This is a genomic window from Dokdonia sp. (assembly GCF_039945015.1).
Lineage (GTDB): Bacteria > Bacteroidota > Bacteroidia > Flavobacteriales > Flavobacteriaceae > Dokdonia.
This window is the reverse complement of sequence record NZ_JBDUXP010000015.1, coordinates 57,672-115,207: the sequence shown is the minus strand read 5'-3', so window position 1 is coordinate 115,207 and position 57,536 is coordinate 57,672. Positions and strand designations below refer to the sequence as shown.

Sequence of the window (57,536 nt, the reverse complement as noted above, 5' to 3'; positions counted from 1 at the left end):
AACATTCCGTTCAATATATCTTTCATCCTACATATACTTGGCGTTTTTTGAGAACCAATAACGAGGGGCAATACGAAGCTGAATATCCGCGACAGCCATCACCAGAAGATTGGTTTGGAGTACAAATAAAAATTGATGATCGAAAGGTGTATGTTTATGATAAAGAAACAAATACGGAATTACTATCAATAAAGCGATTGTCTCCACAAGTATCTGATAGGATTGGATTGTGGACAGGATTTAACTCGAAAGGTGAGTTTAGGAATCTGAAAATAATGAAATAGAAACGAATTGCCTACATCACATATACTTCATTATTTAAACATCACGACTAATCTTATACAAACACATTGATAACCATTAAAGAAACAGATTGATAAAGAACGAATACATAGAGTTTGAAATTAATAATGTAGCTAAATTTCATGATTTGGCTAAACTACTTGATCTGATTTCTGAGTCAAAAAAAAGTGGTGATTATAAAACCGACAATTATTGGTTGGACAAATTCCCTGATTACACACTTGAACATTACTATTTTTCAGAATCTGATTTAAAACCAGAGTTTCAAACGAGTACATCGGATGGTGGAACTTGGCATTTTTATTCGATGACGCAACATCTGGTTAAAAATATAGAGATCGATTTTTTAAAATGCAAAAATATTGGAGATGGAAAAGGACGACTTGAATTCTACGCTTATGCATATCCTTACGGCGGAATTACAGGTTTGACTATGCTTCTTAATTCATTTGGCTTTAAAGTGACTGAAATAGATGATGGTGGTGGAATATATATAGTGGAATGGAGAAACGAAACGGAATTTGAATTAAAAGAGATAAAAACTAATGCAAGTAACATATAAAAACAATTAGTTGCTTAACCTAATAGTAAAACACATTTACCAAGTCGTCAAATTTTTAAACTTGGCTTGTGTTTAATCCGAAAAGTAATAGCTTATTTTCAATACTATTTTTCATATACGAGACCTTATACTAAATTAATTTTTGTCACTCAATCCAAAATGAATTATAATAAACTTCAAAAGTTATTTATCAATAAAATTAAAAATGATGAATCTATTATTCTTGATCCATTCGATGTGAAATTCGTAGTTGAACCAAATTACAATCAACCTAAAGAATATGTAACAATAAGAATTTTAGTTTTTAATCAAGTATTTGGACATGGTTATATTGATCAAAAATCTTCAGAATCAGATTACATCAAAGACTGTTTTTCCAGATTACATGATTATAATACAGATTCTCCAAAATGGCATATTTGGGGTTTAAAAGTTTTGCATTTAGAAGAATCTTATGCTTTTCAATTGAAAGAAATAAATGATTACATAGCTTCATCTAGATTCCCATTAGTCAGTCAAGATATAATTGTTGACATAAGTGATGTGCCATCAGAACCTGACTCAAATGGGTTAAGAAAATATGCTCTTTACATAGTTCATAATTATAAAAATATTTTGGTAAAAGAAATTAATATTTACAACTTCAATTCTGATTTGGCTCATGATGTAATTGCAGAGCTAAAAAAGAAAATTAACTAAGCACTACACCGTATCTAATTTATTTCTAACTCAAGCCACTTCCGCTAACGCTCGTTTGTAATGCGTGCTTTCTAACTCTATATATTCTTAAATCTACAAGTACAGCTATTGTAATCGCAACTCATTCTTAGTACGCTTTCGCGAACCTGCCTACCGGTAGGCAGGAGCAGAAAAATGAAAGCAATTTTATGTCACTTTTAAAAATAGGGTGTAACATTTTTTGAATTCCTCATCTAAAGAGAAATCAAAACTTAGAAACAATGAAAAATGTTATTTTATTAGTAGTCTCACTGGTATTTTCTTTGTCAATTTATGCAACGAATGAAAGTCAACCTATCCACGTAGAAGTTACAGGAAAAGGGAATCCTATAGTATTAATTCCTGGCTTTACAGTACCCGGAGACATTTGGGACCCCCTAGTAAAAGAGCTAGAAAAGAAGTACGAATGCCACGTAGTTACTTTAGCAGGTTTCGGAGGAAATGAACCTATTGATTTTCCTTGGCTACCAAAAGTTAACGGGTCAATTAAAAACTATATCGTAAAAAATAATTTACAAAATGCTACTATAATTGGTCACAGTTTAGGTGGGACAATTGCTACTTGGCTTGCTAGTTGTGAAGATTTGGAGCTTTCAAAAATCGTATTAATTGATGCGCTTCCAGCTGCTGGAGCATTAATGATTCCTGATTATAACCCTGAAAACTTGGTATATGAAAGTCCATATAATAACCAACAATTAGCCATGAGTGATGCAGTATTTGAACAAATTGCGATAAATATGTCAAAAGGAATGAGCACCAAAGAATCAGCACAAGAAAAAATTAAAAATTGGATACTTGAAGCTGATCGAAAAACATATGTTTATGGATACACTGATTATCTTAAATTAGACCTTAGAGAAGATTTAAAAAAGATATCGATTCCTGTTACAATACTTGCAGCATCAAAACCATATGGAAAAGAAATGGCGACACAAACCTATAAAAGTCAATACGAAAATTTAAAAAACTATGATTTTATTGTAGCGGAAGACAGTGCCCATTTTATTATGTTAGATAGACCTACATGGTTTTTAAAACAAATACACATGATTTTATCATCAAAAAATGAATAGAGAACAGGACTTTACCAATATGTATAATTCATATGCTCCTAAAGTCCATAGGTTGTGTCTAGGATATGCATCTGGTGATAATGAACTTGCAAAAGAATGGCTACAGGAAACGTTTATAAAGGTTTGGAAGCATCGAAATTCATTTAAAGGGAAATCTGCTATTGATACTTGGATTTATAGAATTGCAGTAAATGTATGTTTAGGAGATTTACGTAAATCCAAAAAAAACTTCCCTATAAATGAAGACTTATTGTCAAATAGTAGCACTGAAGACAACAATGATAATGATGAAAAAAATATTAAAAAAATGTATCACTGTATTGACCAACTAAATGAGCAAAATAGAGCATTGATATTATTAGAACTAGAAAACATACCACAAGCTACTATTGCAGATACCGTTGGGTTAGCACATGGAACATTACGAACACGCTTGAGTCGTATTCGAAAGTCACTTTTAAAATGTATTAAAAATGGAAAATGATCATTTAAATAAATTATGGGAAATCCAAGATAATGATATCTCAAACTATACTTCTAAAGACATCATTACAAAAGCAAAGAAACAACGTAACGGACAATATATTAGTATCACTATTATGTCCTTAACTGTGGTGATATTAATCATCTATGCATTTTATGTCGCATTCAATGAATGGAATACCTTTAATTTAGGGCTTATCCTTATGATTTCTAGTCTTACATTACGAATTATCCTAGAGTTTTATTCGGTATATCGCAAAGAAAGCCAACTTATTTCAATGGCTCAAAAGTCTTACCACGCCTATCTGAAAAAGTATTATAAAACTCGATTAATGATAAATTATGTTATTACACCCGTTTGTATTGCCGTTTACCTATTTGGGTTTTATCTATTATTGCCCTATTTTAAGGAATACTTTTCTGAGGCATTCTATACCTATATTCTAATTTCTGGTGTTATTTCTCTTCTTGGTGTTATCGCTATTATTATTTACAGCATTATAAAAGAACAACGTTTTTTAAAACAATTGAATAAAAATTAAAAACATCAAATGAAACAAAGAAATATAGTTAATGGGTCGTTTGGATTTTGATTAAAACAAGGGGGGGGCAATAAAAAAAGATTGTACAACTCCATATCTGTGATCATCCACACTCCTACTCGTTTATAACTAGTGATCTTTTATGCAATTCATAAATTCTTACCTATACATTCTGTACTGTATTCATCCGAAAATGTAGTACCTTTTTACACACTATTTTTTATACAAACATCTTATAAATAATAAAGTGAAAACGTTGATAGAAACAGAAAGATTATTGTTAAGAAATATTACTCTAGAGGACAAAGAGGATATGCTTAGGTTGTATTCTAATCCAGATGTACAAAAGTATACGGGAGAATCTGTGGTTGGGTCTATAGAAGAGATAGAAAAGGCTATACAAATAAGAATTAACGACTACAAAAAGTATGGATATGGAAGATGGGCTACTTTTCTAAAGAATGGGATGCAATTTATAGGATGGGCTGGTTTAGCATATCTACCAGAATTTGATGAAATTGATCTTGGTTATAGATTCTTTCCAGAATTTTGGGGGTCAGGCATAGCAACGGAAGCATCACATGCCATTTTAACTTACGGATTTGATACACTCAAATTGAAAAAGATCATTGCGATTGCAATGAAAGAAAATAAAGCATCGATCAGAGTGATGGAAAAAATTGGAATGGAGTTCGACAAATTTGCTCCTTATGAACCTGGAAGTGAAGATGCCGTTTGGTATTGGTGTGACCAAAAACTTATAACAAAAAACAAATACTGAATTACTATCAAATGAGGCCAATTCAACCGATATTCTTATTTCTGTTTATCCTCTTTTTTGGATGTCAAAATTTGGCATCTGATAAAACAGAAAAAGTACTGGAAAAACCAGAAGAAGTTGTGCAATCAAAACCATCGGTAAGTTTTACATTTGACGACGGAAACACATCTAACCTAGCAGGTTTTCAATTTGAGGAATGGAATAACATGATTTTGTCGCATCTTGAAAAAGAAAACCTAAAAGCTATCTTTTTTATTACAGGAAAGAATAAATCAAACACAAAAGGCCAATTCTTGCTTAAAAGCTGGGACGACAATGGACATAAAATAGCCAATCATTCTTTTTCCCATCCAAATTTTAACTCCGAAAAAAACACTCCCCAGATTTTTGAGAACGAACTCATCAAAACGGATTTGATTATTTCGAAACTTAATAATGGTATTAAGCTTTTTCGATTTCCTTACTTAAAGGAGGGTCAGAATCAAGCAAAAGTAGATAGTATTAGAAACATTCTTAATAAACATAATTACTTGAACGGCTACGTAACAATAGATGCATCTGATTGGTACATTGACCAACGCTTAATCAAAAGAATAAAAGAAGTTGGGTCTAAAAACATAGAAACCGACAAGTTTAAAGACTTTTATGTGCAACATATCTTGGAGCGGGCTAATTATTATGAAAAGCTTTCTTACGAGATGAACGGAAGACATATTGATCACACAGTATTGCTTCATCACAATTTGACATCTGCATTATTTTTAGGCGACCTCATTACAGAATTTAAAGAGCAAGGCTGGGAGGTTATTGATGCAGATAAAGCTTTTCAAGATGAAGTTTTCAAAAGCATTCCAAAATCAAATTTTGCAGGAGAGAGTTTCATTTATTCCATGGCAAAACAATCAGGAAAATACGGTCATTTATTGAGATATCCTGCAGAGGACAGCCGATACGAGAAGGGCAAAATGGATACACTTGACCTTTAATTTGAAAAAAAACATATACCAACATTGACTATAAATACTTGCAAAATTTAGTATAACATACACAACTACTCGTAGTCTAGATCGTTGCGAATAATTTTGATTCAAATGAAAAAGTTAATTTAAATAATTCCGAACCGTTACATTTTATGTTTGATGCTGGTGCTAATATAACTGTAATTGATACTGAAGCTACGATAACTTCTACTCATTCTTAGTACGCTTTCGCGAACCTGCCTACCGGCAGGCAGGAGCGGAAAAATTAAAACGTACCTCTCAACTACACAAATTCCAAAACAAAAGGGGAAAAAGTCTACATTTGTTATTCAACACCTATACACGCTAAAATGATTGGAATTATGAGTGCGATGCGGGAAGAGATTCAAGCATTGCTTAACCATTTAGAAAATACGGAACAGGAGACAAAAGGAAAACGAGACTATTATAAAGGTACTCTTTTTGGGAAAGAAGTGGTATTGGTGTTTTCTCGTTGGGGAAAAGTAGCTTCTGCGACTACTGCAACTCAATTAATCAATGATTTTGATGTAGAGGAACTTATTTTTACTGGAGTCGCTGGAGGAATACATCCTGATCTGAATATAGGCGATATTGTTATTGGAAAGCAGCTCGTCCAACATGATATGAATGCTTCTCCATTATATGATATTTTTGAAATTCCGCTTTTACATAAAACTTTTTTTGAAACAAATCCAAATAAAAGGGAACAGCTAACGAGTTCTAGTCATTCATTTCTTAAAAATTATACGGATGTCATTTCAGAAAAGGAAGCGAGGAGTTTACACATTACAAATCCTAAAGTAGTTATAGGAGATATCGCAAGTGGTGATCAATTTATAAGTAAAGAATCGCAAATGAGTTTTATATCTACCCATTTGGAATCTGTCGTATGTGTAGAAATGGAAGGAGCTGCTGTTGCTCAAGTGTGTTATGAATATGATATTCCCTTTTCAATTATGCGTGTTATTTCTGATAAAGCCAATAGTGATGCTCACGTGGATTTTCCTCTTTTTGTAGAACAAATTGCTAGCAAATATGCATTGGGAATTTTTAAAAATTACTTCCAATAAAGATTTATTTTAATATAATGGATTGGATTTTAAAAATATGGATTTGGATAACTTTCTTAAAGAATAAGGAATCATTACCTATAGAATCAAAAATGATTAATCCCAAAATGAAATATGAAATTATGTCTGGAGCTTTTATTTGGGAAGATGAGGGATTATGGGAACATAGAAATCATCACCTAGTAGATGCATTTAAGTATGTTATTAACCATAGAATGACATTAGTCGTGGGACCAAATAATAATGATGATGTCGGAGTTATGCGTTCTAAACGTTTTGACAAAAAGATTTTTGAAATGGCAAAAAGACATTTTCCTAACTGGATTGGATTTGATATCTCTAGATGTTCTTACGATTCTGAGCTTGCAGATAGAATACTTAGAATTAAAAAAGTTGCAGCATGGAAAATTCAAAAATCATTCAACGAAGAATAATAAAATCCAAAAGGCTAAATTTTACACTAACTGTTGTATATAATCTAAACATGATGTATCCTTTTTTGTAACAACCTTGATATAAAAATAACCTAACTTAGTACATTCTTCTTCAGTATATTATTAACCTTATTTGCTACGCTATGCTTACCAATATTTTTGCTTTCTTTCTTAAAATTTCTCCACGACTGAAGCGAGCGGTTTGGAAAAAGTTATATCAATATTTAGCCAAGAAATATCCAACAGAGGAGTGGACGTATATGAACTACGGATACGAATCTAGTAACCAATCTACTAAAATTCCTTTAAAAGAGGAGGAAGAACGTGACCGGTATATGATCCAGTTATACCATCATGTGGCAACAGCTGTGAATCTTGTGGATAAAGATGTGGTAGAAGTCGGTAGTGGACGTGGAGGTGGTTCGTCGTACATCAAGCGATATCTTAAGCCAAAGACCATGATTGGAATTGATTATTCAAAAAACGCTATCAAATTCAGTACTAAACAACATTCGGTAGAAGGATTAAGCTTTATTCATGGGGATGCAGAAAACTTACCGTTAACTAATGAAAGTGTGGATGTGGTTGTGAATGTCGAGTCTTCACATTGTTACGGATCCATGAAAAAATTTGTGGAGCAAGTGTATAGAGTACTACGTCCTGATGGACATTTTTTGTTTGCTGATCTACGTTCCTCAAAAGAGATTGATGAACTTGATAAGACGTTCAGTGATGCAGGGTTTGAAGTGCTTAAAAAGGAATTGATTTCGAAGGAAGTGGTCAATGCAATGGATGCTTTTCACGAATTTAAGTTAGCATTCTTTCAAAATATGGTAAAGGGTTGGTTAAAAAAGCCGCTAAATGATTTTGCAGGAGTTAAGGGATCAAACATCCATAAGGAATTGAGTAATGGTACCATGGTATATTATCATTATGTGTTGAAAAAAAGGTAAGACTCCGCTATTTCATTTCCCGACAGGGAATACCAAAAACTGGTATGTTTTTTGTGCTTTACTTTTACTCAAGAGTTACTGTAACGCATTTAAAATCAATTACAATGAAAAACAATACACTTATTTACATCGTACTTTTTGTTTTTATTTTTTTATCCTTTAAAGGGTTTGGACAAAACCAAGAGATTATATCTGATACAGATGCATTTGATTATCTCATAGGAATAGAATATACAGAGGTTTCTGAACTTGATGGGCTTGTCTATACAACGAGAACTGGCAGGAAAAAAGGTGATCTAGAAACTAGTTCTACCAACTTCACTAAGGGAATGTATCAAATTATCACTTCAGAAAGTGTTAGGCATGATCCTACTTCACACAAAAGTGTCTATAAAATACAAGATGTCATTATCTTAAACGGTTCCTACGATTCATGCGGGGGTTGTCTAGTGTCAGATAAGAAAGATCATACAATTAAATCCATTCATCCAAGAGGAGTGAAAAAAAAGGGTTCTGTGCTACTGGCATTTGAAAAGAATATTCTAACTGGAATCTATACACAAGTGGATCCTAGTAAGTATATCTGGAATCAAAAGACCGAACGTTTAGAGCGATTTTAAATAGATTGTATTAATATCGAAAAATTGGTTCTCGTCAGTTTGTACTGGTGAACATTTTTATGAGTTTATAAACTCGTACATATAAAAATCTGGCACTATGTTTAATCGAAAGATTAGTATCTTTCTAAACGCTACAAATTCATACACAAGGCTGTTACAAAAATTCTAATTTCCCTAAATGGAAGTCACTCTTTACAATTTAAAAACATTAAATGAAAATGGTAGAATTAGCTTTTACAGGAATGTAAAAACTTTTGTAAATGATGAGGGTGAATTAATCATTTCATGTTGTGATATTAATAACACTGCAGAAGTAATGTTTGGAGATTCTGGGGTAGAATTTTATTTAACACTAGATAAAGAAAACACAAATAAAGTGATTTCAGAGTTTGGTATTATTAATAGCAAACTGGTTCGTCAAGAATTACTCCATAAACTTGAAAGTGAATTTGGAGGGAAAGATTCTTGTTTTGAAGATGTTATGGAATATTTAGATACAAAAAATATTGATTATCAATACGATAAATGGTAAAACAACATGAACACTTGTAAAACCTGCAATTCAGAGCTTATAAATAAAGAGCTTATTTTTCGTGCTAAAATGAAGAAACTAGATGGTAAACATATTCCAGATCGATTTAAATATGAAGCTTGGTGTCCAACTTGCGAAATCTATTTACTTAAAACGATTCAAGGTCAATATGAAAGTGATTGGGAAATTTCACCCATCAAAAAATCAACATTGTAACAAATCAAAATATAGCATCTTTTCACACACAATTAATCACACAAGGCTGTTGTAATTTAATAGATAAAAATGAAAAAAAATAAAATCATAGTAAGGGCTGAGTCTTACAATCTTTGGTGGGGAATTTATGGTTTTTGTGAAAAGACAGGTTGGGAAGATTTGAATCTATTCTATGAGAATGAAGAACGAATTGGAGCAGTTTGTCTCAATGGCAAAGGTTATTTACGAGCTGGACTTGATGATATAAGAAATGATTCTGAACAAGAGGATTTTGTTGAGGCAATTGAAAAATATTTAGTAGATAATACATGTCATTATTGGTATTACTATGACGATAAGAGCGATGAAGATTTTTATGAAGTACCTTTTGAGGCGCCTAAAAATAACAAAGGAGTAAAACCGAGATTTATAGAGATCTGGCATCCAGATGAAGGAATTGGGATATCAACCATTGAAAACGCAGTAAAAGCATTTGCTAAAAAACATTTAGGAATAGAAGAGTGTGATGTTGAAATCCAAGACGATGAATCTTTTGAAGAATCATTGAAATCATTTGAAGAAAATATAGATCTATTTGGTGATGGATCAAAGATTGAAATAAAATTCACAGATAAGTTAATTGAAGAGCTAAGTCAACATTGGAATAAACCAAAAGACGAAGTAATAAAGAAATTAGAAAATTCAATTAAATAAAAGCACAACACCGTATATAAAAATACTATTTACAAAACCCTCTAATCTGCTAAATTTGACTTATTCCTAAAATAAAAAATCGTCTTTGTGTCAAACTATCAAAAATCGCTTAGGTTTGCACAAATAACCGTTACCGCAATATGGAGCAAGCAGAATTCTTAGAGAAAAATATATTTACTGATTTAAAAAACTTGAATAATGGATTAGACAAAGAGAGTCTTCATTATTTTTCTGAATCGGATTTTGAAATCGTTCTTCAACGTGTTGAACATTTTGGAATTGGAGTTTATCAAATTGAGTCAAGGCTGGATAAGATCTCCAACGCGGTTGCCAAACACGAAGAATTTAAAAAGAAAGCTACTGACCCTCGATGGTACAAAAGAGCATTTCTAACTTCTAAAAAACGCCAACCTGGACTTTCTTATTCTGCGACATATAAAGTTTCGAATAAGCTTTTGGCGAGATAGATCTTGTAATGATTGGAGCAAGACAAAACAAAACCAATGCCTCTCGGTTATACTTGCTTCTCCCACTCTCGACGGTTTCTAATTCTGACATTCTTAACGAATGTATAAACTCATGTATATGAGAATTTGGCTCTATCCAAAAATGTGGTATCTTTTTACTCAATACATTTTATGTGCAAAACCATGTTGCATACTAAATCAAGGATATGTTCTGGAAAAGAAAGCCAAAAATTATTAAAACCTCTGACTCTTATATAAACAATGAAAATCCAAGAGAAGATTTTCCATATTTAGAACGTTCTTGCCAGATCTATATAAGTGAAAAATATCAAGAAATCTTATTTGTTCCATATGGAAAAATGGAATCATGGATGCTTAAAGAGTTAGACGCCGTTGTTGTAAAGAAATGGCCCATGGATTTTGGAGATTTACAAAACACTATACTTACAACATTAGATACGTACGAATACTCTTTGCCTGATCAAGAACCCAATATAAAAAATTGGCATTCTTTTAATAGTAGTAAAGCTAAAACGCAGCGTTCATTCAAGACAGATTATATTAGTATATCGTTAAGAACTGATCTCAAGACCAAATACGGGCAAAAAGAAGTAGAAAGAATAATCGTAGAAACCTCTCCTTTTGACTTAAATAAAGACAGTTATAAGTTAACAGGAACTGCTCATTTAATAGAAACTGGAATAGCGCAGATAGTTTTAGATATATTTCATGCGTGTCTAAAAATTAAAAAATAATGAAGAAATTAATACTATTAATATGTATGGGAATACTAAGTTCATGCTTTGGACAAGAAAATGAAAAACGTATCTATCTAGCTGGATGGGAAGCTGAGTTTAATGGAGATGAAGACTGTCAAAAGTTTATAGAAACTCAGGTTATTGATAAAAAAACAGCGTATACTGTTTGGTCATCTATAGAACTTGTTTTTACAGACAATAAGTTAAGTAAAGCCTATAACCATGAAGAGGGTCAGAAAACAGAACGAAAACTAAACGAAAGTGAAATTGGTCTTGAGTATACAGAGATTCAACCGCATCAAATTTTCCAACTTAATAAATCAAGAAGTTCTAAAAGTTATTTAGGAGGTGAAGCGCCTTCAGAATTTACAACACCAACATTTGAGTTTAATGCACCATTTCAATATTTAGGAAAGTTTTCTAAGTCAGATGAACCCTTTGCGTGGCTTCCTTTTGATTTACATCTAGTAGCTCCTATTTATCTGAATTTTGATAAGCTATATATTGATTATTCTGATCCTATGAATCCTAGAGTAATCGATGTAGAAACATTAAGCGAGACTGACACCTCTTATGATGATTTAAAACCAAATTCTGAAATAGTATATAAGAAAGTATACGTTACAGGGCGGAAATCAAACAATTATAGTAACGGGGTGGCACACACTGGGGTCCCAGCTTGGATACAATACCCAGATATCCCAACCTGTCCGAAATCTAAAAAAACTATGCGTTTTTTATGTCAAATAACAAGTGATGTTGTAGATACAGAGCGTACGAACGTACAACCAAAAGATGAATGGTATAAACAATATTTCAACAATATGAATTTTTGGGGAGATGGAGATTTATATATTTTCTTTGATCCTGAGAGTAAAGTTGCATGTTTTATAATTCAAAATACTTAATAAGCTATTTGATTCCTTTAATAAACCTCTTTCTAGTTAGTGTCCGTTTGTGATGCGTACTTACTATTAACATAAAAATTCAGTGCTATATTTACCTAATAATGTAGTACTTTTTCACACTACATTATTTACACAAAATCGCTAGACGCTATTAGACAAAACAATGAATAAAAAAATTAATTGGGGAATTTTAGGACTAGGCAATATCGCAAAGAAATTTGCAGAAGACTTGCAATTATCAAGTAATTCTGTGTTATATGGAGTTGCTTCCAGAGAGATAAATAAAGCTAAAGACTTTGGTCATATGTTTAACTCTATCAAACATTATGGTTCCTATGAAGCGTTAGCAAATGATCCTGAAATAGATATCATATATATTGCTACACCACATACTTTTCATTTTGAACATGCAATGATGTGTTTAAAAAACAATAAAGCCGTTCTATGTGAAAAACCTATGGGGATAAACGCCAATCAAGTAAAGATCATGATGGAGGAAGCTAGATCTCGGAATTTGTTCTTAATGGAAGGCCTTTGGACACGGTTTATACCTGCTACTGAAAAACTACTTGACATCTTACATAAGAACGTAATTGGAGATGTGCTATTTATTCGTGCTGATTTTGGATTTAAAGGAGATGCTAATCTCGAAAGTAGAGTATACAATAAAAAGTTAGGAGGAGGCTCTTTATTAGATATTGGTATTTATCCAATATATCTAAGTCTTTTACTACTGGGACTTCCCATCGATATAAAGGCAATGGCTCATATGACAGAAACCCAGGTTGATAGTTCTTGTTCTATGTTGTTTAGTTATAAAAATGGAGCCAAAGCAAACCTAGAATCAACGGTTGAAGCAGAAACACCTACAGAAGCTTATATTTATGGAAGTCATGGAATACTAAAACTTCACGGTCGATTTCATCATACAGAGAAAATCACCATTTCGAAAAATAGAGTACATGAAGTATTAGATATTCCATATAAAGGGAATGGGTACATACATGAGATTGAAGAAGTAAATACTTGTCTTTTAAATCAAGAAATTGAAAGTTCAAAACTCCCTTTTAAAACAAGCATGGATTTAATTTCATTAATAGACAAAGTTAAAGAAGAGATTGGCTTAGAGTATGAATCTTAAACAGCGACTAACAACTTGTGAAAACAAAGCTATATCCTAAGTCTTTTTGCTTTCGCGAAAGCGTAAAAAGAATTAATTACAATAGTATCATTAAGAAAACCCATCAAAATCAAGCAAATACAACTATAGATGCTTATTTTTAGGGTAATTATTAATTATTTAAAATAGTCCTATGGGGAAGACTACTTTTACACTAATTACTCTTTTATTTATTGCTACTTTTTCTGTGCATAATACATTTGCCAAAGAAGTCGCTAACGAAAACATTATCATTACTATTTTAGATCAAACAGGATTTGTATGTGACGATGGTATGGGATCCATCACAGTGGAAGCCAGTGAAGGAACTGCTCCATATACCTATAGTATTGACAGTAATACTGCACAATCTACAGGAGCATTTACAGATATTACACCTGGCCAACATACTATTACGGTTCAAGACTCAGATGCTTGCACTGTAACTTTAGATATATTTATAGAAAATGCCTGTGTAGCTCTTATCAAAACTGGTATTTTTAACGACGAGAATAATGATGGTATTGCACAACAAGGGGAAACAATCATCTATACGTTTACGGTTATTAATACAGGAAATGTAGTCTTATCAAATCTAGATGTAGTAGATCCGCTTTTTGAAGTGATAGGAGATCCCATTGATTTCGAACCAGGCGAGTCAGATAACACTACATTTACAACACCATATGTCATTACCGATACCGATATTGAAGCATGTCTAGTAATCAATCAGGCTTTTGCTGTCGCTTTAAATCCTCAAGGCGAAGAGATTATTGATATGTCTGACGATGATTCTTTTGAAGAAGATGATCCTACTATTGTTGATCTTCCTAAAACATTAAGCACTACTTCTCTAATTTTAGAAAATCAAATCAAGATATATCCTAATCCTGCTGTACATACAGTAACAATTGGTAATTCAGCATCAATACCGCTAAAGAATATTACGATTTACGATTTAAAAGGGAGCATTATTAAAACCAACCTCTCATCATCAGAACCTATAAATATTCGTTCTTTACAGAGTGGAGTGTACTTTATCGAGATAAAGAGTATAGAAGAAACTATTACAAAACGTCTTATTGTAACAAACTAATTCATTATTCAGTTCTCATACTAATTTATAGTAAACTCATTGAAATAGTCGTTTCGCTCATTTGATTGTCTTGTTGACTCATTATATCTTTATATTAGGGGTAGGTATTCCTATGTTTGAAGGAAACAAAACACATATATTATGAAAACACAATCTATTTCAATCCATCAGAACGCCTTAAAAACCATAGGACTCTTTTGTCTTGTGATGGCATTTGGACTATTTACAAATCAAATGAATGCCCAAACTCAGACCACAGAGCGTACAGTAACGGGTACAGTAACTTCTACAGACGGGGTAGTACCTTTGGCAACAGTGATCCTAAAAGGAACCAATATTGGTATTTCTTGTGACGAAAATGGGAAGTTTACATTTCCTCAAAAATTAAAAGAAAATGATGTATTAATTATAACCTCATTAGGGTATAAAGATCGAGAAATGAAGATCACAGGAAATACAACATTTATCGAGCCATTTTTAGATGATATTCCGCTTATCATTGTGGGTGCCTTACGTACAAAGCCATCAAATAACAATTAAGAGTAAACTTCTTTTAGGATGAACCGTTTTATTCTTTTAGTATGCTTCACCTTTATAGTGCCTTTGCATGCCCAGCGTAGTGATTTCAATAAAATTGACTTTACAAAAGCTGAGCATATTGCAAATCGGTATAAAGGTGAAGATCTTACTAACTTGCCATTACTTGTTCATCATCTGACTTCTCAACTAGAGACAGATGCAGAGCGTTTTAAAGCGATCTATTATTGGGTAAGCCACAACATTAGTGGTAACTACGACTTAATGCACACTAATGAACGTACACGTAAAAAATTAAAAAACGATCCTGAAGAGTTACAGCGGTGGAATCATCAATTTAAAAAAGAAGTATTTACAAAACTACTCTCTGACAAAGAGACCCTTTGTACTGGATATGCATATTTAATTAAAGTACTGTCTAACCTAGCAGGTTTGGAGTGCACAATTATTCATGGATATGATCTTAACAACAGTGCAAAATCTAATAAACAAAATGGTCCTAATCATTCTTGGAATGCAATAAAACTAAACGGAAAATGGTATTTGTGCGACGCTACTTGGTCTGCGGGATATACAGATATGTCTAACTTTTTATTTGAGTTTGAATACGATAATACCTACTTTTTAATGAAGCCATCTGAGTTTGTAAAAACCCACAAACCTCTAGATGAAAAATGGACACTACTCCCGCTGAGTACTGAAGTACATGATTCTAAAAAAAAATTATAAATAATACCTCTCGCATCATAGTCAAAAATTGAATTCACTTTCACTTAAATTCGTAATCAAAAAATAAGTACACAAATCAAACGTGATGGAAAGAGAACATTCTATCCCGAATGGATCTTAAAAGAGTATAATTTAACACTTTAGAAAAGTTAAAAGGAGTTATATTTTTCAACATCTCCACATTTAAACTTAAGTTTGCCGCTAATCTTTTTTTATGAAAAACTTTAAATACATTATCTTATTATTGGTCTTCGGATGTAGCTCTTCAGATGACAGTCCATTGCCAAATGTCGAAACAGGATCTGCTCCTGTAATTTCATCAATAATTGCTACTACAAATAATGTATTTGCTGGAGACCCTATCAATGTTTCTGCATCTGTAAGTGACCCTGACAATGACATTATCACTTATGATTGGTCTTTTTCTGAAGGAGCTCATGAAAATATCACAAATACTAATGTTATCTGGAATAGTCCAAATAGTGCAGGATCTTTTACTGTAACATTAACCGTTACCGATTCAGAAGACAATACTACAACTCGCTCTGAGTCTATTAATCTAGAACTTACTCCTCAAACTTTCGAAAAGCAGGTTAATGGAGTTTATGCAAGGTTATATACTGAAACAGAAATGCAGTTAATTAATGATCATATATATCATTATTCTTCTGAATATACAGGAAATAATACCGTTAGTAGCACCTTTACATTACGTAAATATGACCTTAATGGAAATGAGATTTGGGATAGATCATATTATACTACAAATGGTTTCCTTACAAATGTTCCTAGGATGTACAGAACAAATAGTGGCAACCTTATAATTAATATAGGAGACGGTGATGTAAGTGAAGTCAATTCTGACGGTGATATTGTTTGGAGTCTTTCTGGTGACTTTATGAGAAACTTTGTAGAATTAGATGATGGGAATTATTTCTTTACAAATTATGTCGCAAATGGCGATTATTATGGTTATAAGATTGTCTCTCCTAATGGTTCCTTATTAAATGAAGGAACTATTGATCAAACTAATAATGTAAGTGCCGTATTAGATCTTGCTAAAGGTCCAGAAAATAATACTCTAATGGCAATTACAAGAGTAACAGACCCCAACAATGAAATGGATATCGCACTAGTAAAATATACTACTTCTGGAGAAATGTTAGATTTTAATTTATTACCCTATAGATTTGCTTTTGGGCAAAGGTTTGTTAAAAATGATATTGATAATTCATACTCGCTCTTTATTAGAAAAAATAATACTCCTGCAAGCGGTAGTAAAATTGTTCATGATAAATTTTCATCTACAGGAGAATTAATTAGTCACAATGAATTTGAATTTGAAAATTACAATGATGTTTTGGATGTAATAGTTTCTAATTCTGGTGAATATCTTATTACTGGACGAATGGGATCAAATGAATCTTTTGCTAGAAGCTTAATGTTTAAATTAAGTATACAGGGTGATTTAGAATGGCAAACAGAATACGGTTCAAATTCTGATCGAATGGACATAGCATCAAGCATTGTTGAATTACAAGATGGTAAACTAGTGGTTGGTGGATCCTATTTCGAACAACCTACAACAGACCTATTCTGTTATCTTAATAAATATAATTCTGACGGTAGTCTATAAAGTAGAGCATAACTCTAAAATTCATTTAAAATCTTTAAATAAAAAACCTATTTTAGTTCATATCTTTTAAAAGTATGACACGTAATTGGTGGAAAGAAGGCATCGTCTATCAAATATACCCTAGAAGTTTTAAGGACACAACTGGGAACGGGATAGGTGATATACAAGGTATCATTGAGAAGTTAGATTACATCGCAAGTTTAGGTATTGATATTATCTGGCTCAATCCAGTGTATGATTCTCCTAATGATGACAATGGGTATGATATACGTGATTATCGTACTATTATGACCGAGTTTGGTACCATGAATGATTTTGACCAACTCCTAGCAGGTATGAAAGCTCGTGGCTTACGTCTTGTAATGGATCTGGTGGTTAATCATTGTAGTGATGAACACGAGTGGTTCAAACAATCTCGATCTTCACGAGAAAATCCATACCGTGATTACTTTCACTGGTGGCCTGCAGAAAAAGGGACTCCTCCAAAACGTTGGAGTTATTTTGATGTAGAAGAAAATGCATGGAAATATGATGCACAGACCAATGCCTATTACCTACATTACTTTGCTGTAAAACAACCCGATCTTAAATGGGAAAATCCTACCGTACGTCAGGAGATTTATGATATGATGCATTTCTGGTTTCAGAAAGGTGTCGATGGGTTTCGTATGGATGTGATTCCATTTATAAGTAAGGACACTACCTATCCAGAGATAGATGCTACAGCGCCTCATGAATTTATTTCCTATTATGCAAATGGACCCAAAGTCCATGAATATCTCAACGAACTTAACCGTGAAGTGATTTCCAAATACGATGCCTTTACTGTAGGAGAAGGTCCTGGAATTGATATCAGGCAGGCACTGGATTTTGTACACGAAGATCGCAAAGAGATGGATATGTTTTTCCATTTTGACTTGATGTCCTTAGATCGTAAACCAGGAGAGGTGTTTACTATGCGAGATGATACTTGGAAACTATCTGAATTTAAAAAGGTATTTAGTGATTGGGATTCCGCTTTCGCGAAAGCGGGATGGGGAAGCTTATTTCTAGCAAATCATGATTTTCCGAGGTCCGTGAGTCGCTGGGGAAACGACAGCCCTGAACATTGGAAAAATAGTGCTACCCTACTCCACACCTTTTTACTTACCATGCGAGGTACTCCCTATTTTTATCAAGGAGATGAAATTGGTATGACCAATGTGCGTTTTACAGATATCGAAGATTACAGAGATATTAATACCATCAATCGGTATGAACACGTAAAAAACAATGGAGGCGATCTAGAAGCTTTTATGAAAAGTGAGCAACACGCCGCACGTGAAAATGCACGAACGCCTATGCATTGGGATGCAACACCATATGCGGGTTTTACAGTTGCCACACCTTGGATACGACTAAATCCTAACTACAATAATGGCGTTTCTGTAGCACATCAGGAAAAGGAAGACTATTCTATCCTTTCTTATTTTAGAAAGATGATTGCTATTAGAAAATCAAATCTTGCCTTAGTGTATGGAGATTATGAATGTCTACATCCAGATCATGAACAGATCTATGCATATACACGTACACTAGGAACTGATCGCTTTTTAATACTCTTGAATTTTAGTGATGATACAATCACCTACACACTACCTCATCACATCACTTATAATCGGATGGTAAAAGTGATTTCCAACGCACGTATCCTAGATGATCAAACCTATAAAGAATTTATGCTAGGCGCATGGCAAGCGGTGGTGTATCGGTTGGAAGATTAGGTGTTATTTACTAAACAAATTGACAAGATAATTAGCAAAAAAGACTCATTAATTAGCTTTTAAAAGAAGAATATCTTTTTACTATTTCGTATCTTTATGTCAAATAATTCATATGAATATTCCCACTATCGATTTGCCTCGAATCGTTGTTATCGGGGCAGGGTTTGCAGGACTTCAAGTTGCAAGAAAAGTAGATACAAATCAGTATCAACTTGTCCTTCTCGACAAGAATAACTATCATACATTTCAACCTTTATTATATCAAGTTTCTTCTGCAGGATTAGAACCCGATTCTATTGCCTACCCTATCCGTAAAATATTACGCAAAAAGAAGAACACCTTTTATAGACTTGCAACGGTACAACATATTGATCCTGAAACTTCCGTATTACAAACAGATATTGGAAATTTAAAATATGACAAACTTGTCATAGCAACTGGAGCAACCAATAACTTTTTTGGGAATGATAGCATTGCGACACATTCTCTACCTATGAAGTCACTTACAGATGCGCTTAACTTGCGGTCTAAGATTCTAGGTAATTTTGAAAAAGCATTAAACACAACAGATCTTGAGTTACGGGAAGAGCTAATGAATTTTGTCATTGTAGGTGCTGGCCCTACCGGTGTCGAACTCGCAGGAGCACTTGCAGAGCTTAAAAACAAAATTCTTCCTAATGATTTTCCAGATTTAGATTTACGTGTGATGAAAATTCACTTGATAGAAGCTGCTCCTAGAGTTCTGGCTCCTATGCATGAACGATCGTCTGAAAAAGCATTTACTGCTCTTAGAAAATTAGGCGTTCACATCTGGACAGAAACCTTTGTCACCGACTATAAAGACAATGTGGTCTCTACCAATGGTCCAGAATCTTTTAGAACAGATACCCTTATTTGGGCTGCTGGTGTGAAAGGAGAATTCCCTGAAGGTATTACCTCTGCAGAAATAGGGAGAGGTCATCGTATCATAACAGATGAATTTTGCAAAATACAAGGTTCTAAGAACATCTATATCCTTGGAGATGCAGGACTCATAAAATCTGAACGTTATCCAGAAGGATTGCCTATGCTAGCGTCTGTAGCGATGCAACAAGGAGCCTATCTTGCAAAAATATTTAATCGCTTGGCGCGAAATAAAAAAGCAATCCCATTCATTTATAATGACAAAGGGTCTATGGCCACTATAGGTCGTAATAAAGCCGTTGTCGAAGTCAGTAAATTTAGATTTCAAGGATTCTTTGCATGGCTGGTCTGGATGTTCGTACATCTTATGTTACTCGTTGGTTTTAGAAACCGTGTGATCGTTTTTGTAAACTGGATGTGGAATTACTTTAGATATAATAACGGTCTTAGACTCATCGTAAGGCCTTATAAACGCCCTGTCAAGGCATAAAAAATTCTTAAAATATTTGACTCTTAGAAATAAGGATGTATAGCTACAGCAGTTATACATCCTTATTTTTTTTAGTAAGTCTATAACGCTTAGTAAACATTGTCAATTCTTCACTTAATACAAGTATAAATTCTATAAATCCTGTATACGCTTTCGCGAAAGCGTATAAAAGTAGTTCATACTCCTTACACAAAAGGGGTAAACACCCCTAAATATCTAGTTAACAATCAAATAAATTTGTTATTCAAATAAAAATCTCTTTTAAAAGAGGTTTTCATAATTCATAAATATAGATAGTTTCAATTTCAATATCAATAAATCTATTCACGTGAATATCAAATAGATAACTGATGAAACTACAGATCTAACCCCAAAAAAACAATATAATTTACTGTAATCTGATTTATCTTTAACATATGTATTATGATGAAGAAAATCAAAATAATTAATTGTCAATAATACAAATACACAGGAAATAATTTATTAACTAAAATCAAAAAAAGAATGAACAATTACAGAAGAGAAGAAGCTCGAGAAAGAAGAAGAAAGGCCGCGCAAGTTGCGTACGACCGTCCACATGTACCACACATTAGTAATGGAGACGAACAATGTTTTAGACATGACAAAGAAAATGCTGAGCGTCATGGTATTTCAAAAGGAGAACCGTCATACTTAATGACCTTTACAAAAGGGATGCCTCATAATAAGAAAACAGGATTGGTAAATACACCACTTAATGTTCAGAAATTTATCAATGCGATAGATAGTGGTGATGAAAGAGACTTTAGAGATACGCCGCTAGGTCGTGAAGAAAATGTAGGGTATGCATGTGAACTTCCTGATTGGTTATCAAAAAAAGCACAGACAGGGAACAATGGAGGACCAGTTGGTCTACGTGCTTGGGAAAGTCAAAGTGCTGGACTTGCATTTGATCTAGAAGGACCAGATGCTCAAGCAGTCACTATGCCTCCTGCACCTCGCCTAGGAAGTGAAGAACTTGAAGGAGAAATGGCGGAGGTATATACACAAGCATTATTAAGAGATGTGCCTTTTCATGCATATACTAATGGAGTTCTGGGATGTGGAGAAGGCTTAGATATCAAAAAAGATATATCACCAGATTATGTGATTGACGCACTTGACACTAAACCAGCTTATGTAAAACAAGTACAGGAGTTTACTAGCAAATTGCAAAAGCTAGATTGGTTTAATGAAAAAGTAAATTTAAAATTAAACGAACAAGAAGAAATACGTAGATGTGATCGTTTATGTCCAACGCCAGCAACTGCTTATAGAGGAATTACTCCTGGTGATGATATAGGTCCTTATTTATCTCAATTCCTCTTGGTAGGAAACACAGGTATTAACGGAAACGATGCTGAGCGTCTGTCAAAAGATGGTTTAATCTCTTATGGAGCTATCTCTGCAGATCAGCGTGTGCGTACTGCAACGCCTGGTAAAAACTATATGCAAACTTGGGAAGAGTGGTTAGATGTACAGAATGCAGCAGCGGTAGGTGCTCTTGAAACATACTTACCTGGTAATACACCTCAAGGACGCCGTTTTATTTATACACCTCGTGATCTCGCTACCTATGTACATTACGATGCTTTATATGAAGCATATTTAAATGCATGTTTAATTCTTTTAGGAAATGGAACAGCATTTGATCCAGGAATTCCTTTCCAAGGAAATGATAAAGTTGATCATCAACAAGGGTTTGCTCATTTTGGCGGGCCACATATTTTATCACTTGTTACTGAAGTTGCGACACGTGCTTTAAAAGCTGTACGTTTCCAAAAGTATAATGTACACAGACGTTTACGTCCTGAAGCATTAGCTGCAAGATTATTCAGAATTGATAATTTACAACACATGGCTCCAGACTTGAGAGAGATGTTTGATAACTTAAAAGAGTGTAAAATCTTAGATGCGGTGGCAGATGAGAATAATGAAGCAGGTAATTACTTATTACCAATGGCTTTTTGTGAAGGATCGCCTATGCATCCTGCATATGGAGCTGGTCACGCAACAGTAGCTGGTGCTTGTGTAACAATTCTTAAAGCTTTCTTTGATCATAAGAGTCTTCTAGAAGTAGTTCCTATAAATGAGTTACGTAAAGAAGATTTTAATGTACTTGAAAAAGTAAAACCAGGACTTACTGAAGATAAGGTTCATCCTTCAAATCTTGCTTATGTTTCTGTAGATGAAGGACAATCATTAAGTGTTGTGCCTGTATTAGATAGCGACAATAAAATTGCAAAACTTACTGTAGAAGGAGAGCTTAACAAACTAGCTTCTAATATTTCTATAGGACGTGATTGGGCTGGAGTACACTACTTTACAGATTACTATGAGTCATTACTTATGGGAGAGCAGATTGCTCTTGGAATCCTTGAAGAACAGAAATTAACATTTGGGGAGAATTTCTCTATGACAGTTCCATTATTTAATGGAGAATCAATAAGAATATAAGCATCACACTATTCTTAATTGATCGAGCGCTATTCATGTATTTGGGTAGCGCTTTTTCTGTAATATTTTATATCCTCCAATCATACTCCTTAAGCGTAACCGCATAGTCGTTATATTTTGGATCTTGTAAAAACAAATCTCCAAAATCCTCCTTATACCATTCAAATAAGGAGGAACAAGAGATCGTTTGATTTTCATTATTTATTATAAACTCTTGTGATATAAAAGAAGCTTTTGCGATTGCAAGTTCTTCTTCTAAGTTTTCTTCTGTATAAAAAGCTATAGCAGGACAAGATTGCGCTCCACAATTTAATGCAAAATGAATTCTATAATCTATCTTATCTACCATATACGTCAACTTAGAATTGCCTGTTTCTATATGGTTTCTAGCATTACGTCGTAAGATTCCGTGCTCTATATCATCCAGTGAAAATGATATTGTTCCTATTTTAAAAAGTGGGTGTTTAAAAAAATGAGGATCTTCCTTCATAGATTGTTTGATCTCATACTGGATAATAGCATAATTGGTCATTCCATTATACACATTGATCCAAAATGTCATCTTTTCTACGTCACTCACAAGAGTAGTAAGATCAACCTCTTTTAGTTGTGCTAGATGTTTCTTTATTAATTCTTGATGAACAACATCTCCATACTGATGCGCATAGCGAGCTATTTTTAAATCTTTAGAAAAAGATCTTGAATCAAAAGTCATTGTCTTATAATTAATAGACTATTAGTCGTAAAACATACATTCACTTACCTTCTTCTATTACGGTTTCTGCCTGATCGAGAATTTGATTTTGAACTGTCTCCTCCTTTTGTATTTCTTGAATTTCGATTTCGTCTAGATTGCTGATGTCTTGATTTATTTTCGGCAGCTCTTGCTTTTAATTCTTCTAGTGTATCTGTAGGTTCAAAACCAGGAACAATATTACTTTCTAGTCGCTCTCCTAAGAGTTTTTCTATGCCTCTTATATATTCTTTTTCATCTATTCCTACAAGTGAGATTGCTTGTCCGCTTGCTCCTGCTCTTCCTGTTCGCCCAATACGGTGTACATAGTCTTCTGGTACGTTAGGCAACTCATAATTTATAACATATGGTAATAAAGGAATATCGAGTCCTCGTGCTGCAATATCGGTAGCAACAAGTACACGTATGGTTCCTTTTTTAAAGGAACTCAATGCTTTAACTCTAGCATTTTGTGTTTTATTTCCATGAATAGCGGCAGATGTAATTCCTGCTTTGCCTAACTTTTCGTTTAATCGATTTGCACCGTGTTTTGTTCGAGTAAAAATAAGTACTTGATCCCAATTTCCTTCTTTAATAAACTTAGTTACCAGTGCCGTCTTTTTAGACTTATCTACACGGTATGTCTTTTGGTCTACTTTTGCCGCAGTTGTATTTTCTGGTGTTGCTTCTACAAGGATAGGGTTATATAACATCGAACTAGCTAATGCCTTAATCTCTTTAGAAAAAGTAGCGCTAAATAATAATGTCTGTCGTCTCTTAGGGACTAATGATAGTACTTTTTTAATATCTCGTACAAATCCCATATCGAGCATACGATCTGCTTCATCTAGTACTAAAAATTCTATTTTAGAAAGAGATAATACTCCTTGGTTTTCTAGATCTAACAAACGTCCTGGTGTTGCAATAAGAATATCTACTCCTTGACGTATCGTACGTACTTGAGGGTTCTGATTTACGCCGCCAAAAATCACGGTAGATCGTATATCTAAAAAGGTACTATATTCTTTTACATTATCATATACTTGTGCCGCTAGCTCACGTGTAGGAGTAAGTACTAATGCTCGTATAGGTCGTCTGCGTTGTGCAGGTGATTTTGCCAATAATTGTAGCATAGGCAAGGTAAACCCTGCTGTTTTCCCTGTTCCTGTTTGTGCCGAAGCAAGGACATCTCTACCATTTAATATAGGAGGTATTGCTTTTTCTTGAATAGGGGAAGGTGTTGTATATCCTTTTTTACTCACTGCTTTGAGTAGGGCATCAGATAAGCCCAATGATTGAAATGACATATGTAGGTCTTAGGAAATGACCATAAATACGTCACTTCAAATGTATGCTACAAAGGTACGCTTATTTTCCTAGGGTTTTATGAGGTATACGCTTTCGCGAAAGCGGACTTAGCTTCCTAATTATCGTTTCCAAAACTTAAGACGTTTCTTAACTCTTTTCTTTCTATGAAATCCTTTTTGAAAATCCTGAACTCCTTGCCACATTGTTTCAAACACAAGACCAGAGTCTTCTCCACTCTCTTTTGCATAGGCGTCTGCCATCACTTTTACATGAGACTCTACAGATGATAATCTTCTAAAATTTGCCATACGGGTTTTAAAATCCATTGGACCAAATTCCATACGATTTAAATCTACCAGATAAAAATCATACCCTTCGTCCTTAATAACAATGAGTGTATTTCCTGGTGAGTGATCTAAGAAGTGAATATTTTTTGCGTGTAAACTATGGGTGAATTTTGCGAAAGCAGAAAGCATAGCTACATCGCCAACATATTCAGAATTTTTGATAAGTTCTCTATAAGTGAGGTCATAAGCAAGATGCTTACTGATGTAATAACTCTTCCCAAATAATGCTCCTCTCTCTTCAAAATAACTAATAGGCTGTGGTGTAAGTACATCATTTTCTAGTAGATGACTTGCATATTCATAGGAACGTCTTGCTTTTGAAGTTCTAAAATAGCGATATGCAATCTTATTAATGACATTAGGGATCTTAAACGATTTTATATTAATCGTTTCTCCATCTAGATCAAATAATTTAAGCGAATTACGATCACGATCATCAAATGGTTTTCCTCTGGATTCAAAATGAGTAACGATATCCAGAATACGATCTGCCTTATCTTGATATGTAGATGCTATAGTATACTTCACATTGCAAAACTACAGTTTATACCAAATAAATCTCAAAATAACTCACATAATTTATTTCTAGCACACTCATATCTCATACTAAACTAAAATTATAACAAAGGCTATGATTTTAGTTTAATACTTATCTGATCACGCTATAACTTAAATTCTGAAGGTGTCATTTTAAAATTCATTAGGTATTATAACACAATGTACAATCAGGAGTTTTCATTTATCTTTGCACGCATGTCAAGAATCCCTTCTATTTTTTTAGAGAGTCATAATATTAAGAATCCGTATTCTGGATTTGGACAGTTTAATTACTGTCTTATAAAAGGGATTTATGAAGCTCAAATCTCTGACTTAGCGTGTACTATTTATGCAAAAAGAACAGCTCCTTTACAAGAAGAGTTTGGGGATTATTTTACCTATAAAAAATACTATACGTTACATAGGCGAAATCCTTTCAGAATTCGCAAGAAATATGACGTTTGGCATTGCCTTAACCAAAATATCAAAGTAGAACCTCATTACGACATCCCATATGTACTCACCGTACACGATGTAAATTTTATAGATGAAGTATCATCAGATTTACAGCATGAGAGTAATGTGCGTTTTCAAGAGAAATTAAACCGAAGTCATGCGATTACATATATATCAAAATATGCGCAGGAATCTACTCATCGATACTTTAATGTTCCTAATGTTCCAGAGCATATCATTTACAACGGAAATCCATTAGAAACAATTACGCTTCCAGAGAATCATACTCCCAAAATAGCTGTAGAAGGTTCATTTTTATATAGTATTGGAGAGTTTAGCGCTCGAAAGAATTTTCATTCTCTTGTAGACATGCTAGCATTACTCCCAGAATATAAACTAGTTCTTTCTGGTAATAATGGGACTGAGTATGCAAGGACTACATTACAGGAAACCATTGAGAAACATCATCTTCAGGATCGAGTAATTCTTACTGGGAAAGTATCTGAGTTTGATAAGCAGTATTATTTACAACAGTGTACTGCCTTTGTTTTTCCATCATTAAGGGAGGGGTTTGGAATTCCTCCTATTGAAGCGATGCGTTTTGGAAAACCAGTTTTTATATCAAATAATACATCCTTACCTGAAGTAGGAGGTACACACGCATTTTATTGGGATACATATGATCCTGAATATATGGCTACTATTGTAAAAGAAGGACTCGAGAAATATTTTAAAAATCAAGAAGTATTGTCAGAAGAGTACATTGCACATGCGCGACGTTTTAGTTGGACTACAGCTGCGCAACAATACATAGAGGTATACAGAAGCCTTACATCATAAGAAAAGAATACTATGAAAGAAGAACATGATAAAACAATCGCGACACTTAAAAGAGGTGGGCTTATTCTCTACCCTACAGATACTGTATGGGGAATAGGGTGTGATGCAACAAATTCGGAAGCTATAGAAAAAGTATACAAACTTAAAAAGCGTGTAGAAAGTAAAGCCTTGATTTGTCTTGTGAGTGATTTTAAAATGCTACAGCAATATGTAGAAGAGATTCCTGAAGTAGCATATGATATTTTAAAATATGCAGCAAAACCGACTACTATCATTTATGATGACCCTATTCGGATTTCTGAAAACTTAATTGCACCTGATAATACGTTAGGGTTTCGTGTATGTCGTAATAAGTTTTGCAATTTCTTACTTAAGAAATTTAAAAAACCTATCGTTTCTACTAGTGCAAATATAAGTGGTGCTCCAACACCTAGAAAATTCAGTGAGATAGATCCTATTATTTTGGAAGGCGTAGACTATATCGTAAATTTGGATCGAGAAAAAAAGAGTCTTTCTCCATCTGCTATTATCAAGTTAAGTACTGATGGAAAAGTCTCTATCATTAGAAAATAAATACTCATAAATACTACAGCATGCCCAAGTACCAAAACGCTATAACATTACCTATTTTTAAAACTATTTCTAAGGCCGCAGACACCTTACAAGTAGAGACGTATGTGATAGGTGGTTTTGTAAGAGATTATATTTTAAAGCGTGGTAGTGCAAAAGATATAGATGTTGTTGCTGTAGGAAGTGGTATTGAACTTGCTCAAAAAGTATCGCAACTTTTACCCAATAAACCCAAAGTACAGGTTTTTAAAACCTATGGAACGGCTATGTTACGTAGTGGTCAAACTGAAGTAGAATTTGTAGGAGCTCGCAAAGAATCTTATACGAGAGATAGTCGTAATCCTATTGTAGAAAATGGAAGTTTACAAGATGACCAAAACCGTAGAGATTTTACTATAAATGCGCTAGCCATACGCTTAAATGATACACAATTTGGAGAACTCATTGATCCTTTTGGAGGGATACAAGATCTTGAAAAAGGAATTATAAGGACTCCACTAGATCCAGATATTACGTATAGTGATGATCCATTGCGTATGATGCGTGCGATACGATTTGCTACACAACTCAATTTTACGATTGAGAAAGAATCTCTTAACTCTATTACACGTAATGCAGATCGTATTAAAATTATCACAAGAGAGCGTATCGTAGACGAACTCAATAAAATTATGGGAAGCAAAGTTCCTTCTAAAGGTTTTTTACTTTTAGAAAAAACAGGATTACTTCCATACATCCTTCCTGAACTTGTTGCTCTTAAAGGGATAGATGAAGTAGAAGGGCAAAAACATAAAGATAATTTTTACCACACTTTAGAAGTAGTTGATAATATTTCTGAAAACACAAATGATGTTTGGTTACGTTGGGCAGCATTACTTCACGATATAGGAAAAGCACCAACTAAGAAGTTTAGTAAAAAAGTGGGATGGACATTTCACGGTCATGAATTTGTAGGATCAAAGATGGTTTATAAACTTTTTAAACGTCTTAAAATGCCACTAAATGACAAAATGAAGTTTGTTCAAAAAATGGTATTAATGAGTTCGCGACCTATCGTTATCTCAGAAGATCATGTAACGGATAGTGCGGTACGTAGATTGGTTTTTGATGCTGGTGATTATATTGAAGATTTAATGACTTTATGTGAGGCAGATATCACAACAAAGAATCCTAAACGTTTTAAAAAATATCACAACAATTTTAAAGTTGTACGTCGTAAGATTAAAGAGGTCGAAGAGCGTGATCATATTCGTAATTTCCAACCTCCAGTTTCTGGGGAAGAGATTATGAAAACTTTTGGACTAGCTCCAGGTAGAGAAATTGGTATTATTAAGGAAGCAATAAAGGAAGCAATTCTAGAAGGTATTATTCCTAATGAACATGAAGCAGCTCAAGTCTTTATGATTAAAAAAGGAGAAGAAATAGGGCTTATTAGGAAATAGATATACTATTTGGCTATAACATCGTTATTAATACTAACGATATTGAGTACTATCATGTTACCTAAGTATTTTGTATACCTATTCTTTTTCTTTTGCTATAGTAGTGTACTATTTGCTCAAAACTTTGAGCAGGTAGATGAACGTGCATTATCATATACAAAACAATTCTCATCACCAGAAGAACTTGCTGGTCAGATTGCAAAAGATTTTAAAACAGATGTAGAGCGTGTAAGGGCTGCTTATACTTGGATTGCCTATTATATTACATACGATATAGAAGAAAGTAATTTCCCCTCATATTCTTATTCAACTGAGGAGGAGCGTTTATGGCGTGAGTTACAATATAGTAAGAGGTTATCCAAAAGAGTGATTTCTAGAAGAAAAGCTGTTTGTCAAGGATATTCTTATCTTTTTAGAGCCGTTTGTACCGCTCTTAATATAGAAACAACTATTGTCACTGGAGCATCAAAAACACTTACAAGAGATATTGGTAAACGATACAATTCTAATCACGCTTGGAATAGTATTATCTTGAATAATCAAAAATACCTTATTGATGTTACTTGGGCTTCGCAAAGAGATCAAAGTAATATTAAATATGTAAATGATTACTACTTTATGACTTCTCCAGAAGATTTTATTTTAAGCCATTATCCAGATAATTATAATGATGCACTATTGAATAAAGTGGTTAGTAAACAAGAATTTTTAAATGCCCCTTTATTACATGACTATGATTCATCTATAGTCAAACTTATACAGCCGCAAAGTGGTATATCCTCTAAAGGAAGCAATACTATATTTACACTTGATGTAGCACACCCAGTTACGTGGGTACAAATTGAAATGGGAAAAGAACATATCAATATAAAAGAGTATACGCATCAAGATAAGAAGCTTCAATTTGATTTTGAGATTCCAAAAGATACTAGAGCAAGAGAAATTACATTATATATTAATGGTATTCCTATCGTAAGTTATGCTTTAAGATAAAAATGGACATATATCTTCATATACGCCCATTTTCATTTTAATTGTCATAATTATGCGTTATGCGATCCATCGCAGTATGGTGGATTCTTTGTTAACTTACACGTGCATAAATATGCAGTTTTTGTTTCTGTAGCTTCAAAACGTAGGTTAGGTGTACTTTCTGCTTCTTTATGAGCTCCATCACAAAAAGGTTGATTATCACTGTGACCACAGGTACACCAAGAGTATTTTTTTCCCGCTTCTAGCTCACATGCAATAGGAGCGTCTCCTCCTCTTTTTTTATTGTCTTCCATATCTTTTTCATTTCCGTAATAACGGAAATAGCATTTTTAGATTAATATAAAATCTAAGATATCAATAAAGACTTTTGGAATTATTCTAAATTAATGGTCTAGACTATCTTTTGCAATAAATAGTCGAGTTGTATAGTCTAGTAATGAAGCATCCCCCCTATTCCCATGACCTGGAATTACAACACGTACATTTGGATATGTTTCTTTAACCTTTTGTACTGTTTCTGGCCATAAAGAAAGATTAGCATCTTTTACATTTCCTTTACCAGCATGTTGGGATTTAATCATACATCCTCCATAAAGTATATCTTGTTCCTTTATATAAGACGTAATATTGTCATCTGTATGTGCAGGTCCAAAATAGGTGTTTTCGACAATTACATTTCCTATTTTTATTTCTTGAGAAGTTTCAAAAGGATGTGTAATTGTCACAGAATATTTGGCAAGGATCGCAGCCGTCTTATCAGAAGCGTATGATGGGATATTTGCTTTCGCGAAAGCGTTAATACCTCCTGCAGCATCTGTATGTGCATGATTAATCACAACACCTTTTACGGTTACTTTTAATTCGTTTTGTATAAAATCAATAAGTTGAGCAGCACTTGTATTATCTACAGGAGTATCAAAAACGATAGCCTCTCCATTAGAAATATAAACATATCCATTACAAGGGTAAAAGTTTGATGTGCCTAACTTTAAATAGGAGATATATTGATAATTATTTTCGGATAGTTTTACAATTTCAAGAGGTCTTATATAGGAATCGGGGTCAAAACGTTGTCTCTCAAAACAAGAACTAAATATCAATAAAAAAATGATACAAGGAATAACAAGTTTTAGAGCGTATAGTTTTTTCATTTCCGTTTATTCCTTTTGTTATAATTCTTATCTCCTCTTGTTTTAGGTTTCTTATATTTTTTTTCAATAGTACGTCGGTAAGAGCCGCCTAAATTAACTTTTTTGTTTTTATCTATTTTCTCATGAAATGCAGGTCCTGGAGCATCTTCATCATTAGAATTTCTACGATGAGGGTTATAGATTTCTTTTGCTTCTGGGCGTTCTTCTGGAGCAAGTTCTTCTGAGATTGCAATAGAGTCTGGCAATGGAGTTTGCGGGACTTTATATTGCATTAACTCTTCTATATCCTCTAGTGCTTTTTCTTCTTTTGGAGTTGTAAATACAAGGGATATACCTTGACGTTGTGCACGTCCTGTCCTTCCAATACGATGCAAATAGTTTTCTGGATAGTTTGGGGTATCCACATTTATTACGTGAGAAATATCATCTATATCCATCCCTCTTGCCATCACATCTGTTGCTACTAAAATACGCACAACACCTTCTTCAAAATCTTTGATACTATTAAGACGATAGTTCTGTGTCTTATTAGAATGGATCACTTCACATTGCTCAGGAAATGCTTCGTCTAGTATTTTAAAAAGACGATCTGCCATACGTTTATCTCTTGTAAAGAGCAATGATTTTGAATATGTCTCTACAGAAGCAAGTTGATCTATAAGGAAGTTTACTTTGGTATAAAAGTTAGGTATTTTATATCCTACTTGTGTAATATTTTCTAGTGGTGTACCACTACGAGCTATTGAGATGCGTTCTGGGTTTTGGAAAAAATCAGAGATCAATGCGTCTACATCATCTGTCATTGTCGCAGAAAACATAATATTTTGTCTACGAGGTGGTAAAATATCAAAGATATTCATCAATTGCGGTCTAAAACCTAGATCTAACATGACATCTACCTCATCTATTACTAATTTTTGAATAGATTTTAATTGTAATACTCTACTTACTGCCAAGTCATATAAGCGTCCTGGGGTAGCCACAATAATATCTAGTCCTTCTGCTATTTGTTTTTTCTGAGTATTGATATTCACACCTCCATATACGCCCAAAACACGGGTGTCTAGATACGTACATAACTTCTCTATCTCATCTACAACTTGTACAACAAGTTCTCTGGTAGGGACTAAGATTAATACTCTAGGGTTATCTTGACGTGAATATGCAAGGCTTCGTAGGATTGGGAGCATATATGCATACGTCTTTCCCGTACCCGTTTGTGCGATACCTACCACATCTCTACCAGACATAACAGGAGAAAAAGCAAGTTCTTGTATGGACGTAGGCTCAGAAAAACCAAGGTCTTCCAGTGCATTCCATAAAAATTTATTGAGATTTAGGTCTTTAAAAGTCATAGTGTTAGAAGCAACGGCAAAGCTAGTAAAATTTAACAAGTATTTGTAAGAATTTCAAACTTATCGGTTTAAATATACCCAACCTACCATATCATCAAAGTTTGAATCTCTAAGTTTAAGTACCCAAAAGTACACTCCTGTGGGTGCTTCATTACCTCCTATTCCTTCATTAGGCATTCCATCCCAGAATGGAGTTTCGTTATCTCCTTTATAGATAAGATTTCCTAATCTTGAATAGATGCTAAGTTCATAATTAAAAATATCTTTAATGCCCGTAATTTCAAAAGTATCGTTTATATCATCATTATTAGGAGAAAAACCGTCTGGAACAAATGGTGGACAATTTTCTACACGTATATCTAGAAGTGCTATATTATAACATACAGTAGTATCTATAGTGTTGTCTATACGTATAAAGATCGTTTGAGGGTTTGTAAGATTCGTATATACAAAAGGATCTGTAATTTCATTTACTTCATTAAAAGCGTCATCTCCATTAAGATAATATCCTGTGATTGATTCATCATCTAGTAAAACAATATTTTCTTCGGTTATACTAAGATCAAAAATAGCCATTTCATTTCCTTCATTACACATAAGTATTTCTGGTACCACCTGTGGTGGATCAATGGTAAGAACTTCTATATCAAAAATTGCTAGATCAAAACAATTTGGGTTTAATGGGTTTTCTAATCGTACATAAACAGTTTCTGGGCTCGTTATATTTTGATAATTTATAGGATCATCTATAGCATCTATATCATTTTGAGCATCTCCAATAGTATGATGATATGTTATGGTAAAACTTTCTTGACCAGAAAGAATCTCAGTTTCTTGCTCTGTTAAATTAAAAATTAAAAATCCATCATTACTGCTGTCATCACAAAGAGCACGATCTTCTAATGGAGGAATTATGGGTTGGTCAAATATTTCTATTGTAAATGAATCTACTGTAAAACATAGTGTATCGCCATCTTGTACGATGCGTACATATATGGTTTGCGGGGATACTGTATTTTCAAAGTTATCTGGATTTAAAATAGGATTCTCTCCTAGTATTGCTTCTTCTTCATTTACGTGAAAAGTGACTGTTACTTGGGTTTGGTTTCCAATAGCTAGTATTTCATTACTGGTAAGGTCAATAATAGATGTTCCATCATTTCCTTGGTCATCACATATAGCAAAGTCTTCTAGTTCACTTGCAATGATAGGGACATCCTCTACAAAAACTTCGAATTCGGAAATATCAAAACAATCATTAGCCAGTGTATTTGTAAGTCGGACATAAATCGTCTGAGGGTTTGATATATTTTGATAAGCTGTTATACTTACAATGGGATTTGTTAGGTTTTCTGCATCAGTAAGTGTTGTATGAAAGGATATTGCAACATTAGTCTGCCCGTCTATAATGGTTGCGTTTTGAGATGCTAAATTAAATGTAGCAACACCATCATTACTAAGATCATCACATAAAATTAGATCATCCAGAATTGGAATTATGGGTTGTGCATCTACTTGTAACATAAAAGATTCTATACGGATACATAAGGGGTCTATCTCTAAGCTAAATCGTACAAAAATTTGTTGCGGATTTATCGTATTCTCAAAAGTATCAGGGTTTAGAATAGGGTTATTACCTGTCAAAGCATCTGCTTGTGTAAGATGATAACTCACTATAATTCCTGTTTGTCCTCCTAGGGCAAGATCTCCATTTATAGTAAGATCAAAGGTTGCTATCTGGTCATTGCTCACATCATCACAAACGGTAAGGTTCTGTAATGGTATTATAATATCTATTGCTGTGAGGTTTACCGTTATTCCTAAAGACTCATTATTTATTTCACTTGTCTCAGTCACGATACCATTTCCAGTCCCATTATCATCTACAACAGCAATCAGGGTAAAAATATCTGGAATCCCATTGGGAATTGTGATGGTAGTCATTCCTATAATAGATGCATTAGGTAAGACTTCTAGGTTAGTAGTTGTTGTGCCTGCAAGTGTTCCATTAGCATAAAAAGCAATAGGGGTTCCTACTGGTAAAGGATCTGTACCTAAATTTGACACTGTATAAGAAACATCTACATCCCTACTACCGCAATTTACAACGGCACTTTCTACATTTATAATACCATCTGGCAGCTGACTATTAAGTACCGTGATGATATTATTAATCATCACAAAATCTTGTCCAGACGTAAGCATAATAGTGGCCGAGGTATCTCCTATATTTATATTGTTTTCTATACTATAAAAATCAATATCCATATTATACAGATCGTCTTGTCCTGTAAAACTATTGGTTCCATTAAACTGGTTATCTGCCGGGTTTAGTGGAGGATTACTTAATATATTTCCATTAATAGATAGGGTTTCATTTACAGAGATACCTGCATCACCTTCCCAAGCAACAAATCCTATACGTGCATTCTCATTATCTAGTACATTGAGGTTTTCAAGTTCTATAGTAAGTTCATTATTAAACTGAGATACATTTTCTAATCCATCAAAGACATTTACAAGATTTAAAGGGAGGTCTGGGTCTTCAAAAATCACTGTGATTGCCCACCCAGCAAAGTTGGTTCCTGTAGGGCAAAAAGGAGGGATTGTCTCGGTAAGATCTAACTCACTAAAAATGTAGTCTCCTGATCCCGTATTTTGTACAATCGTTGTTACATCTACAAATCCTGCAAAAAACACGCGGGCATCATCTATTTGATCTGCAAAAGTACGCTCTGCTGTAAGTGGAGTACCATTAAGAGCGATATCAAAATCTCCAGTCCCTGATCCTGCCCAATACAAATATGCAGCTTCTACAGTTTGATCTGCTTCTAAGGTTAGTGTAGCCGAGCTTTCTGTAAGGATTTCGCAAGGAGCTCCTCCTCCATTTTCTGCCACATTAAGCGTGTTTCCTATAGCGGTATAATCAAAACGTCCTGCAAAAATGGTGAACTGCTCAATCTCTTGCGCTATAGCACAAGAAGACATAAAAAGAAAGAGTAGGATTCTAAAGTAGTTTTTTTGCATAACCATCTAGTTATCCTATAAATGTAAGATTTCTTTTCTTGATAGTCCATATCAAAATAACTTCAATAGTAATATCTTCTGGTTCGCTTTCGCGAAAACGTATAAATAAACATCACTTTATTTCATAAAAAGAGTCAAGACCATATCATATCGTCTTGACTCTTTTTATGTCATTATTTATTTTCGCGAAAGCGAAAACAACATTTTATAAATCTCTTTTCTTAAGTAAGGCGTGTGATCCATAAATGAATAAGAATATCCAAACACACACAATAAGTACTTCATACCAATGTACTGCATAATCTATACCTACATCTGCATTTAATTGATTTGCCGCAGTTTGAACAAAATTTAATCGCTCAAAAGGACGATCTATCAAATTACTCATAGACCATAAAGGAAAAAACTGACTTACATTATCTGCGATATCTGTCCCTTTAAAGAATTGCCATTTAAATAAAGCATATACAATGTTTTCTATAATCCACCAGATAAACAAGAATCCAAGTGCAAAAGCAGATCGCTTTACCAGTACTCCTAAAAATAAACAGAAAGAGAAGAAAGCTACTAGCTTTAAGAAATAAGCAACAATAAACTCTGTATCCTGAATAACAATACTAAATTCATTAAAGTCTGAAAAAGAGTATCCTAAAATAAGGGTCATCACAAGGATGAAGATCGTTGAAATAAGTGCAAATACACTTACTGTTATAAATTTACTGAGTATAAATTCTCCTTTACTTAAACCATCTATAAGGTTTTGTTTTAAGGTTCTATTACTGTATTCATTTGCAACCATGGACACAATAACAACAGCTAAAAAGAATTTGAGCGTGGCTGCCATATAGGTGTTAAAGTGCCAGATAAATGGAAAGTTAAAGATTCCTTGATCTGCAATACGTACTTTGATATCTCCTATATTAAATTCTATAGAGACAATAAGTGCTATAAATAATAGTATTATAAAATAAGCAATGGTAAGTACCTTGGCAGATTTATTATACTTCAGTTTTTGAAATTCTATATTGAGTAGACGTAACATAGTGGTTTAGTTTAGGTTGTTAGTAAGTTGTAAAAATTGCTCTTCTAAGCTTTCTTTACGTTGTACAAGATGACTAAGAACGATGCCTTGTGCATGAAGTTGTGCATTTAGTTCGTTTGCACTAAGCGGACTCTTTAAAAATCCTGTCACAAGGTCTCCTTCTGTTTTTACCTCCCCAAACATAGGATTACTCTCAAGGTACTCTTCTAACTTCTTTGTATCATCACACTTCAATTCGAAGAAGCCATGACTTGCATTCATCGCATCTACACGTCCAGCATATAACTTTACTCCTTTACGTAAAATCACTACATGACTACATACTTTTTCTACCTCATCTAGTAAGTGAGAGGCTAGTAAAATAGTCGTTCCCATAGAAGCAATCTTTTTAATAATCTCACGTATTTGATGAATTCCTTGCGGATCAAGACCATTGGTCGGTTCATCAAGAATTAAGATTTGCGGATCGTTTAATAGTGCCGAAGCAATAGCAAGACGTTGTTTCATCCCTAATGAATAGGTTCTGAATTTACTATTCTTACGTTCTAATAAACCTACAACATCTAGCTTCTCGTCTATCTTATCTGTAGCCACGCCTTTAATTTTACAAACCAATGCTAGGTTTTGAGCTGCTGTCATATAAGGATAAAAGTTAGGTCGCTCGATGATGGCGCCTACTTTTTTAAGGGCATTATGCGTAGAGTCTGATCCATCAAACCAATGATAGTCACCTCGAGTTGCATTTACAACATTAAGAACCATTCCTAGTGTAGTTGATTTACCACTACCATTGGGTCCTAAAATACCATATACGTTGCCTTTTTCTATTGTAAATGAGAGATCATTTACTGCTCGTACCGAACCATAATGTTTGGTGAGCTTGTTAAGTGTAAGTATTGTTTCCAAAGAGATATTGTTTTTTGATTGTTTCGTTATTTATGAGCCATATTATTTATGACATAATAGCCATCTCCTAATATATCGGATATGAACTAGACGGACAAGCTCACTTTTTGTTACAAAAAAAGTCTTGCGTTGCAAGACTTTTAAGTATTATAATGATTTGTAACAGAAGCCATACAAGGCTATCAGCCTCTCTCTAGTCAAAGAAGTATTTTAATTCTGTTCTTTATTAAAATAAACTAAATAGTAATACATCTGTTTTTCTTCATCCCAACCTTTTTCTACAAACTTCTCAGCACTTTCTGGATTAATAAAATCAAGTTTAATCTGGATATTAGTATCCAATTGAATTAAGTTCTTAATTTTTTTACGTTGTGAACTTACCGCTTTGTTGTTAATAGAAAACTCCGTAAGGTCTTCTATTTTATACTTAGGTGCTTGTTCTGTTTTATAATGTTTAAACTCAGGGATTAAGTCAGGATTATCTAGTACCTCATTTACAAAAGCACTTTCTTCAAAAGCATCGTTTTTGGCAAAATGATTTACGGCACGGTTCATAAATAAGACTTCTTCCTTCTTATCCTCGGCAGGAAGTACTACATCTTTTGCAAAGTCTTGACAGAATTTAAGATACTTCTTAGTATAAAAGCTATCATCTTCAAAAATCTCTACACCTAAGAAGTTCTCAAGCCAATATTTGGTATCATATCGATTTGAGTCTACAGAAAGTACTTTGTATCCTTCTTCTGCTTTATGATTAATAATCAAGCAACCTTTGTCTAGTTTATTAAGGTTAATTCCCTGTTCTAGCATCATTTCTAGGTTGGAACCGCTTTCGCGAAACTGTAAAAAGTCTTGCTTTAACTCACTTTTAAAAATTCCAATCGCATCCGTCTTAATGTTATCTATCGTTACATTTTCTAAATGTGCGATATACAACTCTCCAGATTTGATATGTGGGTGTTCACTTTGTTCATATAGATGTTTTGCTATCTCTTCAGAAAGTAAATGCGTAGCTGAAGGGTTTTCAAAAATCTTTTGGGTGATCCCAAATAATGTATGAAATTCAAGATCTGCTTCGTGATCAAAGCGATAATAGTTCTCCTCTTTTTCTCTAAAGGGTTTAAAGAAGAATTCCTTAATCAGTGGTGTTATCTCATCACTTAAAGGATAGGGATCATTAGACACAAAAAGTCCCTCTGCTTTACTTTTATTACCTACTCTATGAATAGAAAGAGATTCTATCTGCGCATTATATAAGTTAATCATGTAATTGGTTTGTTGTTGTCGTTAATATGTACTTTCCCTAAAACTTAATTCCAGTTATTTTGATCGAAATTAAGGTTGTCTAGATCGTCTATATCTAGATCGTCTTCAAATTCTGGTCCCATATCATCTTCATCTGCTTCAAAAGTAATCTCTGGAGCTTCATCAGGAATTTGTCCATGTACAAACATTAAGTTAGGATACGTAACCCCTTCCTCTCGTTCTGCGATCTCTCCAAGTTCAACCATAAAACGCCACATACTTAAAAAATCATATACATATAGCATACGTGTTTCTGCCTCACTGATCACATCTTCGACTAAAGTTTCACTCATCAAACGTACATCTGTTGTGCCATCACTCATATCAAAAAGCGAGATTTCCTGCCCTTGGTTCCATTGGTCATCGCTCTTATAAAAAGAAGCCATCTCACCACCATCAAAACCAAAAGACTGATTAATCGCATTGTGCAAATCTTCAAGACTCGCCTGCTGATCAATCTCTAAGTCTCTAAATACATCTTCTTCCGTATCTAGAATGACTCTAAAACGATATATCATATCCTACAAATTTTTGGTCTGTAAAGATACTAATACCTTTAGGAGTATAGGTGCTGTAAGGGTAAGAAGTTATTAAGAGATTTTAGAATACATTATGAGTGAGTCGTATATCTACATCTCATAATATTACATGTAAAGCTCTTTCAATATATTACTGACTTACAATTAATTAAATCATTTTTGGTACATTGTAGTTACAATCCAGTATAAAATATTGTAAAAATGAATTTACCAGGCCTCTTAGTCGAATATTTGATTAATGGATGTATCGCATTATTATGGCTTGTAAGTTTTACAACTCCAGATGCTTTGGAAAGCTTTCATAATGCAGAGAAAATCTTATTAATTCCAATAGCGTATGTAATCGGTATGTTTATAGATTATATCGCTTGGTTTCTAACAAAGCCTATTAAAAAACTGATCAGAAATAGTGCTTTAAATTCATTAAAGAAAGCATTTAAAGAAAGTAACAGTTCTATAGATATAAATCAATACGCTTATTTTTGGGAGGAAAAAGTAGAAATCGAAAAAAATTATCCTGATTTAAATAAAGAAATACGAAGTAGAAGTAGTAGAGATCGTGTAGCACGAGGTACTATTATAAACTTAATAGCATTGTCTATTTGTTATTGGAGTATGCTATCTTGGATATGGATTATTTTAATAGGCATCTCCATCTTAATGTGGATACGCTTTGAACATTATAATAGATGCTTTGAAATTAGAGCAGCTATATCTATACGTACTAGTAAAGATCATGCTGATTAATTGATATATATAGGTTAGAAAAAACATATGTTATTTAAAAAGAGAAAAGAGAATAAAATGACGACAGAGGAATTTAATGAAATATATGATCACTCATTAGATGAAGACCTCAGAAAGACTATAAATAAATTAGTAGACATTCAACGTAAGGCACGATATCAAGAAGTTGAGAAACAAGTTGAACAACTTGTAAAAAAACTATTAAAAATAGATCTCCAAAGTATTATTTTAACATATACAAGTTGCATGAATTTTGAATGGCCTCAAGAATTAAAACGACGCTCATTTGAAGAATATGCTGTTATAGAACTAATCTGCGAAAAATATGGTTCTGATAGTTGTTCTATATTGGATTTTATATTATTTGACAATGAAGATAGTTATCTAGATATAAGACATCTTCATTCTGGTGCTATACATTTGCTTATTATCTTAGCATTACGAGATATTCGAAAAAATAGTACTCTAAAAAAAATAAAAGAAAATAGTGATAAAGTATATTATATACACAGTAGAACAGAAGAACTATTTAATAGTTTAATGTAATTAAAGTATACTATGAATTACTTGTTATAGCTATTAATGATATTGACGCTTTCATAAAGAAGAACACTTTTACTTGGTGTCAAAGAGTAAGTAATATATTGTATAGAGCATATGGGTTGGAAATCATCTTTAATCATCATAGAAAACAAGGAACACTTTACAGATGAAGAGGCAGTATTAAAAGCCATTGGAAAAGGCGGATATACCTTTGACAAAGAACTCACACTTGATGCATGTATTTATCCCAATGATGGCTCTATAAATATTGGGTATTACAACAGTAATATGATCATCAGTGATGATTACCAAATCACTACAAATGCATTAGAAAGAGCAACGTCATTACAACTCACAAAAGAAGAAAAAGGACTCACCTCATTATTTCCAAAGGCAGAAATTGTAAGTGTCGCTTGTCATAGCGTTGTTAATTATCACGGATATTCCCTCATACAAAATGGTGCAAAAAAGAGATTAAAAATCATTTCTTCGGATACCCCACTTATTGAATTTGGAGAAAAAATGGAGGAAGAACAAGAAATTTACAAAACCTCATATTCCAGAGATGGAAAAAACTATTGGAAAGATACGTATGATCCAGAAGAAGAGCTCACTGAAGATCAACTTATGGAAGAATTTACATTTGGGATTGCAAAAAGAAGGCTTGGCGTATCACTAGATAAAGAAGACGGAGAAGAACTGCTCTTTGAGAAAGTGCTTTTTAAAAAGTATATAAACACAAATCAAGCTGTTGATGTTACAACTACAAAAAAGCATCAAAGAAAAGTAACCTGGATTAAATATGGAATAATCGTTCTCATTCTCATCATACTACAAATTTTAAAGAGAGTTATATTTGGATCATAGTATTCACTATAGCATCGCTTTCGCGAAAGCAAAAAATGCATACTAATAAGAAAGTATCATCTCAAATATACCTAAATGTTAAATGCGGTTTTCACGCACCTCATTTCTTAGAATTTCATAGTAATAAGGCGTATCTTCATAGTCCCAAATCAATTTTATATTATTATGACTAAACCTCCATTTTTCCGCTACCAGTACATTCCTATTTTCCGTATATGCCTTATCACATAAGAGAAAGAGAATAATCACCTAATACACTTTCTAGCAACAATATGCATGCTTTTCATAGCAGTTTTCTATTTCGGACCCGAAATAGAAGGACACGATAGCATGTACCATAAACTCATCTAGAAAACTTAGTGTTTATTAATAAAGATATACAACCTACCTGTCTTTATTTGAGGTGACTCTCTATTGCCTATTCTGAATACAAAACCTCACTAAAATTATAAATCCTCACACAGAATGCTTTCTGTATTAATCTCCCAAATCAATATGTATACCTTTAAAAAAAACTACCTCATACTTCTATTTCTTTCCTTGCTTATTTTTAATTCTTGTGCTATAGATGATTCTATTCCAGATGATCCCATTTCAGAATTAAACATATTAACTTTAGGAGATTCTAGAGTTAAAGGCTTACCTCCTACACATCAAAGCTATCGTTATGAACTCTGGAAAGACTTAATTGACCATGATTGGACTATAGATTTTATAGGGCCAGAAATCGAATCTAATACGTATCCTGAATATGCCGGATTAGAGTTTGACGGAAATCATGGCGCATATGGTGGATATACAACCTTAGATATGTTGCAGTCCCTTCAAGAGATGCTACCAACATTAGAAACGCCTGATATTGTATTACTGGGGATAGGTGGCGTAGATTTAATACTCACTGGCGATGTAGAAACTGCCATTGCAAACATTTACGAAATTATAACTGTTTTACAATCTAACAATCCTGACGTTACGATCTTTTTAGAACAAATAGCGCCGGGCGTAATAAACCTTAAATCTCAAGATATTCTTCAAGATTTTAATGACGCTATTGGAGCTCTTCCTATATTTACAACAACGACAACCTCCACAGTTGTCTCGGTAGATATGGCAACAGGCTGGTCAAATGCTTTTCTAGCAGATAATGTACATTATAATGAATTAGGAGCCAAAGTTGTTGCAGATAGGTACTTTGATGCTATAGATGAACATGTAGAACAGTAGCTCTAGTGTGTAATCATGATTTTATAGATTATTTTTTAATTAAGAACGTTAAACCTATTTTAAAGTTTAAGCATTCATCAATTATAGATAGTAACTTTATCCTTTTGTATCTAAACACATATCTATGTATAAAAAAGTACTCCTCCTAACCATAGGCATTCTATCTATTTCTATACAAGCTCAAGATTTGAGTTTTGAAGAATATAATCCAACCTCAACATTAGTGGTTCCTGGTGAGATTGTAAAAAAGGCAAAATTTCCATTTATAGATGTACATGGACATCAATATCGCATGCCTAATCAAAATCTTACCCCTGTCATTGCAGCGATGGATACTCTTAATATGGGGATTATGGTAAACCTAAGTGGTCGTTCTGGAAAAGATTTACAAAAATCTGTACAAAACATAGCCGACCACTATCCTAATCGATTTGTTGTTTTTGCAAACATAGATTTTAAAAAGATAGGCAATACGGGATGGACTGAAGAAACGGTAGCACAGTTAGAAAAAGATGTACAAAACGGAGCTAGAGGTTTAAAAATTTATAAAAGTTTAGGACTACGTAATAAAGATACAAATGGTAAACGAGTGGCTGTAGATGATCCTCGCTTAGATCCTATCTGGGCAAAATGTGGCGAATTAGGAATTCCAGTATTAATTCATACAGCAGACCCTAAGTCATTTTGGGATGAATTTGATGGAGATAATGAGCGTTGGTTAGAATTAAAGACACGTCCCAATAGAAAAAGAGACGCAGATAATCCTGCTCCATGGGAAACACTTATCGCAGAGCAACATCATATGTTTAAAAAACATCCTAAAACAACGTTTATAAATGCGCATATGGGATGGTATGCAAATAATCTTCCTAAGTTGAGTCAGCTCCTAGACGAAATGCCCAATATGAATGTAGGTATTGGAGCTATCATTGCCGAGTTAGGACGTCAACCACGTCAAGCAAAAGCATTCTTTATTAAATATCAAGATCGCATCTTATTTGGGAAAGATAGCTGGAAACCAGAAGAGTTCCCAACGTATTTTAGAGTATTAGAAAGTGATGATGAGTATTTTCCTTATCACAAGAAATACCATGCGTTTTGGGCCATGTATGGTTTAGACTTGCCAGATGACGTACTTAAAAAAGTATATTATAAAAATGCATTACGTATTGTTCCCGGACTAGACAAGACATTATTTCCAGAATAATTACCAATGAAAGTCTCGATCTTCGACTTCTAGATCTTCACGTACAAGATAATCGGTAATGATGCGCTTTTCATTAAACTGTTTATGTTTAAAAGAGAGTGTTAGCGAGTCATTACTCAGGTGTAATATTTTAAAAAATTTATAATCCTCTTCTTGACTCAATAATTCAGGGATTTTATCTCCTGCAAGTCGTAAGTAAGAATGTCCATTTTCTGACGTAGTAATTTTCCAACTAGCTTCTAATGACGGTCCACAATTTTTAAGGGAAGAGTTATTATCACGTACGAGTCCGCTTTCGCGAAAGCATTGCCTGTATCCTAAAAAACAATCTCCCATATTCATGCGTGCCTCCCCATTATATCTCCTTGCTATCTTCCACGTTTTAATAGAGTCTGCCGTTAGTAAAGTTTCTGCATTCTCAGGTAATAAATAAGGAGTCTTCGGTTCCTCTTTACAGGACGTCGCAACTAAAACAATAAAAAAATAGAAGAATACATGCTTTTTCATATCCCTAAAATAAGGATAATATATAGTTATAATGTAGTATTATACAGATTGCTACATATTATAGATAGTATTGTATCTTAGAAAATAAATTATAATAATTATGAAATTACTAATTGTCATACTCTTCTCTGTATTATCTATGAGTTGTCAAAAAGATAATTCTCGACAAGATCCTATGATTACGACACCTTCTGGATTACAATATCAGATTTTAAAAGAAGGGTCTGGAGAAGGAGCAAAAATAGGACAAGATGTAAAAATACACGAAAATACTTCCTATAGAGATGGGACGCTTATTTTCTCTTCAGAGAACATGGAACCCATACAATTTACCTTAGGCGGTACTATGGTAATAAAAGGCGTAGATGAGGGAGTACAAGGAATGAAAAAAGGAGAGATTCGTAAACTTATAGTTCCAACCTCATTAAGCAAACGTACTAGTTATCCTCCCATTTTATCTAAAGACTCTATTCTTGTCTATAATGTAACGCTTATAGATATTGTAAACTAAAAGTAAACACACATGAAAGAAACTATAAAACAGTTTTATACTGCTTTTGCAGCAACAGATCCTGAAGCAATGATTGCCTGTTACCATAAAGATATTCATTTTGAAGATCCAGCATTTGGAATTCTTAAAGGTGAACACGCAGGTAATATGTGGCGTATGCTATGTGCTTCTCAAAAAGGAAAAGAATTTACAGTAACCTTTTCTGACATTACATATCAAGAAAGAATAGGGAGTGCACATTGGGAAGCTCAGTATCATTTTAGTAAAACAGGAAGAAAAGTACATAATAAGATAGATGCTACTTTTGAATTTAAAGATGGGAAAATCATCAAGCATATAGATACATTTAATCTACATCGTTGGGCAAGTCAAGCTATGGGATTTAAAGGGATGCTCTTAGGAGGAACTTCCTTCTTTAAGAAAAAGTTACTCGCACAAACCCAAAAAGCGCTTGGTCAATTTGAAGCAAAACAAAACGAAGCTTTCTAAAAAAGTAACTTAATATGTCATTCTGAATTTATTTCAGAATCTTATCAAGCTAATTACCAATGTAATGAGAAACTGAAACAAGTTCAGTTTGACGGAAATCACATCTTTTTAGACAGCTTCTTTTTGTTTTATGAAAGAATATAAATTGTTTATTATCTACTGTAATTAGGTGCTTCTTTGGTAATTGTCACATCGTGTGGATGACTCTCATTAATACCACTCGCTGTAATTTTCACAAAACGACCATTTTCTTTTAATGCTTCTATAGTACCAGCTCCACAATATCCCATCCCTGCACGCAAACCACCTACAAATTGGTGGATACTCTCGTTAAGTTCTCCTTTATAAGGGACACGTCCTACAATTCCTTCAGGAACTAGTTTCTTAATATCATCCTCTACATCTTGGAAATAACGATCTTTTGATCCTTGCTTCATTGCTTCTACAGACCCCATTCCGCGATATGATTTAAACTTACGTCCTTCATAAATAATGGTTTCTCCTGGAGATTCTTTGGTACCTGCTAGTAATGACCCTAACATTACACAATCGGCTCCAGCAGCAATTGCTTTTGGAATATCTCCTGTATAACGTATTCCTCCATCTGCAATAACAGGAACACCAGATCCCTTAATCGCTGCGGCACATTCTAATACTGCAGAAAACTGAGGAAATCCAACCCCAGCGACAACACGTGTTGTACAGATAGATCCTGGTCCTATTCCTACTTTTACAGCATCGGCTCCAGCTTCTACAAGATATTTTGCAGCAGCTCCTGTTGCTATATTTCCTACTACACAATCTAAATCTGGATATGCAGCTTTTACAGCTTTAAGAACAGCAACCACTCCTTTGGTATGTCCGTGAGCGGTATCTATCACAATAGCATCTACACCAGCTGCTACAAGTGCACCTGCACGCTCTACAGCATCACCCGTTACTCCAATAGCTGCGGCTACACGTAAACGTCCGTACTTATCTTTATTTGCATTAGGCTTTAAGGTTAGTTTTGTAATATCTCTGAATGTAATCAGACCTACCAATGTATTATCATCTGTAACAACTGGAAGTTTTTCTATTTTATGATCTTGAAGTATGATCTCAGCTTGTTGAAGCGATGTCCCTTCTCCTGCAGTTACTAGGTTCTCTGATGTCATTACTTCAGAAACAGGACGGTCGTTATCTTTTTCAAAACGAAGATCTCTATTGGTTACAATTCCTAATAATTTCCCAGCATCGTCTACGATTGGGATTCCTCCAATACTATGCTCACGCATGGCATTTTTTGCATCCTGGACGATAGAACTTAATGGTAATGTCACTGGATCTATAATCATTCCGCTTTCTGCACGCTTTACTTTACGCACTTTCATCGCTTGACGTTCTATCGTCATATTTTTATGTAGTACACCTATTCCTCCTTCTTGAGCAATAGCTATAGCCATACGACTTTCTGTAACAGTATCCATCGCAGCAGATACAATAGGAACATTAAGTGTAATATTTTTAGTAAATTTTGCTTGTATACTTACTTCTCTTGGGAGTACTTCAGAAAAGGCAGGGACTAGAAGTACGTCGTCATATGTAAGACCTTCTCCTAAGATTTTGTTCTCGTGTGCAGTCATCGCAATTATGTTTTTATATCGCTTTCGCGAAAGCGCAAAAACTAAGAAAAGTTTCTGCTAGTTCACATGTAATTGCGTGCAAAGATACAGATAAATAAACTAGCTTGTTATAACATTCTATTTATTTCAAAAAAGTTAATTAATCCATAATTTTAACATATTCAAATATGAATCATCCGTTTTATACGTTTTACTACAAGAATTTCATTTACATATCGCATTTATACTATCATGATTAAAGAAATAGAAAACTATTGCAGTAATTTGTTATCAACCTCAAAGTGCAAAGAATTACCTTTTCATAACCTTATACATACACAAGAAGTTGTTCAAAATGTAGCATATATAGCTGCAGCTATGGGTATCAACAAAGCAAATAAAGATATACTCTTGATTGCTGCTTGGTTTCATGACACTGGTTTTTCAAAAAAATATAGAGGGCATGAAGATGAAAGCAAAAATATAGCTATAAAATACCTCTCAAAATTGGGAGCTAAAGATGAACTAATTAAAAGCGTTTGTCTTTGTATAGATGCAACTAAAATGCCCCAGAACCCAACAATTCCATTAGCAAAAATACTATGTGATGCAGATATTTTTCATGTAAGTACTCCCCATTTTTATTACCGTAAAATCTTATTAAGAAGAGAATGGGAAGTGTATTGTAACATGAATATGACAGACAAAGAATGGCATGAGTTAAATCTTGAGTTTCTAAAAAGTCACAATTTTAAAAGTAATTATGGTAAGAATGTTCTAGAAAAAGGAAAACAAGAGAATATAAAAAAAGTGCAACAAATACTAGCCTATTACGATCGATCAACTATCTCTTACGAGCTGTCAATCCCTTAGGAATGAAGGTATCTTCTTCATCATACAAACTGATATAAAAAATCAAAGGTTCGTTTAACCCCTCGTACGTAAGTTGGTATTTATCAAGCAATGCATAGTCTCCAAAAAGTGCATTTTCGGTTTTATAACCACAACAACTTCCTAAACGCGCATATCGCACTACTTCTCCATTAGGTCCAGCTAATGAGGCAAAATAGCGTATCTGGTTACGCGCTCCATCTGTACTCTTCCCTCCTATCATAATAGGGTTCTTTTCAGAATATCCATACGTAGCATCTTCGGATACAGTCGTAATATCAAGAAAGGGTGCAACATTTTCACTAGAATACATAGGTAACTGACCATTAACTCTCGTCGTTGAAGTTACTTTATTTGATGATCCACAAGAAAGGCAGCATACTGCTACACATAACATAAGTACTAATTTTTTCATTCGTTTTGATTTTATGTTCTTCAAAATTAACAAAAGGAATGCCAAATTAGTAGGTACAATGAGTGTATGAGTATCCTGAATTAGGGAACTTATAAAAAAATTTAGTTGTCATTATGCTGTTCTCATATTGTTTTCTTATTCATCTGATACAGATTTTACCCAACTTGAAAGTGTAGGAGATATTTATAAGGAAATACCACCTTTAAAGGATTAAGCTTTTTTAAGAAGTTGTTGAAACACAATAAGAATACCTATCGTAAAACTAAGGGTCATAAGCATTCCAGAGATCATAATGATATACTTAAACCAGTGAACTCCTGACCAGAGTAAATAAATCCCTCCAAAAGTAACAATGACAGATATAAAAGGTTCTATCATTAAAAAGGTTTTCAATTTTTTATTTATAGACGTAGTTGCTAGAATACCACCTAGTAAAAAGAAAATAAATGACATAGAGAGGATATGCGTATGCACAATAGTGAGCATTTCTCGCGCCCCTTTTTCAAATTTCATAACCTCAGCATCTTCTATTTCTTCATTTCCTAAATAATTTTCTTGAATCCCCGCAGGAGCCATTTGTTCGGTTTGATTTACAAATAGTAATCCTGTATAAAAACCAACACTTAATACAATAACAAACGTCGCGATAAATAGTTTTATCTCCTTAGGAAATTGATGTATCCGACCGTGTAACTGCATTAAAGAACGTTATTTTCTTGAAGTGTCCCGATGCTTTGAAGTACATCATTTATAGCATTGGTCATAGAACGTACTGAGATAGTCGCTCCGCTTATAGGAGTAATATCTTGAGGGAATTTTATTTCTGAACCTCCAGATTTCCCATTAAATTGTTTTAACCAGCGTTTACTTCCTATCTCTCCTCCATACTCTTCTCGGTAGATCAATACTTTGCTTTTTATTACAATAAAATCTGCATCAAAAAGAATAAGATAATCAAAAGTAGCCGTCTTACTAGGAGCATTGCCTAAGTATGCATATCCAAGTGTACCGCTTGTATCTGTAATTTTAAAAAGATTTTCTTTAAAATCTGAAGGGACTTTTGCGTCTTGGTCTGCAGCAATGGTGATCAATTCCTTTGAGAACTCTTCGGTTTCGAAATAATGTATAATCGCTTTATCTATTTTCTTCTCAAGCTTAGGCGATATAGAAAAGGCCGTAGAGAAAAAACAAATAACTAAAAGAAAAAAGACGTTCTTCATAAGGCTACAAAAATACTTATTTATATTGGTTATAAATAAGTATTTTACATTAAATTTTTAACAAAATAATCTTGTTAAGTCGAGCTTGCCAAAGGCTTAATTCTAGGGTATTTGACAAGCTCTATTTTAACAAAACCCCTCGCAATAAGCGAGGGTTATATATAAGAAAACACCCCCCAGTGCCTTCTATGATATTAAAACCAAACTCCGATTCCGAAGTTTAAACGGTCTGCTACATTATCTCCAGATAGTTTATTATCTCTAAACTGGTAATCTCCTTTTACAACAACTCCTGGTGCAATATGGTACGATAAACCAGCTGTGATATCTGTACGATTATACGCATCATTACGTTCAAGAGTTCCTTCTGTACTTGCATGCGTATCGTAATTTTCATAACGTGTAAAAGCAATAAGACGTTGTTCTTTGGTTTGTGGTAGTAAATTATATCCAGCCTCTAAGTACCATCCTTGTAATGCACTTCCTAGATCTCTTCCTGTTGCAATATTATACTCATCTGTATCACTAAGAGATGAATATATAAACTGTCCTCTAGCCGTAAAACGTTGGTATGCATATCTAAAATCAAGACCTCCCATGGCTATACCAATATCTGATCCTTCAAGTTCTTCTACATCATCATCTGCTTGTGTTCTTCCAAAATATCCTGCAAGACCCAGACGTAATCCTGGGATTCCGTAGTATTCCCATTTTGTAGAAAACGTAGGGCTATCTACCGTAGATCTGATTCCTCTCTGACGACCACCTCTAAGACCATTTGATCCTCTTAACAAACCGTTTACACCACCTTCTCCATCTAATCCTGAAGAACGAAATCCATTAAAAATATAAGCTTGGTACCCTATAGAATATTCATTAAGACGTCCCGTAACTCCAATACCTATTTCTCTCCAAGTAGTAGGAACAATCACATTATCTACTGCTGGACGTTCTGTCCCATTAAAGGTTGTAGGTTCGTGGTATTCATTTACAATTCCCATTGGAACAAGCATTAAACCACCACGTATACTTATATTACTTCCTACATTATAGTTTACAAAAGCTTGCTCTACAAAAACTTCATTTACATGCTCAAATTCGATCTCAGTAATAAACTGTGTTTTATCATTAAACTTATATCCAAAAAGTAATACAAGACGTTGTACATCTAATTCTCCATTGTCTCCTTCTGGTTGGTTATAGGTTAACTCTCCATAGGCACTTACCGTAACGGCATTTGCATAGTTTCCGGCGATTAACTTCTGAGCAGTATTTAATTGTTTTTGCGGATCAAAAGTAATAGAGTCTTGCTTTGTTTGCGCTTTCGCGAAAGCGGATAAAAGAACAAGAACAGTAAATATTCTAAGTTTCATATTGTTTTTATTTAGACTGATTATAAATAGTATTTCAAATTCAGGTGCAAAAATATGAGGAATCATGATTCTGACCAAGCTTATTTTTAATTATTCTAAATAAACTTAAAAATTTAACATTTTGACACTCCTAGAAGATCATATGAATCGTATCAAAAACCCAATACATATCTTGGATAGCACGAATATTATATAGACTTTTATAGCAATGAAAATATACTCAACACTCCACATTGGAGAATTTCACACAAACCATTGCGAAGACTTTTTAATTAATGAACAAATAACTTCTAATCAAAGACTAGTTGCTGTGCTTGACGGTTGTACTATGGCCAAAGAATCGGTTTTTGCATCTATGCTTTATGGAAAGATTCTTAGAAATATTGCTAAAAATGCGTTCTATCAAGAATTCATTGTTTCCAATAAAATCAGTTTGAAAATGACACTAAAGAGTGTTATTCAGGAATTAATCATAGAAACCGTAAAGATTAAAAATCAACTTGGCTTAGAAATTAATGAACTACTATCTACCGTTATTCTAGGTGTTATTGATACAGATACTTCTGCTGCTGAATTTATAACGGTTGGAGATGGTTTGATCTATAAAGATGGAGATATCTATGAATATGAACAGGATGATAAACCTGATTATCTAGGGTATCACCTCTCCGAAGATTTTGAAACTTGGTATAAAAACCAAGACCAAACATTATCCATTTCTAACTTTACTGATCTTTCCCTTTGTACAGATGGCATTTACACATTCAAAAACCTTGAAAGTAAAAACAAACAAAAACCTGAATCAGAGATTATTCAATATTTATTGTCAGATACTGAACATAAGGAGTATGATAATTTCTTAGATCGGAAAATCCGTTTTTTAAAAGATCAAGAACAACATGTGGTTACTGATGATCTTGCTATTATTAGAATCATACACACTTTATGAAAACTACCATAGAAAGAACTAAGGCAAAAGAGCTCATTGTCAAGAGTCAATATAATCGATTAGAAAACCACAAGAAACTTGAAATTCTTGAAACTGGATATCCTCATCTTGATGATGCTGATGATATAGACGAATTTATAAAAGATGGAGATTTACCTCAATTGGATGAAGAAATCATTACGATTATAAAGTCAAAAGAGTATTTAAGAATTCCATTCCACAAAGGGTTAGACCCTCTTTTTATAGAATATTTAATGAGTGATCTTTATGGAGTGACCAACGCATATTTAGCACTACTCCTTAATGATAGAAAAGGCATGTATGAAGTTACTGGAGAAATTGACCAATTAGGTATTTGTCCTTGTTACTTATATCACGCTATAGGGTATGGTGAAGATGGGTTTCATGATATTTGTTCTATATGTTTTTGGGAAAATGGCGGAATTGGACCTAATGGTATTCCTCTTGAAAAAGCACAAGAAAATTTTAAAAATCTAGGCGCAATGGATGCGTCTTCATTACAGTTTATTGATCCTGCTGGTAAGATTAAGTATAAGAGAAATATATAACTTCCTACATTATAAGGATAAAGACTATATTTAATAGCATATATGATATAACAATGACACAACAATACGCAGGACTTCTGGATAGAATAAAAGCTTATACTATAGATATGATATTAATTATCGTTCTTATGTACTTTTTTTCTGAAGTAACAGCATCATTTACAGAAGTACCCAATTATGTAAGAATCATACTATTTTCCATTCTTTTTGTATTCTATGACCCTCTTTTTGTAAGTATCTCTGGCGGAACTGTGGGACATACTTTTATGGACATTTCAGTAAGGCAAGAGGTAAATTCATCAAAAAAAATAAGCTTCCCATCTGCTTTATTTCGTTTTATAGTAAAATTCCTATTAGGGTGGCTATCATTTATTACTATAGGTAGTAAGAAGAAAAAAGCAATACACGATAAAGCTGTAGGTTCTGTAGTCATCAAATTGAGTATTAAAAAATGAAAATAGTATACATCAAACAAAACTGGTCAGGTTATTTTACGTATCCTGTCTATGATGAAAAAGGCAATCTATTAGATGATGTAGAAGATCGTATTCCTTGTGAAATGTCAATTCAGATACACGATGGAACATTTACAGGAATTGCTACAGATGAAGAGTCAAAGCATCTTTTTGACAAACCAGCTACCATAAAAGGGTTTATAGAAAAAAACCTTATTAGTTTTACGATGCAGTATCCTTGCCTATATTATACAAACGAGCAAGGAGAACTCGCTATAGATTCTCATAAAGAACATCCTGAAATACGATATACCGGTTTTTTAAATGATATAGAAAACGAAATCATAGGAGAATGGGAAATAGGTACATTGCCAGGAGAAAGTGATTGGGGTGAATTTGAATTAAAAAAAATATAATGGAAGACTTTACAATAGATCATATAGATCACGTTGCTATACGCGTAAAAGACCTTGAAGTTTCTGCTGCTTGGTACACAAAGGTTTTAGGTCTTACAAGAAAAACAGTTCCAGAATGGGGAGCATTCCCTATCTTTATGTTAGCCCATAAAACAGGTGTTGCATTATTCCCTGCGCATCTAGATGATCCTATATTAGAAACTACTTCAAAAAATATAAAAATTGATCATTTTGCTTTTCACGTAAGTGCAGAAAATTTTGCGAAAGCAAGAAAAAAATATGATGCATTACAACTCACATATAACTTTCAAGATCATCACTATTTCCATTCTATATATACTAAAGACCCAGATGGACATACGGTAGAACTTACAACCGTAATTGGTAATTCAGATTCGTTTTACTCCTAAAACAGTACTTACAAAGTATCAAAGCAAAACATATACATGGAAAAAGCCTTCTTTTTAAGAAGGCTTTCCTTATACAAATTTCAATATGTTTCTTTTTAGAGACATCTAGGGACTGTCGATGTTTACTTTATGTTTCATTTTGAAATAGGTTAAGTTATTTAAACAACTAACGGTTGTTCACTTTTTTTATTGTGTATCATTATACTTCTATAATCAAAGAATATACCAGCAATGAGTTACAAAAAAATAAGTGCAGTGTTGACAGTTGTTATCTCTATTATTGAGGTTTAGAATGAGCACTTATTAAAAAATATTTTATCTTATCTTCATATAAGGATTATCTCGATTTTATAAAAAAATAAAAAATATGTCCCCCTTTATAAAAACAGCTTCGTCTTAAAAGTATACAATCTTAAAAACAACAATTATGAAAGAATTTATGATGATTTTTACGGGAGCAGATTATGCAGATCTTGGTTTATCTCCAGAAGAATTACAAAGCCGTATGGGCAAATGGTTTGCTTGGGGAGATAAAATGGAAAAAGCTGGTGTTTTACGTGGCGGTAAAGCACTAACACCTAGCATACGCAGAGTTTCTGGAGAAAACAGAACAGTAACAGATCTTACCTCTGCCGAGGTAAAAGAAATTGTAGGTGGCTATTATCTTGTAGAAGCAAAAGACTTTGATCACGTACAAGACATTGCACAAGACTTCCCAGATTATGACTTAGGAGGTACTGTAGAGATTCGTGAGATTATGGTTTTTGATAAATAAACATGGAACCAAAACTTATAGACCATCTTTTCAGGCACCACTACGGGAAGATGGTCTCTGTTTTGGTACGTATTTTTGGACTGGCACATCTTGAAACTATAGAAGATGCTATTCAAGATACCTTTATAAAAGCATCGACCTCTTGGAAAAATAATCCTCCAGAACATCCAGAAGCTTGGCTTACAAAAGCTGCAAAAAATAGAGTACTCGATGTATTTAGAAAATTAAAAGCAGAGCACAAACGGATTCCCGACATTACCTCAGGAACAGAAGCCATTGCGATACAAGAATTATTTTTAGACAATGAGATAGAAGATAGTCAACTACGTATGATCTTTACAGCTTGTCACCCACAGCTTAACCCAAAAGATCGCATCTCATTTGCATTAAAAACAGTCTCTGGTTTTAGTAGTAAAGAGATTGCAGCCGCATTACTCACTAAAGAGGAAACCATCAAAAAACGACTAAGTCGTGCTAGAGTTTCTATCCAAAAAGGAAACATCTCTTTTGAAATCCCACAAGGCAAAGCTTTATCTGAGCGATTAAATAGTGCTATGGAAGTACTCTATCTTATTTTTAATGAAGGGTTTCATTCTACAAAAAAAGAAATGCTTGTACGTAAAGAACTCTGCGCCGAAGCAATGCGACTCTGCAAGATGCTACTCACTCATAAAAGTACGCAAACTCCAAAAATCTATGCTCTATTTGCCTTGATGTGTTTTCATGCAGCACGTATAGAGTCCAAAACCAATCATCAAAATGAGCTTCTTGATTTACGTGACCAAGATCGCTCATTATGGCATTTTCCATTAATTAAATTGGGAAATACAGCAATGCATAAAGCAGTAGAGGACACTTCCTTTTCTTCCTATCATTATGAAGCAGCGATTGCAGCCGAACATCTTAAAGCTGCTACGTTTGAAAAAACAAATTGGAAAACAATTTTAAAATGGTATGAATGTCTGTATGAATTAAACCCTACGCCCATACATATACTCAATATGGCGGTTGTTCAATTACAAGATGGCCGCTTTCGCGAAAGCTATCAACTCCTACAACAATTAGACCCAGAAACCTTAGGTCAACGTACCTATCTATACCATGCAACGCTTTCTGATTACTATCTAACACAAAAAGAATATCCAAATGCAATTACACATATTGATATTGCATTACGTTTGGTAACAAATAAGCAAGAAAAAAACTATTTAGAGAAAAAGAGAATCTCGTTGATTCTGTAAGTTATTTTTAGTATCGTGCAACACTTTTTCTGCCCACACCATCGCTTCTTCTAATCCATTACTATACAACTTAAAAGGTTTTCTACAAAAGATTTGCTCTATAGCCGTTGTAGAAGGATCTGTTCCAGCTGGTACAACAATAGAGAGTGCTTTTAAGGTTTTGATCTTATGCAAGTATTCATAATCTGTAGGTGTCACAGAGTAAGAGTTAACACGATTAGAAATATACACCCAAGGGCGATTTTTAAATGCTAATAAACCTTTAAAAAGGAGAGATGCCGCCGAAGCATACGACAAATTTACGCCTTCATTTACCTCCACAACAGCAATATTTTTGTTGTAAATATAAACAGTGGCAATCTTACTTGTAATGATTTTCGTTAGTTGAAAAGCATCACTTAGGTTATGAGGATTTAGGGACTCCATCAAGAGCAATATATGGTTCTTTTTCAAGAAAAGCAAAACCTCTAGATTCTTAGAATGTCCTATTCTTAAAAAGAATAATGCTATCTATCTGTTACTTAAAATAATGGCGTAAAAAGAAAAATAAAATAAAATCTATTTTTAAATGCGTACCTTTTATAAACATAACAAATATCAATAATGAGCGACACATATTCCATTTTTAGAAAGTTTCCATCTTTAGAGTTGGCAAAAGAACTCGAGACAATGTTACAAACACATGGTATCGAATCTATTCTTGGTGATAATGTCTCTTCTGTAGATGCTACTATTTCTGGAGGTACATTACAAAACCAAATAGAAATTAGAATCAAACCTTCAGATTTTGAAAAAGCAGAAGCAATCCTTGAAAAAAATGTAGAAGACTTAATAGATCAAATTGATAAAGATTATTATCTATTTCAATTTACGGATGAAGAGCTTTACGAGGTCATATTAAAATCTGACGAATGGAGTCCATTTGATTATAAGCTTGCTCAAAAGATCTTGACAGAACGAGGAAAATCTATTGATAAGGATTTACTAGCCTCTCTTAAAAATGAACGTCTTAAATTACTTGCCCAACCAGAAGGAAATCAAAAACCATGGATTATTGCTGGATATATATTTTCTTTTTTAGGAGGATTCTTAGGATTGATTATCGGTTACTTTCTATGGACTTCTAAAAAGACACTTCCAAATGGGCAGAAGGTCTACTCCTATAGTGCAAAAGACAGAAGACAAGGAAAGTATATCTTTTATATAGGACTAATCATAATCCCCAGTGCTTTATTAATCAGAATACTGATGGAGTTTTAAGCTTTTTCAAATAATATTTTCATAAAAACGAATTATAGGAAATAGGTTTTATAGTACCCATTACATTAATAGCAGACATTGATACCATTACCATAAAATCTTTTGATGATACTATGGGAGACGATCCTCATTTATATGAATTCAAAATATTAGAAGACGAGGATAATGAAATACTACTTACGTGTAATTAGGATTTCTTTTCAGGATGTTCTTATTCATAATTCTAAATATAAAAACCCCTGTGAACTGTTATTCACAGGGGTTTTTTACAACTTATATTATTTATTAATTATAGTATCAATTTTTAATAATTTGTTTGACAGTAGTAATTCCTTTATCAGACTGTATTTGAATGAAATACAATCCATTAGCATATTCCTCCATGGA

The 57,536-nt window shown here is 33.6% G+C and carries 65 protein-coding genes (2 of these 65 cut by a window edge); 46 read left to right on the top strand and 19 right to left on the bottom strand.

All coding sequences use genetic code 11. The features are described 5' to 3' along the window. The 26 genes from ABJD27_RS11300 to ABJD27_RS11175 form a co-directional block, all read left to right on the top strand. Nucleotides 1-284: the 3' end of a hypothetical protein gene (locus tag ABJD27_RS11300; protein WP_348174191.1), read on the top strand. Its footprint begins 352 nt before the window's first position; the window shows 284 of its 636 coding nt (coding positions 353-636); its start codon lies off the left edge, out of view; it ends in the stop codon at nt 282-284. An 89-nt stretch (nt 285-373) separates the two neighbouring features. Then, nucleotides 374-865 carry a hypothetical protein gene (locus ABJD27_RS11295; protein WP_348174189.1) on the top strand — a complete coding sequence of 164 codons (492 nt, stop codon included), beginning with the start codon at nt 374-376 and terminating at the stop codon, nt 863-865. A gap of 159 nt (nt 866-1,024) precedes the next feature. Then, entirely contained in the window at nt 1,025-1,564 is a 540-nt protein-coding gene (locus ABJD27_RS11290; protein ID WP_348174187.1) for a hypothetical protein, read from the top strand. 260 nt (nt 1,565-1,824) lie between these two features. Further along, entirely contained in the window at nt 1,825-2,679 is an 855-nt protein-coding gene (locus ABJD27_RS11285; RefSeq protein ID WP_348174185.1) for an alpha/beta hydrolase, read from the top strand. After that, nucleotides 2,672-3,163: a sigma-70 family RNA polymerase sigma factor gene (locus ABJD27_RS11280; protein ID WP_348174183.1), complete on the top strand. Its 492-nt coding sequence runs from the start codon at nt 2,672-2,674 to the stop codon at nt 3,161-3,163. The genes ABJD27_RS11285 and ABJD27_RS11280 overlap by 8 nt, the downstream gene beginning before the upstream one ends. Then, a complete protein-coding gene (locus ABJD27_RS11275) occupies nt 3,153-3,704 on the top strand; it encodes a hypothetical protein (RefSeq protein ID WP_348174181.1) in 552 nt (183 codons plus the stop codon). The genes ABJD27_RS11280 and ABJD27_RS11275 overlap by 11 nt, the downstream gene beginning before the upstream one ends. Before the next feature lie 247 nt (nt 3,705-3,951). Then, on the top strand, nt 3,952-4,485 hold the full coding sequence (locus tag ABJD27_RS11270; RefSeq protein ID WP_348174179.1) for a GNAT family N-acetyltransferase: 534 nt from the start codon (nt 3,952-3,954) through the stop codon (nt 4,483-4,485). 11 nt (nt 4,486-4,496) lie between these two features. After that, complete coding sequence (locus tag ABJD27_RS11265; protein ID WP_348174177.1) at nt 4,497-5,471, top strand: polysaccharide deacetylase family protein; 975 nt, start codon at nt 4,497-4,499, stop codon at nt 5,469-5,471. 344 nt (nt 5,472-5,815) lie between these two features. Then, nucleotides 5,816-6,556 carry a 5'-methylthioadenosine/adenosylhomocysteine nucleosidase gene (locus ABJD27_RS11260; protein WP_348174175.1) on the top strand — a complete coding sequence of 247 codons (741 nt, stop codon included), beginning with the start codon at nt 5,816-5,818 and terminating at the stop codon, nt 6,554-6,556. 107 nt (nt 6,557-6,663) lie between these two features. After that, nucleotides 6,664-6,990 (top strand): hypothetical protein, encoded by a 327-nt coding sequence (locus ABJD27_RS11255; RefSeq protein ID WP_348174173.1) that lies wholly within the window; start codon nt 6,664-6,666, stop codon nt 6,988-6,990. Nucleotides 6,991-7,133: 143 nt separating this feature from the next. Further along, the gene (locus tag ABJD27_RS11250; protein WP_348174171.1) at nt 7,134-7,943 is read left to right on the top strand and encodes a class I SAM-dependent methyltransferase; all 810 of its coding nucleotides are present in this window, start codon (nt 7,134-7,136) and stop codon (nt 7,941-7,943) included. Between the two features lie 104 nt (nt 7,944-8,047). Then, nucleotides 8,048-8,563: a hypothetical protein gene (locus ABJD27_RS11245; protein WP_348174169.1), complete on the top strand. Its 516-nt coding sequence runs from the start codon at nt 8,048-8,050 to the stop codon at nt 8,561-8,563. Nucleotides 8,564-8,741: 178 nt separating this feature from the next. After that, the gene (locus tag ABJD27_RS11240; RefSeq protein ID WP_348174167.1) at nt 8,742-9,095 is read left to right on the top strand and encodes a hypothetical protein; all 354 of its coding nucleotides are present in this window, start codon (nt 8,742-8,744) and stop codon (nt 9,093-9,095) included. Nucleotides 9,096-9,101: 6 nt separating this feature from the next. Then, on the top strand, nt 9,102-9,311 hold the full coding sequence (locus ABJD27_RS11235) for a hypothetical protein (protein WP_348174165.1): 210 nt from the start codon (nt 9,102-9,104) through the stop codon (nt 9,309-9,311). A 69-nt stretch (nt 9,312-9,380) separates the two neighbouring features. Continuing rightward, nucleotides 9,381-10,004, top strand: a complete 624-nt coding sequence (locus ABJD27_RS11230) for a hypothetical protein (RefSeq protein WP_348174163.1) — start codon at nt 9,381-9,383, stop codon at nt 10,002-10,004. 140 nt (nt 10,005-10,144) lie between these two features. Continuing rightward, a complete protein-coding gene (locus ABJD27_RS11225) occupies nt 10,145-10,471 on the top strand; it encodes a hypothetical protein (protein WP_348174162.1) in 327 nt (108 codons plus the stop codon). Nucleotides 10,472-10,677: 206 nt separating this feature from the next. Next, entirely contained in the window at nt 10,678-11,226 is a 549-nt protein-coding gene (locus ABJD27_RS11220; protein WP_348174160.1) for a hypothetical protein, read from the top strand. Next, nucleotides 11,226-12,137, top strand: coding sequence for a hypothetical protein (locus ABJD27_RS11215; protein ID WP_348174158.1), 912 nt, complete (start codon nt 11,226-11,228; stop codon nt 12,135-12,137). Before ABJD27_RS11220 ends, ABJD27_RS11215 begins: the two co-directional genes overlap by 1 nt. A gap of 163 nt (nt 12,138-12,300) precedes the next feature. Continuing rightward, on the top strand, nt 12,301-13,278 hold the full coding sequence (locus ABJD27_RS11210) for a Gfo/Idh/MocA family oxidoreductase (RefSeq protein ID WP_348174156.1): 978 nt from the start codon (nt 12,301-12,303) through the stop codon (nt 13,276-13,278). A 172-nt stretch (nt 13,279-13,450) separates the two neighbouring features. Further along, nucleotides 13,451-14,392, top strand: a complete 942-nt coding sequence (locus ABJD27_RS11205) for a T9SS type A sorting domain-containing protein (protein ID WP_348174154.1) — start codon at nt 13,451-13,453, stop codon at nt 14,390-14,392. 141 nt (nt 14,393-14,533) lie between these two features. Continuing rightward, nucleotides 14,534-14,932: a carboxypeptidase-like regulatory domain-containing protein gene (locus tag ABJD27_RS11200; RefSeq protein WP_348174152.1), complete on the top strand. Its 399-nt coding sequence runs from the start codon at nt 14,534-14,536 to the stop codon at nt 14,930-14,932. Nucleotides 14,933-14,950: 18 nt separating this feature from the next. After that, entirely contained in the window at nt 14,951-15,658 is a 708-nt protein-coding gene (locus tag ABJD27_RS11195) for a transglutaminase domain-containing protein (RefSeq protein WP_348174150.1), read from the top strand. A 214-nt stretch (nt 15,659-15,872) separates the two neighbouring features. Beyond that, entirely contained in the window at nt 15,873-17,294 is a 1,422-nt protein-coding gene (locus tag ABJD27_RS11190; protein WP_348174148.1) for a PKD domain-containing protein, read from the top strand. Nucleotides 17,295-17,368: 74 nt separating this feature from the next. Then, nucleotides 17,369-19,057, top strand: coding sequence for an alpha-glucosidase (locus tag ABJD27_RS11185; RefSeq protein ID WP_348174146.1), 1,689 nt, complete (start codon nt 17,369-17,371; stop codon nt 19,055-19,057). Between the two features lie 112 nt (nt 19,058-19,169). Continuing rightward, nucleotides 19,170-20,450 carry an NAD(P)/FAD-dependent oxidoreductase gene (locus ABJD27_RS11180; protein WP_348174144.1) on the top strand — a complete coding sequence of 427 codons (1,281 nt, stop codon included), beginning with the start codon at nt 19,170-19,172 and terminating at the stop codon, nt 20,448-20,450. 504 nt (nt 20,451-20,954) lie between these two features. Then, nucleotides 20,955-22,925: a vanadium-dependent haloperoxidase gene (locus ABJD27_RS11175; protein ID WP_348174142.1), complete on the top strand. Its 1,971-nt coding sequence runs from the start codon at nt 20,955-20,957 to the stop codon at nt 22,923-22,925. Between the two features lie 67 nt (nt 22,926-22,992). Here the strand turns inward: ABJD27_RS11175 and ABJD27_RS11170 are convergent, their stop codons facing one another. The 3 genes from ABJD27_RS11170 to ABJD27_RS11160 form a co-directional block, all read right to left on the bottom strand. After that, complete coding sequence (locus tag ABJD27_RS11170) at nt 22,993-23,640, bottom strand: DUF547 domain-containing protein (RefSeq protein WP_348174140.1); 648 nt, start codon at nt 23,638-23,640, stop codon at nt 22,993-22,995. A gap of 44 nt (nt 23,641-23,684) precedes the next feature. Continuing rightward, nucleotides 23,685-24,965, bottom strand: a complete 1,281-nt coding sequence (locus tag ABJD27_RS11165) for a DEAD/DEAH box helicase (RefSeq protein WP_348174138.1) — start codon at nt 24,963-24,965, stop codon at nt 23,685-23,687. Nucleotides 24,966-25,085: 120 nt separating this feature from the next. Continuing rightward, a complete protein-coding gene (locus ABJD27_RS11160; RefSeq protein ID WP_348173783.1) occupies nt 25,086-25,841 on the bottom strand; it encodes a Kdo domain containing protein in 756 nt (251 codons plus the stop codon). Nucleotides 25,842-26,066: 225 nt separating this feature from the next. Here ABJD27_RS11160 and ABJD27_RS11155 point away from each other — a divergent pair, with 225 nt between their 5' ends. From ABJD27_RS11155 to ABJD27_RS11140, 4 genes are read left to right on the top strand one after another with little or no spacing between them, the layout of a single operon-like run. Beyond that, nucleotides 26,067-27,146 (top strand): glycosyltransferase family 1 protein, encoded by a 1,080-nt coding sequence (locus ABJD27_RS11155; protein WP_348173785.1) that lies wholly within the window; start codon nt 26,067-26,069, stop codon nt 27,144-27,146. A 12-nt stretch (nt 27,147-27,158) separates the two neighbouring features. Continuing rightward, on the top strand, nt 27,159-27,719 hold the full coding sequence (locus tag ABJD27_RS11150) for an L-threonylcarbamoyladenylate synthase (protein WP_348173787.1): 561 nt from the start codon (nt 27,159-27,161) through the stop codon (nt 27,717-27,719). Between the two features lie 20 nt (nt 27,720-27,739). Next, nucleotides 27,740-29,158 (top strand): HD domain-containing protein, encoded by a 1,419-nt coding sequence (locus tag ABJD27_RS11145; RefSeq protein WP_348173789.1) that lies wholly within the window; start codon nt 27,740-27,742, stop codon nt 29,156-29,158. Between the two features lie 54 nt (nt 29,159-29,212). Continuing rightward, entirely contained in the window at nt 29,213-30,151 is a 939-nt protein-coding gene (locus ABJD27_RS11140; RefSeq protein WP_348173791.1) for a transglutaminase domain-containing protein, read from the top strand. Between the two features lie 50 nt (nt 30,152-30,201). Here the strand turns inward: ABJD27_RS11140 and ABJD27_RS11135 are convergent, their stop codons facing one another. The 8 genes from ABJD27_RS11135 to ABJD27_RS11100 form a co-directional block, all read right to left on the bottom strand. Beyond that, nucleotides 30,202-30,444 (bottom strand): CDGSH iron-sulfur domain-containing protein, encoded by a 243-nt coding sequence (locus ABJD27_RS11135; RefSeq protein ID WP_348173793.1) that lies wholly within the window; start codon nt 30,442-30,444, stop codon nt 30,202-30,204. Between the two features lie 90 nt (nt 30,445-30,534). Beyond that, the gene (bla, locus tag ABJD27_RS11130) at nt 30,535-31,302 is read right to left on the bottom strand and encodes a subclass B1 metallo-beta-lactamase (protein WP_348173795.1); all 768 of its coding nucleotides are present in this window, start codon (nt 31,300-31,302) and stop codon (nt 30,535-30,537) included. Then, nucleotides 31,299-32,657, bottom strand: coding sequence for a DEAD/DEAH box helicase (locus ABJD27_RS11125; protein WP_348173797.1), 1,359 nt, complete (start codon nt 32,655-32,657; stop codon nt 31,299-31,301). Before ABJD27_RS11125 ends, bla begins: the two co-directional genes overlap by 4 nt. 60 nt (nt 32,658-32,717) lie before the next feature. Beyond that, a complete protein-coding gene (locus ABJD27_RS11120) occupies nt 32,718-35,684 on the bottom strand; it encodes a gliding motility-associated C-terminal domain-containing protein (RefSeq protein ID WP_348173799.1) in 2,967 nt (988 codons plus the stop codon). A gap of 205 nt (nt 35,685-35,889) precedes the next feature. Then, entirely contained in the window at nt 35,890-36,726 is an 837-nt protein-coding gene (locus tag ABJD27_RS11115) for an ABC transporter permease (protein ID WP_348173801.1), read from the bottom strand. A gap of 6 nt (nt 36,727-36,732) precedes the next feature. After that, nucleotides 36,733-37,632 (bottom strand): ABC transporter ATP-binding protein, encoded by a 900-nt coding sequence (locus tag ABJD27_RS11110; protein ID WP_348173803.1) that lies wholly within the window; start codon nt 37,630-37,632, stop codon nt 36,733-36,735. Nucleotides 37,633-37,842: 210 nt separating this feature from the next. Continuing rightward, on the bottom strand, nt 37,843-38,898 hold the full coding sequence (locus tag ABJD27_RS11105; RefSeq protein ID WP_348173805.1) for a nucleoid-associated protein: 1,056 nt from the start codon (nt 38,896-38,898) through the stop codon (nt 37,843-37,845). Nucleotides 38,899-38,942: 44 nt separating this feature from the next. Then, nucleotides 38,943-39,455: a hypothetical protein gene (locus tag ABJD27_RS11100; RefSeq protein ID WP_348173807.1), complete on the bottom strand. Its 513-nt coding sequence runs from the start codon at nt 39,453-39,455 to the stop codon at nt 38,943-38,945. Between the two features lie 222 nt (nt 39,456-39,677). On the opposite strand from ABJD27_RS11100, the gene ABJD27_RS11095 reads away from it, so the two are divergent. The 5 genes from ABJD27_RS11095 to ABJD27_RS11075 all read left to right on the top strand — a co-directional run bounded on the left by ABJD27_RS11095 (nt 39,678) and on the right by ABJD27_RS11075 (nt 44,064). After that, nucleotides 39,678-40,223 carry a hypothetical protein gene (locus ABJD27_RS11095; protein ID WP_348173809.1) on the top strand — a complete coding sequence of 182 codons (546 nt, stop codon included), beginning with the start codon at nt 39,678-39,680 and terminating at the stop codon, nt 40,221-40,223. 57 nt (nt 40,224-40,280) lie between these two features. Continuing rightward, on the top strand, nt 40,281-40,769 hold the full coding sequence (locus ABJD27_RS11090; protein ID WP_348173811.1) for a hypothetical protein: 489 nt from the start codon (nt 40,281-40,283) through the stop codon (nt 40,767-40,769). A gap of 111 nt (nt 40,770-40,880) precedes the next feature. Then, entirely contained in the window at nt 40,881-41,633 is a 753-nt protein-coding gene (locus tag ABJD27_RS11085; protein ID WP_348173813.1) for a hypothetical protein, read from the top strand. A gap of 465 nt (nt 41,634-42,098) precedes the next feature. Beyond that, nucleotides 42,099-42,857: a GDSL-type esterase/lipase family protein gene (locus tag ABJD27_RS11080; RefSeq protein ID WP_348173815.1), complete on the top strand. Its 759-nt coding sequence runs from the start codon at nt 42,099-42,101 to the stop codon at nt 42,855-42,857. Between the two features lie 124 nt (nt 42,858-42,981). Beyond that, complete coding sequence (locus ABJD27_RS11075; RefSeq protein WP_348173817.1) at nt 42,982-44,064, top strand: amidohydrolase family protein; 1,083 nt, start codon at nt 42,982-42,984, stop codon at nt 44,062-44,064. On the opposite strand, the gene ABJD27_RS11070 is transcribed toward ABJD27_RS11075, so the two are convergent. Next, nucleotides 44,065-44,571 (bottom strand): hypothetical protein, encoded by a 507-nt coding sequence (locus ABJD27_RS11070; RefSeq protein WP_348173819.1) that lies wholly within the window; start codon nt 44,569-44,571, stop codon nt 44,065-44,067. It lies immediately after the preceding gene. Between the two features lie 100 nt (nt 44,572-44,671). On the opposite strand from ABJD27_RS11070, the gene ABJD27_RS11065 reads away from it, so the two are divergent. Together ABJD27_RS11065 and ABJD27_RS11060 are read left to right on the top strand one after the other, a co-directional pair. After that, the gene (locus ABJD27_RS11065; RefSeq protein ID WP_348173821.1) at nt 44,672-45,082 is read left to right on the top strand and encodes an FKBP-type peptidyl-prolyl cis-trans isomerase; all 411 of its coding nucleotides are present in this window, start codon (nt 44,672-44,674) and stop codon (nt 45,080-45,082) included. A gap of 12 nt (nt 45,083-45,094) precedes the next feature. Further along, on the top strand, nt 45,095-45,571 hold the full coding sequence (locus ABJD27_RS11060) for a nuclear transport factor 2 family protein (RefSeq protein WP_348173823.1): 477 nt from the start codon (nt 45,095-45,097) through the stop codon (nt 45,569-45,571). A 152-nt stretch (nt 45,572-45,723) separates the two neighbouring features. Here ABJD27_RS11060 and guaB read toward each other — a convergent pair whose 3' ends face one another. Continuing rightward, nucleotides 45,724-47,196 (bottom strand): IMP dehydrogenase, encoded by a 1,473-nt coding sequence (gene guaB, locus ABJD27_RS11055; RefSeq protein ID WP_348173825.1) that lies wholly within the window; start codon nt 47,194-47,196, stop codon nt 45,724-45,726. A gap of 231 nt (nt 47,197-47,427) precedes the next feature. Between guaB and ABJD27_RS11050 the strand changes: the two genes are divergently transcribed. Further along, nucleotides 47,428-48,048: an HD domain-containing protein gene (locus ABJD27_RS11050; protein ID WP_348173827.1), complete on the top strand. Its 621-nt coding sequence runs from the start codon at nt 47,428-47,430 to the stop codon at nt 48,046-48,048. Here the strand turns inward: ABJD27_RS11050 and ABJD27_RS11045 are convergent. The 4 genes from ABJD27_RS11045 to ABJD27_RS11030 all read right to left on the bottom strand — a co-directional run bounded on the left by ABJD27_RS11045 (nt 48,020) and on the right by ABJD27_RS11030 (nt 51,074). Further along, nucleotides 48,020-48,481, bottom strand: coding sequence for a hypothetical protein (locus ABJD27_RS11045; RefSeq protein ID WP_348173828.1), 462 nt, complete (start codon nt 48,479-48,481; stop codon nt 48,020-48,022). The two genes, ABJD27_RS11050 and ABJD27_RS11045, sit on opposite strands and share 29 nt — an antisense overlap. Nucleotides 48,482-48,691: 210 nt before the next feature. Further along, complete coding sequence (locus tag ABJD27_RS11040; protein ID WP_348173830.1) at nt 48,692-49,180, bottom strand: hypothetical protein; 489 nt, start codon at nt 49,178-49,180, stop codon at nt 48,692-48,694. After that, nucleotides 49,180-49,701 carry an FMN-binding protein gene (locus tag ABJD27_RS11035; RefSeq protein ID WP_348173832.1) on the bottom strand — a complete coding sequence of 174 codons (522 nt, stop codon included), beginning with the start codon at nt 49,699-49,701 and terminating at the stop codon, nt 49,180-49,182. The genes ABJD27_RS11040 and ABJD27_RS11035 overlap by 1 nt, the downstream gene beginning before the upstream one ends. Nucleotides 49,702-49,895: 194 nt before the next feature. Beyond that, on the bottom strand, nt 49,896-51,074 hold the full coding sequence (locus tag ABJD27_RS11030) for a hypothetical protein (RefSeq protein ID WP_348202039.1): 1,179 nt from the start codon (nt 51,072-51,074) through the stop codon (nt 49,896-49,898). A gap of 208 nt (nt 51,075-51,282) precedes the next feature. Between ABJD27_RS11030 and ABJD27_RS11025 the strand changes: the two genes are divergently transcribed. The 7 genes from ABJD27_RS11025 (at nt 51,283) to ABJD27_RS10995 (ending at nt 55,889) form a co-directional block, all read left to right on the top strand. Further along, nucleotides 51,283-52,023 carry a protein phosphatase 2C domain-containing protein gene (locus ABJD27_RS11025; protein ID WP_348166799.1) on the top strand — a complete coding sequence of 247 codons (741 nt, stop codon included), beginning with the start codon at nt 51,283-51,285 and terminating at the stop codon, nt 52,021-52,023. After that, a complete protein-coding gene (locus tag ABJD27_RS11020) occupies nt 52,020-52,592 on the top strand; it encodes a CPCC family cysteine-rich protein (protein ID WP_348166797.1) in 573 nt (190 codons plus the stop codon). Before ABJD27_RS11025 ends, ABJD27_RS11020 begins: the two co-directional genes overlap by 4 nt. Nucleotides 52,593-52,645: 53 nt before the next feature. Continuing rightward, nucleotides 52,646-53,047 (top strand): RDD family protein, encoded by a 402-nt coding sequence (locus ABJD27_RS11015; RefSeq protein WP_348166794.1) that lies wholly within the window; start codon nt 52,646-52,648, stop codon nt 53,045-53,047. Next, on the top strand, nt 53,044-53,463 hold the full coding sequence (locus ABJD27_RS11010) for a hypothetical protein (RefSeq protein ID WP_348166791.1): 420 nt from the start codon (nt 53,044-53,046) through the stop codon (nt 53,461-53,463). Before ABJD27_RS11015 ends, ABJD27_RS11010 begins: the two co-directional genes overlap by 4 nt. After that, nucleotides 53,463-53,873, top strand: coding sequence for a VOC family protein (locus tag ABJD27_RS11005; protein ID WP_348166789.1), 411 nt, complete (start codon nt 53,463-53,465; stop codon nt 53,871-53,873). The genes ABJD27_RS11010 and ABJD27_RS11005 overlap by 1 nt, the downstream gene beginning before the upstream one ends. 427 nt (nt 53,874-54,300) lie before the next feature. Further along, the gene (locus tag ABJD27_RS11000; protein WP_348166786.1) at nt 54,301-54,648 is read left to right on the top strand and encodes a YciI family protein; all 348 of its coding nucleotides are present in this window, start codon (nt 54,301-54,303) and stop codon (nt 54,646-54,648) included. Between the two features lie 2 nt (nt 54,649-54,650). After that, complete coding sequence (locus ABJD27_RS10995; protein WP_348166783.1) at nt 54,651-55,889, top strand: sigma-70 family RNA polymerase sigma factor; 1,239 nt, start codon at nt 54,651-54,653, stop codon at nt 55,887-55,889. Here the strand turns inward: ABJD27_RS10995 and ABJD27_RS10990 are convergent. Continuing rightward, nucleotides 55,857-56,315 carry a hypothetical protein gene (locus ABJD27_RS10990; protein ID WP_348166781.1) on the bottom strand — a complete coding sequence of 153 codons (459 nt, stop codon included), beginning with the start codon at nt 56,313-56,315 and terminating at the stop codon, nt 55,857-55,859. The genes ABJD27_RS10995 and ABJD27_RS10990 overlap by 33 nt on opposite strands. Before the next feature lie 177 nt (nt 56,316-56,492). Between ABJD27_RS10990 and ABJD27_RS10985 the strand changes: the two genes are divergently transcribed. Continuing rightward, a complete protein-coding gene (locus ABJD27_RS10985; protein ID WP_348166778.1) occupies nt 56,493-57,149 on the top strand; it encodes a hypothetical protein in 657 nt (218 codons plus the stop codon). Nucleotides 57,150-57,446: 297 nt separating this feature from the next. Here the strand turns inward: ABJD27_RS10985 and ABJD27_RS10980 are convergent, their stop codons facing one another. Beyond that, on the bottom strand, nt 57,447-57,536 hold the 3' portion of the coding sequence (locus ABJD27_RS10980) for a T9SS type A sorting domain-containing protein (RefSeq protein ID WP_348166775.1). 5,106 nt of this gene lie beyond the right edge of the window; only the last 90 of its 5,196 coding nucleotides appear in the window; its start codon lies off the right edge, out of view — the gene reads right to left on this strand; it ends in the stop codon at nt 57,447-57,449.

What these genes read in the sequence shown, in the direction of transcription:
- ABJD27_RS11075 (WP_348173817.1), top strand. Translation starts at nt 42,982, where the DNA reads ATGTATAAAAAAGTACTCCTCCTAACCATAGGCATTCTATCTATTTCT.
- ABJD27_RS11115 (WP_348173801.1), bottom strand. Translation starts at nt 36,726, where the DNA reads ATGTTACGTCTACTCAATATAGAATTTCAAAAACTGAAGTATAATAAA.
- ABJD27_RS10995 (WP_348166783.1), top strand. Translation starts at nt 54,651, where the DNA reads ATGGAACCAAAACTTATAGACCATCTTTTCAGGCACCACTACGGGAAG.
- ABJD27_RS11005 (WP_348166789.1), top strand. Translation starts at nt 53,463, where the DNA reads ATGGAAGACTTTACAATAGATCATATAGATCACGTTGCTATACGCGTA.
- ABJD27_RS11090 (WP_348173811.1), top strand. Translation starts at nt 40,281, where the DNA reads ATGACGACAGAGGAATTTAATGAAATATATGATCACTCATTAGATGAA.
- ABJD27_RS11200 (WP_348174152.1), top strand. Translation starts at nt 14,534, where the DNA reads ATGAAAACACAATCTATTTCAATCCATCAGAACGCCTTAAAAACCATA.
- ABJD27_RS11140 (WP_348173791.1), top strand. Translation starts at nt 29,213, where the DNA reads ATGTTACCTAAGTATTTTGTATACCTATTCTTTTTCTTTTGCTATAGT.
- ABJD27_RS11035 (WP_348173832.1), bottom strand. Translation starts at nt 49,701, where the DNA reads ATGAAGAACGTCTTTTTTCTTTTAGTTATTTGTTTTTTCTCTACGGCC.
- ABJD27_RS11050 (WP_348173827.1), top strand. Translation starts at nt 47,428, where the DNA reads ATGATTAAAGAAATAGAAAACTATTGCAGTAATTTGTTATCAACCTCA.
- ABJD27_RS11260 (WP_348174175.1), top strand. Translation starts at nt 5,816, where the DNA reads ATGATTGGAATTATGAGTGCGATGCGGGAAGAGATTCAAGCATTGCTT.
- ABJD27_RS11185 (WP_348174146.1), top strand. Translation starts at nt 17,369, where the DNA reads ATGACACGTAATTGGTGGAAAGAAGGCATCGTCTATCAAATATACCCT.
- ABJD27_RS11205 (WP_348174154.1), top strand. Translation starts at nt 13,451, where the DNA reads ATGGGGAAGACTACTTTTACACTAATTACTCTTTTATTTATTGCTACT.
- ABJD27_RS11265 (WP_348174177.1), top strand. Translation starts at nt 4,497, where the DNA reads ATGAGGCCAATTCAACCGATATTCTTATTTCTGTTTATCCTCTTTTTT.
- ABJD27_RS11290 (WP_348174187.1), top strand. Translation starts at nt 1,025, where the DNA reads ATGAATTATAATAAACTTCAAAAGTTATTTATCAATAAAATTAAAAAT.
- ABJD27_RS11220 (WP_348174160.1), top strand. Translation starts at nt 10,678, where the DNA reads ATGTTCTGGAAAAGAAAGCCAAAAATTATTAAAACCTCTGACTCTTAT.
- ABJD27_RS11030 (WP_348202039.1), bottom strand. Translation starts at nt 51,074, where the DNA reads ATGAAACTTAGAATATTTACTGTTCTTGTTCTTTTATCCGCTTTCGCG.
- ABJD27_RS11085 (WP_348173813.1), top strand. Translation starts at nt 40,881, where the DNA reads ATGGGTTGGAAATCATCTTTAATCATCATAGAAAACAAGGAACACTTT.
- ABJD27_RS11025 (WP_348166799.1), top strand. Translation starts at nt 51,283, where the DNA reads ATGAAAATATACTCAACACTCCACATTGGAGAATTTCACACAAACCAT.
- ABJD27_RS11235 (WP_348174165.1), top strand. Translation starts at nt 9,102, where the DNA reads ATGAACACTTGTAAAACCTGCAATTCAGAGCTTATAAATAAAGAGCTT.
- ABJD27_RS11095 (WP_348173809.1), top strand. Translation starts at nt 39,678, where the DNA reads ATGAATTTACCAGGCCTCTTAGTCGAATATTTGATTAATGGATGTATC.
- ABJD27_RS11150 (WP_348173787.1), top strand. Translation starts at nt 27,159, where the DNA reads ATGAAAGAAGAACATGATAAAACAATCGCGACACTTAAAAGAGGTGGG.
- ABJD27_RS11080 (WP_348173815.1), top strand. Translation starts at nt 42,099, where the DNA reads ATGCTTTCTGTATTAATCTCCCAAATCAATATGTATACCTTTAAAAAA.
- ABJD27_RS11245 (WP_348174169.1), top strand. Translation starts at nt 8,048, where the DNA reads ATGAAAAACAATACACTTATTTACATCGTACTTTTTGTTTTTATTTTT.
- ABJD27_RS11180 (WP_348174144.1), top strand. Translation starts at nt 19,170, where the DNA reads ATGAATATTCCCACTATCGATTTGCCTCGAATCGTTGTTATCGGGGCA.
- ABJD27_RS11015 (WP_348166794.1), top strand. Translation starts at nt 52,646, where the DNA reads ATGACACAACAATACGCAGGACTTCTGGATAGAATAAAAGCTTATACT.
- ABJD27_RS11225 (WP_348174162.1), top strand. Translation starts at nt 10,145, where the DNA reads ATGGAGCAAGCAGAATTCTTAGAGAAAAATATATTTACTGATTTAAAA.
- ABJD27_RS11145 (WP_348173789.1), top strand. Translation starts at nt 27,740, where the DNA reads ATGCCCAAGTACCAAAACGCTATAACATTACCTATTTTTAAAACTATT.
- ABJD27_RS11040 (WP_348173830.1), bottom strand. Translation starts at nt 49,180, where the DNA reads ATGCAGTTACACGGTCGGATACATCAATTTCCTAAGGAGATAAAACTA.
- ABJD27_RS11250 (WP_348174171.1), top strand. Translation starts at nt 7,134, where the DNA reads ATGCTTACCAATATTTTTGCTTTCTTTCTTAAAATTTCTCCACGACTG.
- ABJD27_RS11285 (WP_348174185.1), top strand. Translation starts at nt 1,825, where the DNA reads ATGAAAAATGTTATTTTATTAGTAGTCTCACTGGTATTTTCTTTGTCA.
- ABJD27_RS11215 (WP_348174158.1), top strand. Translation starts at nt 11,226, where the DNA reads ATGAAGAAATTAATACTATTAATATGTATGGGAATACTAAGTTCATGC.
- ABJD27_RS11060 (WP_348173823.1), top strand. Translation starts at nt 45,095, where the DNA reads ATGAAAGAAACTATAAAACAGTTTTATACTGCTTTTGCAGCAACAGAT.
- ABJD27_RS11165 (WP_348174138.1), bottom strand. Translation starts at nt 24,965, where the DNA reads ATGTCATTTCAATCATTGGGCTTATCTGATGCCCTACTCAAAGCAGTG.
- ABJD27_RS11100 (WP_348173807.1), bottom strand. Translation starts at nt 39,455, where the DNA reads ATGATATATCGTTTTAGAGTCATTCTAGATACGGAAGAAGATGTATTT.
- ABJD27_RS11190 (WP_348174148.1), top strand. Translation starts at nt 15,873, where the DNA reads ATGAAAAACTTTAAATACATTATCTTATTATTGGTCTTCGGATGTAGC.
- ABJD27_RS11125 (WP_348173797.1), bottom strand. Translation starts at nt 32,657, where the DNA reads ATGACTTTTAAAGACCTAAATCTCAATAAATTTTTATGGAATGCACTG.
- ABJD27_RS11275 (WP_348174181.1), top strand. Translation starts at nt 3,153, where the DNA reads ATGGAAAATGATCATTTAAATAAATTATGGGAAATCCAAGATAATGAT.
- ABJD27_RS11170 (WP_348174140.1), bottom strand. Translation starts at nt 23,640, where the DNA reads ATGACTTTTGATTCAAGATCTTTTTCTAAAGATTTAAAAATAGCTCGC.
- ABJD27_RS11135 (WP_348173793.1), bottom strand. Translation starts at nt 30,444, where the DNA reads ATGGAAGACAATAAAAAAAGAGGAGGAGACGCTCCTATTGCATGTGAG.
- ABJD27_RS11070 (WP_348173819.1), bottom strand. Translation starts at nt 44,571, where the DNA reads ATGAAAAAGCATGTATTCTTCTATTTTTTTATTGTTTTAGTTGCGACG.
- ABJD27_RS10985 (WP_348166778.1), top strand. Translation starts at nt 56,493, where the DNA reads ATGAGCGACACATATTCCATTTTTAGAAAGTTTCCATCTTTAGAGTTG.
- ABJD27_RS11020 (WP_348166797.1), top strand. Translation starts at nt 52,020, where the DNA reads ATGAAAACTACCATAGAAAGAACTAAGGCAAAAGAGCTCATTGTCAAG.
- bla (WP_348173795.1), bottom strand. Translation starts at nt 31,302, where the DNA reads ATGAAAAAACTATACGCTCTAAAACTTGTTATTCCTTGTATCATTTTT.
- ABJD27_RS11105 (WP_348173805.1), bottom strand. Translation starts at nt 38,898, where the DNA reads ATGATTAACTTATATAATGCGCAGATAGAATCTCTTTCTATTCATAGA.
- ABJD27_RS11230 (WP_348174163.1), top strand. Translation starts at nt 9,381, where the DNA reads ATGAAAAAAAATAAAATCATAGTAAGGGCTGAGTCTTACAATCTTTGG.
- ABJD27_RS11195 (WP_348174150.1), top strand. Translation starts at nt 14,951, where the DNA reads ATGAACCGTTTTATTCTTTTAGTATGCTTCACCTTTATAGTGCCTTTG.
- ABJD27_RS11010 (WP_348166791.1), top strand. Translation starts at nt 53,044, where the DNA reads ATGAAAATAGTATACATCAAACAAAACTGGTCAGGTTATTTTACGTAT.
- ABJD27_RS11240 (WP_348174167.1), top strand. Translation starts at nt 8,742, where the DNA reads ATGGAAGTCACTCTTTACAATTTAAAAACATTAAATGAAAATGGTAGA.
- ABJD27_RS10990 (WP_348166781.1), bottom strand. Translation starts at nt 56,315, where the DNA reads ATGGAGTCCCTAAATCCTCATAACCTAAGTGATGCTTTTCAACTAACG.
- ABJD27_RS11155 (WP_348173785.1), top strand. Translation starts at nt 26,067, where the DNA reads ATGTCAAGAATCCCTTCTATTTTTTTAGAGAGTCATAATATTAAGAAT.
- guaB (WP_348173825.1), bottom strand. Translation starts at nt 47,196, where the DNA reads ATGACTGCACACGAGAACAAAATCTTAGGAGAAGGTCTTACATATGAC.
- ABJD27_RS11000 (WP_348166786.1), top strand. Translation starts at nt 54,301, where the DNA reads ATGAAAGAATTTATGATGATTTTTACGGGAGCAGATTATGCAGATCTT.
- ABJD27_RS11065 (WP_348173821.1), top strand. Translation starts at nt 44,672, where the DNA reads ATGAAATTACTAATTGTCATACTCTTCTCTGTATTATCTATGAGTTGT.
- ABJD27_RS11280 (WP_348174183.1), top strand. Translation starts at nt 2,672, where the DNA reads ATGAATAGAGAACAGGACTTTACCAATATGTATAATTCATATGCTCCT.
- ABJD27_RS11255 (WP_348174173.1), top strand. Translation starts at nt 6,664, where the DNA reads ATGAAATATGAAATTATGTCTGGAGCTTTTATTTGGGAAGATGAGGGA.
- ABJD27_RS11120 (WP_348173799.1), bottom strand. Translation starts at nt 35,684, where the DNA reads ATGCAAAAAAACTACTTTAGAATCCTACTCTTTCTTTTTATGTCTTCT.
- ABJD27_RS11175 (WP_348174142.1), top strand. Translation starts at nt 20,955, where the DNA reads ATGAACAATTACAGAAGAGAAGAAGCTCGAGAAAGAAGAAGAAAGGCC.
- ABJD27_RS11045 (WP_348173828.1), bottom strand. Translation starts at nt 48,481, where the DNA reads ATGAAAAAATTAGTACTTATGTTATGTGTAGCAGTATGCTGCCTTTCT.
- ABJD27_RS11210 (WP_348174156.1), top strand. Translation starts at nt 12,301, where the DNA reads ATGAATAAAAAAATTAATTGGGGAATTTTAGGACTAGGCAATATCGCA.